Below are 57,671 nucleotides of genomic sequence, written 5' to 3'. Positions count from 1 at the left end.
GCGGTCCCCGCGGCGCCGGCCGTGCCCGCTGTGCCGGCGGCACCCGCCCTGCCCGCGCTGCCCTCGCTCAAGAGCGGCGACGACTCCAAGGCCAAGGCGCCCGCCGACCTTGCCGGTGACGCCCTCGCGTCCCTGCAGAAAGCGGTCGCCACGCTGCTCGCGGCGGTCACCTCCGGCAATGTCGCCGGCGTCGTCCCGGCGGTCACCGGTGTGGTGACCGGCCTCGTCAACGTGGTCGCGGCCACGCTGCTGGGTGGCGGTCTGCCCGCGCCGAGCCTGCCGGGACTGCCCGCGCTGCCGTCGACGTCCGCGCTTCCGGCGGTGCCCGCGGTACCGGCTGTTCCCAGCGTCTGACGCGAGCAGTCGTAGAGCAGTCGTAGAACGGCCGTCGGGCCGGTCCCTTTCCGGGGTCGGCCCGGCGGTCTTTTCCGTTCCACGGCCTTTTCATATGAGGATGGGAAACGCCGATGAGACACACGCTGCATTCGGGTGGGCAGCAGAAACTTTCTGCGCACGGGGTTTCCGCCCCGGCCGGAACTCGTTACACACGGCGACAGAATTCGCTCTGGTGACATGAGTTGCCGAAGAAAGGAACACGATGAAGTCCCTGAAGGCTGCCGCTGTCGTTGCCGGGTCCCTCGCCATCGCCGGTGCCGCCGCGCCCGCGTTCGCCTACAGCCCCGCCGACCTGACGCCCACCAGCCTCACCGGCGCCGTCAACACCCTCACCAGTGGTCAGCTCCAGCCCGCCGACGTGATGCCGCTGCAGCACCAGTCGGACGCGCTCGACACCGAGAACAAGGGTTCCGCGCTCAACACCGTCAAGGGTGCGACCGCCGCGCTGAACCAGCACAACCCGCTGCTCGGCGGTCTGCCGCTGCAGAGCTGAGTCTCGCCGGTGGTGTTCGAGGGGCGTCGCGAGGCGTCCCTCGTTCGTGTGGCGGGGTGCCCGCGCCATCGGCCGGACGGGTGAGAACGCGTCCGGTGGCCTTCCGGCCCGTCGATAAGGTCGCGCGGTGACCTCAACCTCAAGCGAAACGCGCCCCTTCCGCGTCGCCGACCTCGGCACCCTCGTCGTCCTGGCGTGGAGCGGCGAGGCCCCCGACGGGGACATGCCCTACCTCCTCGCCTACACCCTGGGCGACGCCGCGGACGGCCCCGAGGCCGCCACCGCCGCCGTGGAACGGCTGCTGACCGACAACGGACTCCCGGTCGGCGGCAACGTCGTCGACGGCGCCACCAAGCCCAGCCTGCCGATCACCATGCTCATCGAGTCCGGGCAGGCCGTCCTCAACATGCCGCAGCTCAACGCCCAGTGCGTGCCGCCGCCCGAGTGGCTCGCGGCGGTCGGCGAACGCGGCTTCGCCTACCTGGTGTTCACCACCCGCCCGTGGCCCGAGGCCGAGCCGGGCAAGCCCGTCACCCCCGAGGCGCTGGCCGAGTTCGCCGGCTCCGAGGACACCCTGAACGCCGCCGCGCACATCATCCTGCCCGCCCGCAGCCTGCGCGGCTGACGACCGGACGAACGACCGGACAGCGGGCGGGAATTGACGGTTCCGGCCCGCTGGTGGGAAGCGGATTCCGGTCCGTGGACGGGAATTCCGGAAAGCTGACTACTACGGCACCCGGGGGAATCTTGAACTGAAGTCCTGCCCGGCCTCGTTACCCGGGCAGCACACAGAGCTTCAGCACGCAGAGCCTCCGAATTCCGAAAGGGACCGTACTCGAGATGAAGTCGACCACCCGAGGAACCATCGCCGCCGTCATCACGGCCGTGGCGGCCGCGACCGGCGCCGCCGCGACCCCCGCCGCCGCGCTCGGCGCGGTTCCCGTGCCCGTGCCGCTGGAAGGCGCGGAGAGCGCCCTCGGCATGGAACTCCCCAAGCTGGGCGGGGAGATCCCGGTGCCCATGCCGGGCTCGCCCGAGGGCCCGCGGTACGTCGAGGGCCGGCTCATCCCGGAGCGGGCCATTCCGCAACTCCCGGTCCACGGCGGCCTGCCCGGCCTCGGCCTGCGCGCACCGCTGCCGCACGTCCTCGGCGACGGCTTCGACCACGTCGGCGTCAGCACGCCCGCCTCCGACCTGCGCACGATGGCCCCGGGCCTGGCGCTGGACGTGCCGCTGACCCCGCCCAACCCCGACAACTTCGGCCTCCCGGACCTGAAGGCGCCCCAACTGGGCGTCCTGGCGCCGGTGTTGCAGACCGTGCCGGGTGCGGACCTGGTCACGGGGGCGGGCCTGTAGGCCATGGCGCCGGAGCGCGGACGGTCGTAGGACCGGAGTGTGGAGGAGAGGGCCCGGGTGGTGCGACCCGGGCCCTTCCGCTTGCCCGGGGGGATACGGACGGTGACCGGGCGGGGGGTCGGACGGTTAGCCCCTCGAACGGTCGGAACGGACGAGGGAGTTGGGCCATGAGCGTGAGCGTCGGTGGAGTACCCGTGGGCCGGGATTCGGTCAGACCCGGGCCGGTGCGCAGGACGCGGCGGGAGGCGCTGCGCGGGGCGTTCGGTGCCGCCCTCGCCGTGGCCCTCGTGCCCGTCGTCGCGGCCTCGCGGCCCACGCGCTCCGGCGAGGACCCCGGGGACACCGCCTTCGACGAGACGTACCGGGGCCGTCGTATCCACGGTGTGCTGAAGGACGGCTGGCAGGTCACGGTGGACGGTCGGCCGCTGCATCTGATGCGCCGCGCCGACGGCACCTGGCTCAGCATGGTCGACCACTACCGCTCGTATCCCACCGCGCTGGAGGCCACCCGCGCGGCCGTCGACGAGCTGAGCCCCGGCCGGGAGTTGCGCGAGGCGGACGGGCCGATGGAGCAGATGCACATGGGGGGAGACCATGGCGTACACGCGTAAGGACGTCAGCACGCTCACCGCCGCCGAGAAGCGGCGGTTCGTGGCGGCGCTCCTTGAGGTCAAACGGCGGGGCGAGTACGACGAGTTCGTGCGCACGCACATCGAGTTCTTCGTGCCCGACGGGGAGTACGGGCTGCGCTCCGCGCACATGGCGCCCTCCTTCCTGCCCTGGCACCGGCAGTTCCTGCTCGACCTGGAGCGGGCGCTGCGCCGGGTCGACTCCTCGGTGACGGTGCCCTATTGGGACTGGACGCGCGAACGCTCCGCGACCGCCACGCCCTGGACCAAGGACCTGCTCGGCGGCACCGGGCGGCGCTCCGACCACCAGGTGACGACCGGGCCGTTCGCCTACGCGACGGGCAAGTGGAAGATCACCGAGAACATCACCGACGAGCCGTACCTCACAAGGGACTTGGGCCGGGCCGGCGCCCCGATCGCGCTGCCGACGAAGAGCGACCTGGACGGGGCGCTCGCCGACCCGGTCTACGACGTCTCGCCCTGGGACTCGACCTGCCGCACGGGGTTCCGCAACCGGCTGGAGGGGTGGGGCACCGGGCGGGGCAGCGCGTCCTGGCGCAATCACAACCGGGTGCACAAGTGGGTCGGGGGCGTGATGCTCGGCGGCGCGTCCGTCAACGACCCGGTGTTCTGGCTGCACCACGCCTTCGTCGACCTGCAGTGGACGCGCTGGCAGAGCAGGCACCGCGGCGCCCGCTATCTGCCGGCGAAGCCGCCGGGCGCGGGCGACGACCAGGAGGGGCGGGTCGTGGCACGGCAGGAGCGGATGCCGCCGTGGGACGTGACGCCGCAGCAGCTGGAGGACGTCAGCAGTATCTATCGGTACGCGTGATGCCGGTTCGCCGCTACGGCTGACCGGTCGCGGACACGGGGAGAGCCCCGGCGCCTGAGGTGCCGGGGCTCTTCGCGTACGTCCGTCCGCGGGTGCGGTCGAAGCGTGCGGTCGGATCAGTGGCCGTAGCCGTTGCCGCCGTAGCCCGGGCCGGGGTGGCCGGGGTGGCCGTGGCCGCTCACGTTGGCGCAGGTGTTGCCGAAGGCCGGGTTCAGCAGGCCGATCACGCTGACGGTGTTGCCGCAGACGTTGACCGGGATGTGGACCGGCACCTGCACGACGTTGCCCGACAGGACGCCGGGCGAACCGACGGCCGCACCCTGCGCGCCCGCGTCCGCCATGGCCAGGCCGGCGCCACCGAGCGCCACGGCACCGGTGCCGAGGGCCACCACGGCCACCTTCGCGATGCGAGACATCACGTTCTCCTTTGGTTCGATGAGTGCGACGGCACGACTCGCCACCGCACTCCGAGTTCAACGCGGCGGCGCATGGCTGGTAACGGCGACAGCGCGGGGATCACCTTTTTGAACAGGACTTCGAGCGCCGGGAGCGGGCGTTCGACGGCCGGAAATTCGGTGCCCTCGGCGGGTGGGCGTCCATTAACCTCCGGGCATGGCAACCGACCAACTGTTCCGTCTGTTCGCCGAGCAGAACCGGGTGCGCGCCTTCGCGGCGGTGGCCCTGGGCGCCGAGACCACCGAGCAGGTCGCCGAGGTGGCGGGCCTGACCTCGAAGGGGACGGCGCTCGCCCTGCTCAAGCTGCGCGAACAGGGCGTGGTGAAGACCATGGACGACGGCGAACTCCGCGTCGACTACGACCTGTTCAAGAAGCTGGCGCGGCAGGGCGAGGAGCCCGCCGAGGAGACCCCGGCCACCGGTGACGAGCACACCGACATGATCCTGCGGACCTTCGTCCGGGGCGGCCGCCTCATCCGCCTCCCCGCCCAGTGGACCCGCAAGCAGGTGGTGCTCCAGCACATCGCCGAGCAGACCTTCGCCCCCGGCGTCGAGTACCCCGAGCGGATCGTCAACGAGAAGCTGCGCGCCTGGTGCGACGAGGGCGAGATCGACCATGTGACGCTCCGGCGCTACCTGGTGGACCTCCAGCATCTGCGCCGGAGCGAGGGTATTTACCGGCTGTCGTCGACAACGGCGGCGTGACGCGCGGGTTCGGCGTCATTGGGCGTCAACTGCCGTACGGACCTTGGGTTCTACGGCAGTTGCCGTACCGGCGAACCCGCCAGGTAGGCCTGGATGTTCTCGACGGTCTGGCCGTAGTACGTCGTGTAGTTGGCGTGCGACACATAGCCGAGGTGGGGTGTCGCGAGCAGGCGCGGTGCCGTGCGCAGCGGGTGGTCGGCGGGGAGGGGCTCGGTGTCGAAGACGTCGAGGCCGGCGCCGGCGATGCGGCCCTCGTGCAGGGCGGTGAGCAGGGCGTCCTGGTCGACGATCGCCGCGCGTGAGGTGTTGATCAGATACGCGGTGGGCTTGAGGAGGGCGAGTTCGGCGGGGCCGAGGAGACCGCGGGTGCGGTCGCCGAGGGCGAGGTGGACCGAGACGAAGTCGCTGTCGGCGAGCAACTCCTCCTTGGACGCGGCGAGTTGTACGCCCACCTCGTCCGCGCGCTCCTTCGTGAGGTGCTGGCTCCACGCCGTGACGCGCATCCCGAAGGCCAGGCCGACCTGGGCGACACGGCTGCCGATCTTGCCGAGACCGAGCAGCCCGAGGGTGCGGCCGTGCAGGTCGCAGCCGACCGTCCGCTGCCAAGGGCCGCCGTCGCGCAGGGAGTTGCTCTCCTCGACGATTCCCCGGGCCAGGCCGAGCAGCAGCGCCCAGGTCAGTTCGACGGGCGGGGTCGAGGAGCTGGCCGTGCCGCACACGGTGACGCCGTGCGCCTTCGCGGCGGCGTGGTCGATGACCGTGTTGCGCATGCCGGAGGCGACGAGCAGCTTCAGGCGGGGGAGTCGGGCGAGCAGCGAGGCGGGGAAGGGGACGCGTTCGCGCAGGGTGACGACGATGTCGGCGGTGGCGAGCGCGGCGGCCAACTCGGTCTCGTCGTCGAGGTGTTCACGCAGGCTCACGACCTCCACGGTGTCCTCGATCGGCGACCAGTCGGCGAGTTCGGTCGCCACGTTCTGGTAGTCGTCGAGGACAACACAGCGCAGGGGCACGGCGGTTCGGTTCCTTCTGTCGGGTCCGGGGTCCCGGGGCCGGGGTTCGGGGTTCCAGGGCCAGGTTCCCGGGTGATCGACCGGAACGTTACTCCTTGGCGAGCGAGAGCGAGTTGGCCGTGCGGGTCGGCTTGCCCAGGGCCCAGAAGAGGACGCCGAGGAGGACGAAGACGGCGAGCGGTACGGCCTCGGTGAGGAGGTACTTCCAGCGCTCGTCGTAACTCCAGCCGTCCGGCAGGTAGTTGGCGCCGAACCAGTGGTCGCCGGCCCCGGGGGCGATCAACTGCACGCTGGCGAACAGGATCAGCACGGTGAGGACCACGCTGATGGTGCGGGGGAAGGGCGCCTTGTAGGGGCGGGGCACGTCTGGGGCCTTGCGGCGGAGCACCGCCAGGGCCGGGAAGATGCCCAGGTAGCTGATGAGCGTGGTGGAGATGGCGAGACCGAGGACGGCGCCGAAGAGCTTGGCCGCGCTGCCGTTGGTGAGCTGATGGGCCAGGACCAGGACGAGGGTGGAGACCAAGCCGCTGAGGATGTTGACCCGGACCGGCGTGCCGAAGCGGCTGGAGATGACGCCCAGGAAGCGGGGCGCGGCGCCGTCGTAGCCGGAGACGGCGAGGGCGCGGTCGGAGCCCATGACCCAGGTGACGCCGGAGGACAGCACCGTGAGGATGAACAGGATCGCGGCGATGTCCCCGAGGACCGTGCCGGCGCCGCTGCTGGTGACGGTGCCGTCGGCGGCCACGTCACCGCCGTAGACGGTGAAGACCTGGCGGATCGCGTCGAGGAAGCCGCCGAGGCCGGTGATGGCCTTGACCGGGAGGACGAGCAGGATGCCGAGGATGGGGAGGGCGTAGAGGAGTACGGCGAGGGCGGCGCTGCGGAAGATCGCGAAGGGGACGTCCTTCTGGGCGTCGGTCATCTCGTCGCCCGCGGTGTTGGGCAGTTCGAAGCCGACGTAGTTGAACATCAGGACGGGGACCAGGCCGACGAAGCCCGCGTACGTCGGGGAGAAGTCGCCGGGGCCGAAACCGTGCAGGCCGTGCTGGATGCCGTAGACGACGACGGTGATCGTGAACAGGCCGAGGAGGACGAAGCGGCTCCAGGCGCCGATGGTGGGGATCCACTTGCCGACGTCGAAGGAGAGGATCGCGGCGAGGACGCCGACCCAGATGAAGACGAGGGCGAAGACGTAGAAGGCCGGGGTGCTGAGGTCTTTGCCGTCGTTGAAGAAGGTCGTGTACGCCGTGACGGCGGAGACGGCGAGGGTGCCGCCGAGCCAGACCGGGTTGGTGATCCAGTACAGGAAGTTGTTCACCGCGCCCGCCAGGCGGCCGAAGGCCCGGCTGGTCCAGATGTAGGGGCCGCCCTCCTCCGGGAACGCGGCGCCGAGCTCGGCGGTCAGCAGTGCGGAGGGGATGAAGAACACCGCGGCCAGCACGATGAGCCAGGTGAACGCCTCGGCGCCGGACGAGGCGACCGTGCCGATCGTGTCGACGCCGACGATCGTGCAGAGGAGGAAGAAGAGGATGTCGAAACGGCCGAAGTGCTTGCGCAGCTTCTGCCGCTCGGCCTGTGCTGCGACCGGCGCGGCCGGCTCGGGGGCGATCTGACCAGCGGCCACCGGGGGCTCCTGCGGGATGGGGAGGGGCGGGGACGGGACGGGGGATGGGCGGGATTCGGCCAATGATCCGTCGTCCTTGTGAAATCCCACAAGCGTTCGGGGACCAGTCTTGACCATTACGTATCCATCGGAACGTAACGGAAACCGGGGTGAAACACGGAGGCCGATTTGATTCCCTGGGTGGCCGGGGCTTACGGCTTGCGTGCCAGGCCGCCCCATATCAAGGGTTCGGGGAGCGCGGACGGCGGGACGGGGGCGTCGGGGCGCCAGTCGTCCAGGGGGACGAGGCCTGGGCGTTGGAGGGTGAAGTCGGCGAAGAACCGGCGTAGTTGATCGGCTGTGCGGAGCTGGCCGCGGAGTTCGGTGAACTGGGCCGCGGTGGCCGGTGTTTCGGGCAGGAAGTGGACGACGCCGGAGACGATGACGCCCAGCGGAGCGGTGAGGTCGATCAGGGTGTGCAGATCGGGGTCGTCGAGGACGGCTGCCATGTCCTGTACGTCGCCCATGAGCAGTACGGATCGTCCGGGGTCCAGGAGGGGCCTGCCCTCGGCGAGGACGACGGGGTCGTTGTCGACGTAGACGACCCTGGTGTCGGGGTGGTGGCGGGCGGCGACCTCGTGCACGTTGTCCTGGGTGGGCAGGCCGGCCCCCAGGTCGAGGAACTGGGTGATGCCCTCGGCGGTCATGGCGGCCACGACCCGCACCGGCCGGCGGCGCATGGCGCGGGCCAGCAGGGGCGCTTGGGGGCTGGCGGCGGTGATGCGGCGGGCGGCCGCGATGTCGGCGGGGTAGTGGGTGTGGCCGCCGAGGAAGTAGTCGTAGATACGGGCCACGTTCGGTACAGCGGGCACGTTGGCCGCGTCAGGCACGTCGGGCTCGATACCGGGCGAAGTGTCCGGCTCGTCGGCCATGAGTGATCGCCTTTCGCTCAACGAGCTTCCAACGAGCCTTGCCACGCGGGGAGTTCGCGGGCACGGCTTGGCAGGACACCATCTTCTGCCCAACCGTCCGGGGTGGGGAAGACGGCCGCCGGTGGTCACCGCTCGGCAGCGTGGAGGACTTCGCGGATCAGCAGGTCGAGGTCGTCCGTGGTGGTGCGGTAGTTGCACAGGGCGGCGCGCAGGACTGTGCGGCCGTGGACGGCGACGGTGGCCAGGTAGGCGCGCCCGTTGTCCTGGACGCGGCTGGCGACGCGGGTGTGGAGGGCGTCCGGGGCGTTCCCGTAAGGGTCGGTGATCCGGAAGCAGGCGACCGGCCACGGGCCGCCGGCCAGCAGCTGGAGCCGGGGTTCGGCGGTGATCCGCTCGCGCAGTTGGTCGGCGAGGGCCAGGTAGTGCTCGATCAGGCCGGTGGCGCCGTCGCGGCCCAGGTGGTGCAGGGTGGCCCAGAGGGCGAGGGCACGGGTGCCGGGACGGGTGAGTTCGATCGTCGCGTGGGACAGCCAGGGCAGGGCGTCCGGTTCACCGGCGGTGAGGTAGGAGGCCTGGTGGGCGAAGGCCGTGTGCAGGTGCTCGGGGTCCGGGACGAGCAGCGCGCCGCAGCCTACCGGCACGCTGAGGGTCTTGTGCGGGTCCACGGTCAGTGAGTCGACGCCGCCGACGCCCGCGTAGTGGGGTGCCAGGGCGGGCACGCTTGCGCCGAGTCCACCCCAGGCGCCGTCCGCGTGGTGCCACATCCCCGTGCTCCAGCACAGGTCCGTGACCGGTTCGAGCGGGTCCACGGCGCCGGTGGCGGTGGTGCCGAGTGTGGTGACGGTGCAGAAGGGGAGCAGGCCCGCGTCCAGGTCGGCGGTGACCGCGGCGCGCAGTGCGGCGGGGTCCAGCCGGTTGTGCGGGTCGGTGGCGACGGGGCGTAGCCGATGGGCGGGCAGGCCGACGCAGGCGGCTGCCTTGGCGACGGACATGTGTGCCTGGGCGCTGTAGTAGAGGGTGAGGCGGGCGTGGTCGCGGTCGTAGGCCGGGCCGTCGGCGGAGCCGCGCCGGGTGAGGAACCAGGTGCGGGCGGTGGCCAGGGCGAGCAGGTTGGCCATGGAACCGCCGCTGGTCAGCACCCCGCCCGCGCTGTCGGGCAGGCCCGCGAGGCCGGCGAGCATGCGTACGGTGCCGCGCTCCAGGTCCATCGCCGCGTTCTCGCCCATGCCGCAGGTCGCGTTGACGGCGCAGGCCAGCAGGTCGGCGACGATCCCGGCGGGCGCGGGCGGTGAGTTGACCCAGGCGAAGAACGCGGGGTGCCCGTTCCCGGTCGGGTACGGCGCGATCTCGTCGCGTACGAAGTCCAGCACGCCGCTCAACTCCCCGCCGCGTTGCGGAAGTTGTCCCGCACGCAGCCGGGATCGCAGTTGCGTGGGCAGCGGACGGGCGACCGGGCCCTGCGGCAGTTCGCTCAGGTAGCGGGCGGCCCACTCGGCGGCTGCCACGAGTTCGTCCCGGAGCACCTTCGCGTGGGCTGCGGGCGGCTCCGGGGACGGGTCGAACTCGCCGAAACTCGCCGAACTCGCCGAACTCGCCGAACTCGCCGAACTCGCCGAACTCGCCGAACGGAGACGGGTCTTGGTCATGCAAACGCTGAGTCATGGCGGGGTGCGGGGCCTCTCGTCGCGACAAGACCCCCTGGTCAGCGAAGTGAGGGCCATGATCGTAACGAGCGGCCACATCGGCCGACACGTGTACCGGCGCAACTCGACTTGGGACTTCCTTTTGGGAATTCCTTTGTTCGCACTTGGCTCGGATCTGGTTGCAGGTGGTAATCGCAACGTGTGACGATGCCCAAGTTTGATCACGGAAATAGGGTGAACAGCCGCCCTGCGACGGGGACTTGATGGTGGACGAGCCAGAGGCAGCGGTGAGCGGAGTCGCGCCGGGGCCGCCACGGTCACGGTTGGCGGACATCGCCGATCAGACGGTGATCCGTACGGCGAGGGAGGCGGTCGTCGAGGCGGTCGTCCAGGCGGCCGTAGACGTGGTCTCCGAGGAGGAGACCGAAGAGGCGCCCGAGGTTGAGACCGAGGTTGAGACCGAGGTCGAGGCTGCGCAAGTGCGGGCCCGTCGGCGTCGGTTCCTCGACCGGTTGGGTGAGTTCCGGCGGTCACAAGTGCTGGTGCCGATGGGCGCGTTGCCCGGGGTGGGCCCTGCGGCCGAAGCACCCTTGACGGTCGACCTGGGTGGAGTGCGGTGGATCCTCGCGTTCACCGGGGAGGCCGCGTTGGCGCGGTATGCGGCGGCCCGGGGTGAAGCCGAACGGGAGTGGCGGTACCGGGGTGTGTGGGGTGCCGCTCTCCTGGACGCCGCCGTACCGACGGTGGCCGGATCGGGCGTGCCGTGCGGGGTGTTGGTGGACGCGGCGGACGGTGAGCGGGGGCTCGTACTGCCGCCGGTGGTCGGCGTCGTGCCGGAGGACGTCGCGGTGGACGGGCCGGACGGACCAGGTGGGCTGGACGGGTTGGACGGGGAGGTCGGGCGGTAATGGCGGGGGAAGTTTCGCAGGGCGGCGACGGCGGTGCGGGCGGGCCGGACTTGCAGGTCGTCGGGCTGGCGCTGATCGCCGACGGGATCGACAAGGTCCTTGGTGAGCTGGGGAAGTTGGGCTTCGCCGACAAGGTGGGCTGGTCGGGCGCGGGGCGTGGTTTCGACGATCTGGAGATGGACGGTGTGACGATCGGCGACGACGCCGTAGGGACCGTGTTCCATTCGTTCTGCGAGCGCTGGCAGTGGGGTGTCCGCTCCCTCGTCGCCGAGGGGAACTCCTTCGCGGAAGCGATCGGTCTCGCGGCGGGGACGGAGTACCAGGCGGACCAGACCGTGAAGAACTCGCTCAAGGTGGGCCTCAACTCCCTGGAGGGCAACCCGTATGCCTCCGAGGACCAGATCGAGAAGCAGAGCTGGAGCCAACTGGCCACGCCCGCCGCGCTGGACCCCGACTACAGCGCGAAGTCGTTCGAGGACGGCGCCACCAACTCGGAACAGGTCCTCAAGGGCATGGCCCGTGACGTGGCCACGACCGACGTGGTCCCCGGTGTGGAGGCGGTGCCGACCGCGCTCGGCATGGACCAGGACGACTACGACGCCACGGTGAGCAAGGGCCTCGGCCTCAAGCCGGAGGGGCAGCAGGGCTGATGTCGATCTGGAGCAAGTACGGCGGCAAGGCACTGAGCGAGGGCAAGGGGCTCTTCGACGAGGCCAAGCGCGATGTGGGGCACGCCGTCGACGAGGGCGCCGACCTCACCGGCGACGTCCTCGACACGGTCGGCGCGCACGGGGTGGCGCAGAAGGTGCGGGACGGTGGGGACCAGCTCGCCTCCTACCTCGGCGCACACGTGGACGAACAGCAGTTGGGGCCGGACGCCGAGCCGACCGGGCTGATCCACGGCAAACCGGCGACGATCCGCGAGAAGGCCACGCATCTGGCGGTGTTCGCCGACGCCTTCGCGGAGGTCGGCGTCGGCATGAAGGCCGTGGACTCGGCGGGCTGGAAGGGCGAGGCCGCGGACACCTTCCGCGAGAAGTTCGCCGTACACCCGACCAAGTGGCTTCAGGCGGGGGCGGCTTGCTCGGACGCCGCCACGGCGCTGGGCAGCCTTGCCGACACGGTCGAGTGGGCGCAGAAGCAGGCGGAGGAGGCCATCCGCCTGTACAAGAAGGGCAAGTCCGCCTCGGACGCGTACAAGAAGCAGGTCGACGACTACGACCGCAAGGCGGAGGGTGGCACCGAGGACCCCGGCCCGCTGCCGCCCGAGCAGGATCCCGGCGGGGCCGCGCTGCGGGCGGCGCAGGAGGTCCTCGACGCGGCGCGGCGGCAGCGGAACGCGGTCGCCGCCGAGACGGAGGCCAAGCTGACGGCCGCGCTCGCGCACGCCCCCAAGGAGCCTTCCGCCGTACAGCAGTTGAAGCTGGACGGCGCGGATTTCCTGGAGGCCCAGTACGTCGACTCGACGCATGTCGTCGGCGGCGTGATCAAGGGCACGGCGGGCATCGTGAACTTCGCCCGCAGCCTCAACGTCATGGACCCGTACAACCTCACGCATCCGGCCGCCTTCCTGCAGAACAAGGTCCAGCTGCTCGGCGGAGTGGTCAGCATGGCCACGCATCCCGAACGCGCCCTGGAATCGGGCTGGAACTCGTTCAAGTCGGACCCGTACAACTTCGCCGGCGAGCTGTTTCCCCAGGCCGTCCTGGCCGTGGCCTCGGACGGCGCGGGCACCGCCGCGGAGGAGGGCATGCTCGCCGCCGACAGCACGCTCGCCGAGGAGGGCGCGCTCGCGGAGACGCCGGCCGCGGCCGAGAGCCAGGCTGCCAAGGATGTGGAGTCCGCGGGCACGGACCCGGTCAACCTGGCCACGGGCAGGATGTTCCTGTCCCAGACGGACGTCACGCTGCCGGGCGCGCTGCCGTTCGCCTTCAAACGCCGGGTCGAGTCGGGCCGCACGTACGGCCGTTGGCTCGGCCCGTCCTGGATCAGCACGGTCGATCAGCGTCTCGACATCACGGCGGCGGGCGTCACCTTCGTCCACGAGGACGGAACCCGCCTCTTCTACCCGCATCCGGCACCCGGCCTGCCCGTCCTGCCCACGCACGGCGCCCGGTGGCCGCTGAGCCGGGAGGCGGACGGCTACACCGTCACCGACCCGCAGACCCGGCGGGTGTGGCATTTCGCGGACCGCGACGAAACGCTGGCCGAACTCGTCCAGATCGACGACGCCAACGGCAACTGGATCACCTTCGAGTACGACGGAGCGGGCGTCCCTTCGGCGATCGTCGACAGCGCCGGACACCACCTGAGGATCGACAGCGCCGACGGACTGATCACCGGCCTGGAACTGATCACCGGCGACGGCGCACCGGATCTCCGGCTGATCAGTTACGGCCATACGCGCGGGAATCTCACCGAGGTCGTCAACTCCTCCGGCCTGCCCCTCCGATTCGCGTACGACGAGGCACACCGGGTCACGTCGTGGACGGACACGAACGGGCACGCGTACGCCTACGAGTACGACGAGGCGAACCGGTGCGTCGCGCAGGGCGGCTCGGCGGGCCACATGAGCCTGCGCCTGTCCTACGGCGACAGAGACCCGGAAACCGGCCTGCGCACCACGACGGCGACGAACGGCGACGGAGCCGTGCGCCGGTATTTCGTCGACGACCTGCATCACATCGTCGCGATCGTGGATCCTTCGGGGAACACCACCCGGTATACGCGGGATCGGTTCAATCGGCTGCTGTCCGAGACCGACGCCGTGGGCCGCACGAGATTCTTCGAGTACGACGACGCCGGAAACCTGACACGGATCGACCGCCCGGACGGCCGGCGCACCACCTTCGCCTACGACGACCGTGGACTCCTCATCAGGACCGTGCGCCCCGACGGAAGTGCGGTCCGTCAGGAATTCGACGAACGCGGGAACCGGACACTGGTCGCCGATTCGACCGCCGGCACGACCCACTTCACGTACGACGAGTCCGGGCATGTGTCTTCGGTACGAGACCCCCACGGCCGGGTGACCGCCATGCGCTGCGACGCGGCGGGCCTGCCGGTCGAGGTGCGTGATCACTCCGGAAACGTCATGCGGTACGAACGGGATCCGCTCGGCCGCATCACGTCCGCCACGGACCCGTCGGGGAAGACCGGCGTGCTCGAATGGTCCGTCGAGGGCAGGCTCACCCGGCGGCTGCATCCGGACGCAACCGAGGAGCGCTGGACCTACGACGGCGAGGGAAACTGCCTCACCCACACGGACACCCTGGGGGGAGTCACACGGTTCCGGTACGCGCCTTTCGATCTGCTGACGGCACGTGTCGAACCCGACGGTTCTCGTTACGAGTTCGCCTACGACAATGACCTGCGGCTGACGAGGGTGACCAACCCCGCCGGTCTGGAGTGGACCTACGCGTACGACGCGGTCGGGCGGCTGGCCACCGAGACCGATTTCGGTGGCCGCGTCAACCGTTACTCCTACAACGCGGTCGGCGAGTTGGTCTCCCGCACGAACGCACTCGGTCAGACCGTCTCCTTCGAGCACAACGCACTCGGGCAGATCGTCCGGAAAAGCGTCGACGGCGAGATGCTGACGTACACCTACGACTTCACCGACCGGATCGCCCGGGCCGCCACCGCCCACGCGAACCTGGAACTCCTTCGTGACCGGCACGGGCGCGTGGTCTCCGAGACGGTCAACGGCCGTGAAGTGGCTTACCGATACGACCAGTTCGGCAAGCTGACGGGCCGTACGACACCATCCGGCGTGGAAAGCGCCTGGGAATACGATTCCGTGGGGCAACTCCGTCATTTCCTGGCGGACGGCCGTGTCGTCGCGCTGGAACACGACCAGGTCGGCCGCGAGACCAGCCGCCGGTTCGACGATTTCCTGAGCATTTCCCGGTCCTTCGACGAGATGGACCGGCTGATGTCGCAAGCGGTGGACAACTCTCTGGGGCGTATCCAGTCGAGGGCTTACGAATACCGCGCGGACGGCAGCATCACCACGGTCCATGATCAGTTGGACGGCGTCCGGCAGTACGAACTGGACCTGGTGGGACGGGCGACCCGGGTCAGCGGGGACGGGTGGGTCGAGTCCTACGCGTACGACAGGACCGGCAATCAGGTACACGCCCAGTGGCCCACGCGCCAGTTCGGCGACGACGGATGCGGTGATCGCGTCTACCAGGGCGCCGACCTCGCGGGCGCGGGCCGGATCCGCTACGAGCACGACGCGGCCGGACGTGTGGTGCTCCGTCAGAAGACCAGGCTCTCCCGCAAGCCGGACACCTGGCGGTACAGCTGGGACGCGGAGGACCGGCTCACCCAGGTCGTCACTCCGGACGGCACGGTGTGGCGGTACCGGTACGACGCGCTCGGCAGGCGCATCGGGAAACAGCGCATCGCCGAGAACGGCGTCGACGTACTGGAACAGGTGGACTTCACCTGGGACGGCACCACGCTGTGCGAACAGACGACGAGTTGGGGCGACACGAGCGACGCGGTGACCCTGACCTGGCATCTGCACGGCGCCGAGACGGTCGCCCAGAGCGAGCGCCGGGTCACGTCCTCGACCTCGCAGGAGGAGATCGACGCCCGGTTCTTCGCCATCGTCTCCGACATCTCGGGAACTCCCCGCGAACTGATCGACGAGTCCGGAGAAATCGCCTGGAGATCACGCTCCACGCACTGGGGGAAACTGTCCTGGGCGATGGACAGCCACGCCTACACCCCTCTTCGTTTCCCGGGGCAGTATTTCGACGCCGAGACGGGTCTGAACTACAACTATCTTCGGTACTACGATCCCGAAGTGGGCCGGTACGTCAGCCAGGACCCATTGGGACTCGCTCCGGCACCGAATCCCACCGCATATGTGGACCGGCCTCAGATCTCCTGCGATCCGCTCGGCCTGGCTCCGCAGAAATCACCTGTTCCGCTGAAGCCGTACGAGACGCCGAATCTCTCCGACTTGGCGAAGCAGCTCAATCCCGAGGGCGGGATGATGAACTGCACGTACGTCGGTGAAGCGATGGACCGATATCTTGCGGGTGAGGGAATAAAGGCCGTGCCCGGGGACATGGGGGGACTGCAGTCCCTCGATCGACTGCAGGGCGTGTACGGGCGGAGTTTCGAGGACACCAAGTTCTGGGACATGGTCGATCACATGCGAAATTCCGGTGACGGTGCTCGCGGAATCGTGGCAGGAGACTCTCCTGTTCCAGGTCAGGGTGGTCACGTGTTCAATGTCGTGAACAGTCAGGGCAGGGTGCTCTTCGTTGACGGTCAGACGGGATTCGTCAACCCCGCCTACTTCAAGTCATTCAAGCTGATGAGGACGAACTGATGTACACGTTGGAGCAGGCGGAGCAGTTGGCGGCGGAGTTCCTTCGGCAGAAAACCGCGGGTTGGGACAACGAAGTCGCCCTGTTCGATGATGACGAACTGAAGGCGAAGAAGGGTGAGTTCTTCTATTTCGCATTTCAGGGCGTGAAATACCTCGCCACCAGGGACGACAAGTACTTGCTCTACGGTCCCACCAACATCTCGGTGCACGCCGAGACCGGGGAATGCCGGTTCCTCAGCATCCATGAATGCATGTCGGTAGATCCCTTCAATCAACGGTAGTGACTGATGTATACGATGGCGCAAGCGGAACAGTTGGCGGCAGATTTTCTCCGGGCGAAGAACTCTGGCTCGGAGGACGAGGTCGCTCTGTACGGCGATGATGAAAACAGGGCGAAGAAGGGCGAGTTCTTCTACTTTGCCTGGCAGGGCACGAAATACATCGCCACCGGAGATGATACGTACTTCCTCTATGGGACTACCCATATTGCGGTGCACGGCGAGACCGGGGAATGCCGATTCCTCAGCATCCACGAATGCCACTCGATCGATCCCTTCAACGCGCGGAGGTGATCTGTCTACGTCCCCGACGGTCGGCCCAGCAGACCCTTGCTCGCTCCACCGCGACGCCGGACCGAGCCCGGCCGAACCGCTGCGGGTTGGGAGTCGCGCGGCTTACGTGAGTCCTTCCGACCTGTCCTGCCTGCTCAGATTCTGCGGAGATGACGGGCAACCGGGGCACCGGCGGGAGGTTGGGAAGTATGCCGAGCTAAGAGAGGAATGACCAGCTGCCTTTTTCGCCAGGGCGTGGTAGTTGGGGCCCCTGAGGTTCCGACATGTATTGGCCGTAGCGGAGCGCGGTCGGGTTGGCCGCACGTAGTGTTTCCGTAGGACGCCGGGCCGGGTGGCTCGTGAGGTTCCTGCCGCCGTTCCTGGCTGGCTCATCGGGGGTGCCGCCGTTCCGGCGTCCGTCTACGGGCTGACTCAATGAAGACGTGTCCCGGCCCGGTTGGTTCCCGAAGTCGAAGTGTCGGCCGTAGGTATCCCTGTCGTCGCACGACCGTAGGGAGGGCAGTGCCCGTGATACTGCCCGGCGTCGATCGATACAAGTCCACTCACACCACGGTCGCCGTGGCCCCGGAAGCCCACCGGTAGCTTGCCTCGGTAGCGGTCGGGGCCCGTCTGCCGGAGTACCGACGGCTGCTTACCTGGGCCAGGAAGTGGCCAGAGCACACAGGGGCGGTGGAGAACGCCAATGGGCTGGGCCGGCACCTGGCCCAGTGGCTCATCGCGCGCGGTGAGCGGGTGGTCGATCTCGCGGCCTGCACCGTCGATGCCCTCGCCGACCTCACCCGCACGCGGCCAAAGAAGATGAAGATGCAGTACCGGCCCGACGCCCTCGACGGCTTCATCACCGAGACCGGCCTTACCTGGACACGGCCATGACCTCATCCCGACGTGAAAGCCTCAGTTGCCGGGTTGGCCAGCGCTGGTGTCGATGTTGCAGTTCATTGACAGCCCGCCCAAACCAGACCAACAACCCATCGAACGGAAAAGCACGGATAAAATATCTGCACGCCCTTTGTTGCGGCGGATGGAATGGATGACAAGTATGCGGATCTATGACGGATCGGCACGGAAAGCGGAGGTCGGTTCCTTGCCCCACACAAATGCCGAAATGTACCAATCGGATGCATAGAATTACCCCTGTATCCATCTCTGGATCATGCTACGATCACCGCTCGGCCCTGAAGGGGAGCCGTCTGACGAGAATGCCATCAATAGCGGGGGCTCATGGCAGTTCATCAGCATTTACATGCGACCGAGAATCACCAGAAAGTCGGAGTTGTCGTTCTGGCCGCTGGCAGCGGCGAACGGCTTGGAATCGGACCCAAAGCTCTGGTGGAAGTCGGCGGAAAGCCACTTCTTCTGCATGTGTTGGAATCCATGGCTTCCAATTCCAGTGTGGTGTGCTTGGCGGTGACGGCTCCCGCTGATCTGATCGCCGCCTACCAGAAGCTGGTCGATTCGGCGGGACTGGCCATACCGACTCGTGTCACGCCTGGAGGAGCGACTCGGCAGCAGAGCGGCCACCTGGGAGTCAGGGCTCTCCCGTTGGAAGCGGATTGGGTTGCGATCACGGACGTCGCGCGGCCTTTCACTCCTCCCGGAATCATCGACGTACTGCTGGAGAATTTTCGGATCGTGGCTCTGGACGTCCCGGTCGGCCAATATCTGTGCGGGATCGTTCCTGCGCTGCCGCTGGTGGACAGCGTGCATCTCCTCGGCGCGGAACCGCTCCTGGCGGAACCCTTCGACCGGAGTCTGCTGCGTGCGGCCCAGACCCCGCAGTTGTTCGACCGGGGCTGTGTGACGGCGGCCTACGAGGCTGCCGCGAAGGAGGGCACCGTGTGCACCGACGACGTCGGCATGGTGACCCATTTCGGTGGCACTGTCGCCACCGCGCCCGGCAACCCCTCCAACTTCAAGATCACATATGAGCACGACCTGGCACTGGCGGAAGCGCTGCATGCCTACGCGCCGAAAGGACTTGCCGGCAGCGAGGTATCCATATGAGGGACCTGCAGGGCAAAGTCGCCGTGATCACCGGAGCGAGTTCAGGCATCGGCGCGGCGACGGCTCGACGGCTGCACGCTCTCGGCGCCAGCGTGGTTCTCGGCGCTCGGCGGGGAGACCGCCTCAAGGAGCTTGCCGACGAGTTGGGCAACGAGCGAGTTGCGTGGGCAGAGGTCGATATCCGATCACCTCGCCAGGTAGAGGATCTCTTCGGCGTCGCGGTCGACGCCTTCCGGAATATCGACTGCCTGATTGCGAATGCAGGTGTGGGAGCGTACGGCGGCATTTGCGACCTCTCCGATACGGAAATCGAAGAGGTCGTTGCCACCAACCTGACCGGGGCGATCTGGTCCGTACGCCACGCCATTCCGCTACTCACCGCCAAGGGCGGCGACATCGTACTCATCAGTTCTGTGGCTGGATTGCGAGGCCGTCCCGACGAAGCCGTATACGCAGCCACTAAGCACGGTGTCGTCGGACTCGCCGGATCACTCGACCGTGAACTTCGGTCGAAGGGAATCCGGGTCAGTGCATTGTGTCCTGGTGCCACTGACACGGAATTCGCCATGGGCAGAGGAAGGCTTCCGGACATGCCTCAGCTCAAGACGATGATGCGCGCCGAGGATGTCGCCGACTCCATCGTGTACGTCCTCGGGCAGCCCACATCAATGAGGACCTTGCTATGGAGTATGCGCAGCGTCATGTCCGAAAACTGAACCCGTCAGTGAAGGGGTGAACAGCCACGTCATGCCTCATATGCGATCCATTACGGTGCAGGCGCCGGCCAAGGTCAATCTGCAACTTGCTGTAGGTGGTCGCCGTAATGACGGATACCACGAACTCGCCAACGTGTTTCTTGCCGTCTCTTGTTCTGACGAAGTGATACTGACCCCGGCCGAAGAACTGCGCGTCACCGTGTCGGGAGCTCAGGCGGACCGGGTGCCGGCTGACGATTCGAACCTTGCTGCCCAAGCCGTCAAACTCCTTGCGAAGAGGAGCGGGGTCGATCCAGGCGTCCACGTCCACATCGACAAGCGCATCCCCGTCCAGGGCGGCATGGCCGGCGGCAGCGCGGACGCGGCCGGTGCTCTGGTGGGCTGCAACGCCCTGTGGAACCTGGGCCTCAGCCAGACAGACCTCGTGTCGCTCGCCGCCGAGCTCGGAAGTGACGTCCCCTTCAGCGTCTTGGGGGGAGCAGCTCTCGGGATCGGCCGGGGCGAGCGGCTCACCAGCCTCACCGTGGGCGGGAACTCCCATTGGGTCTTTGCCATGGCGGAGTTCGGCCTGTCCACACCAGAAGTCTTCGCGGCGCAGGAGCGATTCCGCCGAGACAGCGGGCGGCCCTGGGCCGCGCACCTGATGCCGTTGCCCAGGGCGTCCGAGCAACTGATCGACGTGCTTGCCGGAGGCGATGCCTTCGCCTTGGCACAGATGCTGAGCAACGACCTGGAACCGGTGGTCACATCAATGCGGCCAGAGCTGGCCAGGACGCTGGAGACAGGAAGGAACGCGGGTGCCCTCGCGGGCATGCTGTGCGGCACCGGAGCCACCGTCGCGTTTCTCGTCTCCGACCATCGACACGCACAGATCGTCGCCAAGACGCTGCTGGAATCCGGAACTTGCGCTTCTGTCCAGATGGCGCACGGTCCCGTTCCGGGGCCTCAGCCGAAAGAGATCATCGTAACGGGGGAGAAGCCCATGACATCGCATGTCCAGTCCAGAGAAGAAGTCTTCGCGGTACTCCGCCGTATCTGGGAAGAGGTCCTGGAGACTCCGGTCGACGACCCCGAGGAGAACTTCATCGAGTTGGGCGGGGACTCTCTGCTGGCCCTCGTCGTCGCCGACCGGGCGCAAGAAGCCGGGCTGTCGATGCCGCCCACCGGGGTCCTGCGCCGGCCGACATTGCGAGAGCTCACCGACGCCGTGCTCGATCCTCACCAGTTCGAGCATTGGTAGCCGGAGGCGGAATCGGCCCGAGACGCCTGGCGCGTCGCGCACCAACCCACGAAAGGCTGTTGGCGCAATGTCCTCACGGCAACGTGTTTCCTGGACCCAGCGGCACCGGCTGGGGCAGATCGTCAGGGAAATAGACGCCGGTGTCTACCGCCCGCACCATCCCTCTGTCGTGCTTCGGATCCGCGGTGATCTTCAGACAGCGGCTCTGGAGCGGGCATGGCTCCGTCTCCAGGAACGGCACCCGGTCCTGCTGTGCGGCTTCGATCTGGGCGACTTCACTTGGCGGCTCGACGTGCCGGCCGACATGACCGGCATCACCTCGGCCGACTCGACGCCGCATGACACCACGGACGCCACGGTGGGGCTCATGGAGCAACTCGTTGACGCCCCTTTCGACTTCACCGACGGACCGCTGGCCCGGCTCATTCTGCTCCGCCGTCCGCAGGAGACACTCTTCGCGCTGGTTCTCGACCACTTGATAGGGGATTTCTGGTCGCTCGACCTTCTCATGAGGGATCTGACGACCCTTTACGCGGCGGAACTCGGCCTGGCCACACAACCGTTGCCCCCGATCCCCCTCACCTATCCCGAACAGGTACAGAAGCAGAACACCTACCTGGACTCGCCCGCCGGCCAACGCGCGCTGCAGGACGTGGTGCAAAGCCTCAAGGCGGTCGGCCCGATCCCCGAAACACGATTCGCCGGCTTCTCAGGTGCCGCTCACGCGCGCTACGACCGCACGGGTCTCGTGCGCGCGTCCTTCGGCAGAGAACTGACCACAGCTGTGTTCGCCTGTGCACGAACCTTCCGTATGAGCCCATGGGCAATCATGCATGCGGCCGTTCACCGGGCGCTGTACATCCTGAGTGAGCAACCCACCGTCGGCACGATGCTTATGACGTCCAACCGGGAGTCGTCATCCGTCCACCAGACCGTCGGCTTCCTCGCAAGCAAGGTCGTCATCGCGACGCAGCGCGACGACCAGGCCACCACCACCGATTTCCTCCACGATTTCCAGCGCGCGATGCTGAACTCCCTCGATGGACTGGCGATCCCGTGGCCGCAGCTCATCGCGCACATGGAACCTGCGTCCCTTGGCTGCCATGCCAAGGTTCCCTACATTTCCTTCAACCCGCAGAACGCCACCATGCGACGCTGGCTGGGCGGCTGGGAGTTCACCGGGTGCGAGACGGCACCCCTGGAGCTCGCGGGGAGCACACCGGACGCCGCCATCGTCATCTCCCTCACCGAGTTGGATCACGACATCTCGGTTTCGATGTATCACCGGACGGACTGGTACCCGGCAGCCGCGGTGGAAAAGCTCTGGCAGACCACCGAACAGACGCTGCAGGACTGGGTAGGCACTGCCCAGGCCGGTGACAGGGCTCTGTGAAACTCACCCGGAACCTACCCCGTCTCGACGGCCCTGCACGGCCACTGTTCGTGGGGACCTTCGCCTACGCCCTTGGGCGCGGCATGTACAGCACCGGCAGCATCGTCTTCTTCACGCTGTGCTTCGGGCTCTCTGCGCAACAGGTCGGCCTGGCCTTGTCGGGAGCCGGTGTGGCGGCCTTCTGCGCGGCGCTGCCTGCCGGTTATCTGGCGGATCGCTGGGGTCCCCGTCCCCTGACCATCGCAGCGAGCGTCGTTCAAACACTGCTGATCACCCCGCTGTTGATCTCCGGTTCCTACCTCGTTGTGCTGCCTGTGGCCATCGCCCTCGGCGCCACTGACCGTGTCAACTCCATCGCGCGAAGGACACTGGTCTCCCATGTGATGGGTCAGTCGAATCGGGTGCGTACCCAGGCGTATCTGCGGAGCGTCGCCAACACCGGAATGTCGCTCGGCGCTCTCGCTGTTATACCTCTGCTGGCGGTCGGTACCCGGTCGGCGTTCCTGTGCCTCATCGGCGTGACGATGGCTGCCTTTCTGGTGGTCGCCGTCGCGACCACGCGACTTCCCGCGCGATCGAAGCTCGATCCGACGCTGTTCGCCTCCGATGTTCGTGGCAAGGACCAGGATCAGGACCGACAGCGGGCCCAGGCTCAACAGCAGGCGGCGCCGGGGCGGCGTCTCGTCACGTTCACTGCCCTCGGTCTGCTGAACGGGCTGTTCGCCCTGCACATCAGCATTCTGGAAGTGGGCCTGCCGCTCTGGGTGACCCAGCACACCGACGCACCGCCGTGGATGGTCGCCACCCTCGCCTTCGTCAACACCGTGCTCGCGATCCTGCTCCAGGTGACAGCGAGCCGCGGTTCCTCGAGCGTGCGCGGCGCTGCCAGGGCACTCGCCGTCTCCGCGCTGTTCACAGCCCTGGCGTGCGTCCTGTTCGCCACGACTGCCACAGGTTCCGGAACATTGCTGGTGGCCACGCTCTTCATGGCCACGGTGGTGCTGACCGCCGGTGAGCTTCTTCAGTCGGCCGGGGAGTGGGGGTTGTCGTTCGGTCTGGCGCCGACTCACGCCCAGGGCAAGTACATCGGCTACTTCTCGATCGGGACCACGGTCCAGGACATCGTCGGCCCCACCCTCGTGGTGGCGGTGGCCATCGCCTACGTCCCAGGAGGATGGCTCGTCCTCTCCGCCCTACTCCTCGTCGGCGCCGCGCTGGTCATCCCCATGACGCGCTGGGTGGCCGGTCTCCATGCCGAATGGAGCGAGTCCGAGGAAGAGACCGAGTCCGAAGCCGGGTCCGGAACCGAGGCCGATGCGCTCCCGCCGGTCTCAGATACAGGCATGAGCACAAGCGTGAGGAGTTGATCATGCAGAGCGTTCCTTCGACCGTGCACGAGCGCTTCGCCGACGTGGCACTGCGTCGCCCCGAGGCACCCGCTCTCATCGACGAGGACGGCCCGGTCACCTACGCCGAACTGCAAGCCGCCGGCAGCAGATTGGCCCGGGCGCTTGTGTCCTTGTGCACCGACGACGACCGGCTGATCGCCGCCCGCCTCGGTCGCAGTCGGTCGGCGCCCGTCGGCTTTCTCGGAATCCTTGGCAGCGGCCGGGGTTACCTCCCCATCGATCCTGACTACCCGCCTGCACGCCGCTCCTTTCTGCTCGATGACAGCGGGACCCGGCTTGTCGTCACCGACGGTGCTCTGGAACCCGATGAGACGTTGGTGGCCAAGGTGGACAGCCTCTCGATCGCGGTCCGGGGCACCGGTTCGGTCCAGTCCTGGCAGGACGTCCCGGCCGGAACCGCCTACGTCATCTACACCTCCGGCTCGACCGGAGCTCCCAAAGGGTGCGTCGTAGGTCATGACCAGGTCCTCGCGCTGCTGGACGCCTGTGCGGAGGAGTTCGCCTTCCGCCCGGCTGACGTGTGGACGGTCTTTCACTCCTTCAGCTTCGACTTCAGCGTGTGGGAGTTGTGGGGTGCCCTGCTCAACGGCAGTACCGCCGTGCTCGTACCCCAGCAGGTGGCCCGCGATCCCGACGCCTTCGTGCGGCTGCTTACGGCCCATCAAGTCACGGTGGTGAGCCAGACCCCCTCCATGTTCGGATTCCTGGTCGGGCGGCTCCGCCGGGACAGTCGTTCCCTGCCGCACCTTCGCTACGCCGTACTCGGCGGAGAGGCCGTCAACCTCCAGGACGCCCTCGTATGGCTCGAAGGCGACATGGCACCCAACGCCCTACTCGTCAACATGTACGGGATCACCGAGACCACGGTGCACGTGACCTACGGAGTCCTCGACGCTCATATCTGCAGCTCACCGGAGCTCAAGCACACCCCCATCGGTCGTCCGCTTCGCCACCTGGAAGTCTCACTGAGAGACTCGGCAGGTCAGCCGGTCGCCGACGGAACACCAGGAGAGATCTGGGTCGCAGGAAGCGGGGTCGCATCCGGTTATCTGGGACGGCCCGAGCTCACCCAACAGCGGTTCGTCACGAACTCCGCCGAGGATGTGCCGGAGCGCTATTACCGGAGTGGAGACTGGGCGATCCGCCAAGCGGACGGGACCCTCTACTACATCGGCCGGGTGGACGGCCAGGTCAAACTACGCGGCCATCGCATCGAACTCGGCGAGGTGGAGGCCGCGCTCACATCCCTCGTCGGCGTGCGGGGTGTCGCGTGTGCCCTGAAGGTCAATCAGGCCGGGCAGCACATCCTGGTGGCGTACCTCGTCACCGGCCCGGACGCCGACCTCGACCCCGGGCGGATCCGTGCACACCTCGGCGATCGCCTTCCTGCCCATCTGCGCCCCCACCAGTTCAAGCGGGTGACAAGCCTTCCGGTCACCGCGAACGGAAAGCTGGACCGAGCCGCCCTTCCAGCGCTTCCTGGGCTGGACTGGCCGACGTCGTCTGTGAGGATCTGATGACCTCTTCCCGCCGACTGGTCGTGGTGTACGACCGGGGAGCAGCAACTGTCAGCGAAATCGCCAGATCACTCACCAAGGTCGCACCCCTCGTCTTCGTGACCAGGGAGAACTCCGAACACGTCGGACCCTTGCTGCCCTTGCTCCGGGATATGGGCGACGTTGTCACCTTCCGGGACACGCCCGCCGAGGTGACGGGCCCTCTGCGGGCAACCGACCCCGGCGGAATCGCCACCTTCAGCGAGCGCATGCTGCCGGTTACCGCGGAGTTGGCCGCTCAGCTCGGCCTTTCGTACCACAGTGACGACACTGTGCGGTTCCTGACGGACAAGTTCTGCCAGAGGCAGCGACTGCGCGAGACCGGCACCGACAGCGTCGCCGGGCAGCTACTGACCAGGCCGGAGGAGTGGCCCGAGGTTCTTCGGCACGTCGGGCTCCCCGCCATCGTCAAGCCGGTACGGGGAGAAGGCAGCCGCAACACCTACCGAGTCGACGACGCAGAGGAAGGACGCCGACTCGTCGCCCGGCTTCTCGCCTCCGAACCGGCCTTCGTCGTGGAGGAGTTCCTTCAAGGAAAGCCATGCCATTCCTCGGGTGACTCTGTAGGTGACTACGTATCTGTGGAAAGCATCGCCATCCGCGGCGCGGTCCATCACATCGCCGTCACCGGGAAGTTCCCGCTTGTGCCTCCTTTCCGGGAAACCGGCCAGTTCTGGCCCGCCGCCCTGCCGGAAAAGGAACAGCAACTTGTCCGGGATCTCGCGGAAAAGGCGATCAGAGCGCTCGGGGTGACCACAGGAATCACCCACACCGAGATCAAGCTCACTGACACCGGACCGCGGGTGATCGAGGTGAACGGACGGCTGGGGGGCAACATCAACGCACTGTCCCTTCGCGCGGCGGGTCCCGACCTCGTCGAGCTGGCCGGCCGCCTGGCGCTGGGCGAGGCCGTCGACGCCCCACTCGTGGCCCACGACCGAGTTGTGTTCCAGTATTCGAATCTGGCGCCGTCCTTCCCCTGCCGTCTTGACTCCGTCGCAGGACAGCGTCAACTGCGCAGCACCGTCGGCATCACTGGCTACCGCGCCTGGATCCGGCCCGGCACACAGCTCGATGGCGGAGTGTCCACCAGCGAACTGGATCTGATCCAGGGTGAGGCCGACGACCACTCCGTGATGATCCAACTCCTGCGTGAGGTCCTGCCTCACCTCACATTCACCTTCACTTCGCCCGTTGGCCAGGTCGAGATCAGCGCTCCAGATCTCCTTGCCAAAGCGGGCGCGCGACCAGGCTGACGTGTTTGTGCTGCTGAGAGGCTGTTGATTACCGGTAGTTCGTTAAACCCGGCGGTAGCGTGGGTTGACGGCTGCGCGGGTTGGTCGTAGGGCAGCGGGAGGAGTCAACTGCCGTGCTGGGGCTGAAGATGACCGCCCGCCGTCCGTGCTCGCCCGCGCCGGGACCGTTGGAGGAGTATGTGGCCCGGTTCGATGACCTCTTCGTCAGCTTTGCCCGGCGACGGGGGTTCCGCGAGTACCTGACCGGGCTGCTCGCGGGACACCGACCTGACCGAAAGATGCTGCACGTACGCCACTGTGATCTCCTCCACGACTCCCGGTACTTGCGCGGACCCTACGGTGAGGGACTGACATCTCTCCCAGCTGGGCAACGCTTCTCGACCGTGGATCATCACTACCTGATGCGGTCGCTGCTGGTTGCGGCACTCGTGTGTCGGGTTCGGCAGGGACCCTTGCCTGGCGTGGCAGGTGGGAGTCGGCCTCGGCGACGCCATCCCGTGCATCCCTGACGGGCCGCGGACGTAGATCCAGGCCGAGGTCTGGCTCGGCTGCTATGCCGAATTGGCAACGCCCGGGCTGTTCTTGAGGTGGCTGGCGAGGTTCTGGAGTGCTGTCCAGGCTTGGGGGTCGGTTCCGTTGCCGAGTGGGTAGTGGAGGGCGGGATAGCTGGGGGTACCGAGTTGCTGCGGCTTCGTGGCGAGTGGTGGGCGGCGGGCGTGGGTGAGGCCGATGGCGCGTGTGTCGCGTGGGCCGAGTGTGAAGGAGACCGGGAGAGACGGGGCTTCCAGGTGTGCGGGCAGGGTGAGGTCGGCGCGGGCGTTGCGCAGGGTGGTGAGCATCGTCGTCAGGCCGTGTTTGTCGATGAGCGTGGCGGCGAGGGATTCCAGGGTGTCCAGGGGGACTTCGGTGGGGGTGGTGTAGCCGAGGGTGAGGGTCGTGTCCTGGGCGACGCCGGCGGTGGTGCGGGTGATGCGGTGGGTGGCGATGGCGGGGCGGCCCGGTGTGCCGACGGCGATGAGGTGGGTGGGGGCGGGGGCCCGGTCGCGGGCGAGATCGGTCAACTGGCGTGGGGACCAGGGGAGGTTGACGGGTTCGGCGGTGCCCCAGCCGGCGGGGGGTGTGCCGGTGAGGTGTTGCCAGGCCGCCTCGAGGGCGCGACCCAGCACGAGGTCGCTGTCGGCGGCGTGCACCGTGCGGAACGAGACGGTGAGTTGTCGTTCCTCGGCGGGTGTGGCCGCTGCGGTGAAAGCGTCGGCCGCGGTGCTGCCGGTCGGGGTGAACGTGCCGCCCTGCCAGGTGAGTTGGGCGCCGGACAGGCCGTCGTAGTAGCCGCCTGCGGGGTTCTGGATCACCCAGCGGTTGGGGGCGCCGCTCAGTGCGGTGCGCAGCGGCAGGGTGAGGCGGACGTGGGGTGGTGTGACGAGATGGAGTGCGCGGTTCGTCCGTGCGGTGGTGCGCAGGATGTCCGAGAACCAGGCGGTGAGGGGGACGAGCGGGCGGTCGGCGATGAGGACCGCGGTCGAGTCGGTCAGGACATCGACGGCGGGGAGGACCGGGGCTGCCGTCTCGGTGCGGTCGTCGTCCGGCGTGCCGGGGGGCGTGGGTGTCTGCTCGTCGTGCGTCGCGTCGTCCGGGACCGCGACGCGGGCGGTGTGGGCGGCGCCGGGTGGCCAGGTGGTGCCGCCGAGCAGCATCGTCAGGCGTCCGCACACGGACCCCGCGAGGGATTCCGCCTCGGGGGCTGCGGTGGAGGCGCGGGTCTCGGTCCACCAGAACGGCGGCTCGGGTGCGGTCACTTGGGGGCCGAGGAGGCGTTCGGCCTCGCCGGGTACGTGGACGAGCAGCGGGGCCTCGACCGAGACCAGCGGGCGGCCGGCCGCCGTGCACAGCTGGATGACCGCGCCGTCGTCGGTGGCGGTCAGGCTCAGCTCGGGGCCGCCGGCGTGCAGACCTGCCAGGAGCGAGCGGGTGTCGGGCATCTTCGGGGTGAGCGCGATGACGTCCTTGGTCACGCCGTGCTCTCCGTGCTCTCCAGGGGGTTGGGCTCTGCCGCGAGGGCCGTCTGGATCAGCTGGTGGCGGCGGCCTCGGCGGACCAGGGTGCCCCGGCCCGGTGGTTGTGCGGAGGCGTACAGGCCCGGGAAGAGCTGGCCTTCAGTGCGGTCTCCTGTCATCAAGAGCGCCGTCGCACCCGTCTCGCGCAGCGTCGTCAGGAACGGCTCGTACAGGGCGCGCGAGGCGCCCGCGACGCGGCGCGTCACGACGAAGTGCAGGCCGATGTCCTGGGCCGACGAGATGTAGGGCAGGAACGGGGCGAGGGGCTGCTGGCCGGCGGTGGTGAGGATGTCGTAGTCGTCGACGAGGATGACGATCCGCGGTCCGGAGAAGGCCGGTTCGTCGGTCATGGTGTCGGGGTCGGTGGTTTCCGGCAGGCGTTTTTCCAGTTCGGTCGCGATGCCGGTGGCGAGCGCCGCGGAGAGTTTCGCGTTGTGCGCGTAGCCGCCGCGGTAGGGCTCCGGGATCACGCCGCGCAGACCGCGCCGTGGGTCGAAGACGCCGAAGACCAGCTCGTCCGCGCTGTAGCGGTCCACGAGCGCGCGGGAGATCAGCTGGAGGAGGTTCGTCTTGCCGCATTCGTTGTCGCCCAGGACGAGCAGGTGCTGGTCGGTGCCGAACAGGTCGAGGACGGCCGGGGACAGGGACTCCTGGTCGACGCCGATCGGTACCGCGTGCGGCACCGTGACCGTCGAGGGCAGGCGCTGCGCGGGCAGCCTTGTGGGCAACACCCGTACGGGAGCGGCCAGTTCGCCGTGCCAGGTGGCGCGCACGGAGCGTGCGGCCGCTGCGAGGGCCGGTCCCAGGTCCGTGGCCCGAGCGAGTGCGTCGAGGCGTGGCAGGGCGACGTGTGCGAACAGTTTGCCGTCGGTGAGGGCGCGGCCCGGGATGTCGGCCGACAGGGTCTCGGACAGTCTGCGGTCGACGGACGAGTCGGAGGGGTCGTTGAGGCGCAGTTCGATCCGGCTGCCGAACATCGACTGGGTGGCGATGCGTACGTCGTTCCAGCGGAGCATGCCCGCCACGACGTGGATGCCGTAGCCGCTGCCGCGTTTGAGGAGCTCGGCCACCGCGTCGTCGAGGTCGGCGAACTCGTCGCGCAGTGCGCCGAATCCGTCGATGAGCAGGACGACGTCCGTGGAGCCGAGCTGCGGCAGCCGGCCTTGGGTGCGCAGGGTGCGCAGCTGGTCGACGGAGTCGATGCCGTGCGCGCGGAAGACCGCCTCGCGCTCGGCGAGCATGGTGCGCACCTCGGCGACGGTGCGGGCGGCGCGTTCGTGGTCGGCGCGTCCGGCGATCCCGCCGACATGCGGGAGATCGGACAGTGCGCTCAGGCCGCCGCCGACGAGATCGAGGCCGTAGATCGCCACGTCGTGCGGTGTGTGGGTCACGGCGAGGGACAGGGCCAGGGTGCGCAACAGCGTGGTTTTGCCGGATTGCGGGCCGCCGATGACGGCCGTGTGCCCGCCCGCCGTGTTCAGGTCGTGCACCCACCGGCCCTGCCGCTGCCGCGCCGGGTCGTCGAGGACACCCAGCGGGATCCGCAACGGGCCCTCTCCGTGGGCGAGTTGCAGCCCGTCCGCCGATGCCTGGACCGGGCCGGCCGCCCCGGTCAGCGTCACCGCGTCGGGCAGCGGCGGCAGCCAGATCCGCCGCACCGGCTCGCCGGCGCCCGCGAGCTGGTCCACCACGGCGGACAGCACGCTGGGCCCGCTCTCCCGCTCGCGCGGCGCGGCCACGGCGTCGTCACCCGACTCCCCGGTCGGTGTCGCCAGCGTGTTGTACGACGGATACACCCAGGTTGACGGCTCGTCGGAGGCGACCGCGTCGCTGAGCACCGGCCCGCGGTACGCGCCGGAGACGAAGCCCGCCTTGAACCTCGTGTACGTGGACGTGTCGACCTTCAGGTAGCCGAAACCGGGCAACGGCGGCAGGTTGAAGGCGTCCGGGGTCTCCAGGACCGTACGCGACTCGTCCGCCGAGAAGGTGCGCAGCCCGAGCCGGTACGACAGGTACGTGTCCAGGCCCTTCAGCCTGCCGCCTTCGATGCGCTGGCTGGACAGCAGGAGATGGACGCCGATGGAGCGGCCGATCCGTCCGATGGAGAGGAAGAGGTCGATGAAGTCCGGCTTGGCGGTGAGGAGTTCACCGAACTCGTCGATCACGACGAAGAGATGCGGGAGCGGTTCGAGATCGGGACGTCCGGTGGCGCGCAGCGCCCGGTAGTGCCCGATGTCGGCGATGTTCCCCGCGTCTTTGAGGACCTGCTGACGGTGTTTGATCTCACCGGCCAGCGAGGTGTGCACGCGTTCGACGAGGCCCGCCTGGTTCTCCAGGTTGGTGATGACTCCCGCCACGTGCGGCAGCGTCGTGAAGGGGGCGAAGGTGGCGCCGCCCTTGTAGTCGATGAGGACCATCGCCAGATCCTCGGGCGGATGGGTTGTCACCAGCGCGAGCACGAGGGTGCGCAGCAGTTCGCTCTTGCCGGAACCGGTCGCGCCGACGCACAACCCATGCGGCCCCATGCCCAGTTCGGAGGACTCCTTCAGGTCGAGCAGTACCGGCTCGTGCCGGTCGTCCAGCCCGATCGGCACCCGCAGGAAGTCGCGGTCGCCGCGCGGCGCCCATTGCCGGCCGAGGTCCAGGGCGGCCGGATCGTCGATGCCGAGCAGTTGGGGGAAGTGCACCGGGCCGGACACTGGCGTACCGTCGGCGGCCGACTCGGGGGACAGCCGTAGGGGTGCCAACGTCCGCGCGAGCCCCTCGACTCCGGCCGCACTCACCGGGTCGAGGACTCCTGAGACCCGTACGAGGTGCTCGCCCCGCAGGTCCTCGACCATGACCCGGTCCCCGTCGACGGTGATCCGCACGGACACCTGATCGGGTTCGTGCACCTGCTCGGCGAGCAGATGCAGCACGGTCACGCCCATCTCGCCCAGGGCGACAGCCGTGTCGGGACGGGGCAGTTCGGCCGCGTTGTTCCCGTACTCGTCACTCACCACGAGCAGTCGGCCGCCGAGGCTCAGCGCGTTGCGGTCGGAGAGGCCGCGCCGCACCTCGGCGGCGTAGGACGACCGCTTCTTCAGATCCACGCCGATCAGGCGCGCGAGTTGAGCGAGATCGGGTGCGATACGGCGTGCGGCAACCGGCCCGTCCAGCTCCTCGGGGTCGAGGACGTGCGGCAGCCACTTCGCCCACTCCCACTCCGCCATGCGCTCCCCGGGCACGCCGAGGGCGAGCGCCAGGTCGTCGGGTGCGTGCGTGACGGCGGCCTGCGCGAGCAGCGCCCGGGCGACCCGCAGTACGCCCTCGCGGTCGCCGATGACGCTGACGTTGCCCGCACGGTCCAGCGGTACCGGCAGCGGATGGTCGGCGGTGGCCCGGAACCGGGCCTGCAGTGCCCGTGCCTCGTTCAGCATGAACGGGTCCGGCGGCGTGAGCACTCCGCTCGTCGAGTTCTGCCCGACCACCACGTCCTGCACCGGTACGTCACCGACGCCGACTCGGACCCGCAGGAAGTCGGCGTCCGTACGCCGCCGTTCCCACAGCCGGGCCGGATCGCGCACCAGGTCGTACAGAGCCGACGGCGGAGGGTTCAACTCCCGTGCGGCGCGCCGTCGTTCCTGCTCGGCCGCACCCAACTCCTCGCGCAGCTCCTCCAGATACTCCAGATACCGTTCGCGCTGCACCCGCCGCTGCCGCTGCGCCTTGCCGCGCTGCGACAGGAACAGCGCCACGGCTCCCAGCAGCGCGACGACGAGTACGACCGCGCCGAGGCCCGCGAACTGGCTGGAGCGGATGACGGTCATCATCACCACGGACGACATGACACCGGCGATCGGCAGCAGGGCCGTGGCCGCGCTGCCCATCTTGCCCTCCGGCAGGTTCGGCGGCGGCTCGATGGTGCGCGCCTCGGTCGCGGGCAGCGGGCGGGTGGCCCGGGCGGGGCGGTGGACCAGGTGCTGCGTCAACGGACCCGCACCGCCCGCTGCAGCGCCTCCGCCGCGAGCTGCGTGGCCGCGCGGCGCGTGGCCGAGCCGAGCAGTTCCGTACGGATGGGTCCGCCGGCCGCGAGATGCCGGTCGTAGGGCAGGTGCACGATGGTGACCCCTGTCTCGCGCAGATGCGCTGTGGCCGTCTTCAGGTCGAGATTCAGATCCGGTGTGCCCGAGGTGAGGGCGACGACGGTGAACGCCAGGGCCTCGTGCGGCAGTTGGGCCAGCCAGTCCAGGACAACGCGCGTACCGCCCACGCCCTCGGCGGTGAGCGGAGCGACGACCACACGGGCGTGCGCGGTGTCCATCGCGGTACGGGCGACTTCGCCGGGCAGGGTCTCGCAGTCCACGACCGTGACGGCGAAGTAGCGGCGAAGTGCGAGCGTCACCGTGCGGTAGGTGGGGATGTCCAGCGGCGCGCCAAGGCGGCCCTGACTCGCGGGCAGCAGCCAGCCACCGTCCGAGACCGGCACCAGGTACCCGGTGATGTCGGTGAGTTGCATCGACGGGGTGAGGATCCGGGCCAGCTCGGCGCACGACCAGCGCACCGACTCCGCGCCCATCCGCACCGGCAGTGTGCCGAGCGCGGCGTCCGCCTCCAGCGCGAGCACCGGATCGTGCCGGTAGTGGTTGAACGTACGGGCGAGCAGCGCGGCGGTCGTCGTCTTGCCGACACCGCCCCGGATCGACGTCACGGCGATCACCCGGCCGGTGGTGACCGGCTGCTGCAACTCCCGCCCGATCCGTGTCTCTTCGGTGACCTCCTGAGAGGCCGATGAGGTCAGGCGTCGGATCGATTCCCCGGTCCGCCGCGCCACGGAGTCCCCGTGCGACGGCTTCCCCAGCGCGAGGGCGAGCCGTGGGTCGACGGTGGGCACGGACTCGGGGGTGGGGAAGGGCAGGCCGGGGCTGCCGGGACGGTGGCGAACCGCCGGGGCGCCTTGCCCCTGGGGGTTCGGGCGGGGGTCGGGCAGTGGCGCGTGCATTCCCGGGGCGGTGGAGGGGAGTTGGGGGTGAGGCTCGGTGGGGGAGGGGCGCGGCTGCGCAGGTACGGGCAAGGCGGTGGCGTCGGAGTACGGCAGGGCGTGAGGAGAGAGGGGACGAGGCTCAGGCACCGGCTGCGGGAGCTGCCCGGGCAACGGCGCCAGGGTCTCCGGCCGATGCCGCGGTGTCTCGCCCGGGGTTGTCGCCGGTGCGGTGCGCGGGGGAGACGGTTGCCCTGGGTCGGAGCGCTGATCAACGGGGTGATGGACCGTGAGCGGGACCCCGGCGCCCTCCACTTCGTTCTGGTCCGCCGTAGTACCGGGCTCGGTCGCGTCGTTCGCGTTCGGCACGGCGTCCGGACCGGCCGGCGTCGGCGCGCTGCCCCGCAGTTCGCGCAACACCTCGTCCTGCCAACCGCCCTGAGCCCCGTTCATCCCTGCCGCCTCACGCTCTCCCGCTCACGCGAAGGTGCCGAGCAGCCGCCCGTACACCCCGAAGACGCCAATCACCAGCGGGAACAGCGCGATCACCCCGACCGACTCGAGCACGTCGCCGAACCGGCGCAGCCGCACCCGTACATGCTCGGGCGGCTGTACCGCGAGCACGGCCAGCGGAACGGCCGCCAGCACCACCAGCACCGCGAGCGGACCGGCCGCACCGAACCGCTCCTGCCACACCCAGGCCAGCCGAACCGCCACCACCGCGGCCGCCACGAGCAGCGCGACGACCTCGGGGACCAGCGGATAGGCCCGCGCCCGCAACGCGAGCACCAGCGCCACGGCCACCGCGAGCAGTGCCGTCCACACCGTGGTCGTACGCAGCACGAGCACCCCGGCGACCGCGGCGGACACGGCCGTCACCACCGTCGCGAGCGCCAGCCCGCGGTGCGTGGCCGCCAGCGCTGTCGACACCTGATACCGGCTCACCGACACGCCGCCCGAGCGCCGGTCGTCGAGCCCCGAAAGCCCCGACGTCATCAACGCGAACCGAGGCAGCAACCCCAGCACGACCACCGACACGACGGCGAGCAGCGCGCCGGCCCGCCCAGCCGACTGGAAGACGAGCGCAAGCTCCCAGCACACCCCGCCCACGACGAGCGTGGCAGCCCCGAACACCCCACCGCGTCCCAGCGGCGAGCACCATCCGAGCAACAGCAACGCGACGGCCGCCACCCCCGCGACACCGGCCAGCCGCACCGCGCCCGACCAGCCCTGGGCATCGGCCAGACTCCACACTCCGAACACACCCAACACGCCACCGGTCACCACGAGCGTGCCGGCGAGTCCGCGCAACCCGGCCCGGCCGAGCACGGCACCCGCGACCGCGGCGAGCACGGCGACAACGACCAGCACAGCGCCGACGCTCTGCGCGGCGAACTCCTGCCGCGCGAGGAAGGAGGCGACCAGCGCCCACCCGACCGTCGCCCCTCCGGCGACGACGCGGCGCACGGCGGGCCGCCACCGCCAGGCCCGTACGTCGAGATCGTCGGCGGCCTCATCGGTCACATCGTGTACGACGGGAGCGGACGGCGCGTCCTCCACCCGGACGAGCCGCAGCACCGCACCGTCTGCCACGCCCGCCGACTCCAAGGTGGCATCCAGGTCCAGGACACTGCCGTCGCCCGCCACCAGATGACGTGTTTGCGGCCGCACACCCACCCGATCGCCCAGCAGCCGCATCACCTCGGGAAGCAGCCGCCCGATCGGTTCCTGCGACGGCAGCACGAGATCGACTCGTCGGTGCTCACCGACCAGAGTGACCCGGCTCAACGCGAGCCCCGCACGGCTCGATGCCCCCGTAGATATCACGCGTTCGAACCTATCATCGGGTAGTAGACGCACCGGCCGGTGTTTCGGCAGGTGGTGAGGACGGCACAGTGGTCGAGGTCCCGTAAGGACTCGAACTCTGGCCGAGAACCCGATGCGAGACGAACGACCACCCCACACAACCGGCGCACAACACCGCAGCGATCACCACACCCGCAAACACCTTGCCCAGCCGCTCGTCCACGGTGCGCCGCTGCCGCTGGCCGCCGAACAGGACGGCATCTCGTAGCCGCCGACGCCGGACCGAGATGGACTCGAGGAGCTGACTGTCGTAGTCCTGGGCTGACATGACTCGATTCCTTTGGATCCCTTGGACGCGGGCGCTCAGGTGCATGCTTTGTTGAGGTGCCCGTCACCGGATAGACGGGCAGGGAAGCGGCATGCGCGGGGCCTGATGTCAGTCGGTCGCTTCGTTCTTGAGCTTGCGGGTAATCATGGAGATGAACTGATGGGCTTCCTCCTCAGTGATCTCCACGTGCTCGTCGTCGTTGTGTCCCAGCTCGTACAGGCGCAGGTACTCAGTCGGCTCCCAACGCAGGTTGCGAGTAAACGCTTCGTCAGACGTGAAGTCGCCGGCTCGGCGGCGGCGCACGATGCCTTCGGGGCTGCTGCGCGGATAATCGTCGCTGACCAGCGCATAGTAAGTGACCATGTTTGTCGGTGAGTTGAGGACCTGGACGGAGGCGCCACGTTGGTTTAGCCATAGCTCGAGTTCGAGGCCAGCCAGTTCTCGGAGCGAGCCGTGCTCCTCGATGTGAGCCGGGCCGTACACCGTGCCGGAGAGACCCCGCACGACAGTGCGTTCGTCGAGCAGTACGTCAAGGGTTGTTTCCTGCACCGCCGCATCGGTCAGGTCGGCGCCTTCGAGACGTGCGTTCAAGAAGGAGGCGCCGTTGAGTCGTGCTGTACGGAAGGAAGCCAAGCGTGCGTCGACTTCGGCGAGTTCGGCACTCCCCAGATTCGCCTCGGACAACACGGCGGCTTGCATGCTTGCCCCGTCGAGCACTGCCTTGACGAGCGATGCACGGGTGAGATCGGCACGGTCGAGAACTGCGTTTTCCAAGTGGGCTCGGTACAGATCAGAACCGACCAGGATGACGCCGGGAAGGCGGCTCTGTGTGAAGAGCCCCATGGCCAAGTCAGCACCGCTGAGATCAGCTCCAGATGCGTCGAGGCCGGAAAGATCGAGAGTGGTGTCCTCTTGCCCACTCCACGATGTGAGCTCGGCAGCAGAATCGGGGTCGGAGGGCATCGATCGTACGCGTCGACGCACGTCACGGATACCAGACAACTCGATCACTCCAACCGTGCTCTTCGACGATCGCCTTCACATCGTCGATCGCTGCTTGATTTGCATTGCGCATGTCGAGAATAACCACGCGTTCCCTGGTCACGATCTGATCATTGAGCTTCCGGACCCAGGTTCCATTGTCCGCCGGGTCGTAGGCTCCCTTGAACGGGAGAGATTTGTCGCGAACGTTGTTCAGCGGCGGCCAGTCGGAGTGGACGCCCTTGATGTCGTAGAAGGTGCCGGTACTAGGAGAATAGAGGTCACCCTGATCCGCGCCCGGAGGCCGTTGGATATCTGAGGGGGTCTTTCCGGACTCGCGCAGGTCGAGAGCGACCCGAGCTTCGTCCATCTCCGAAGGCCTGACCTTGCCCTTGTGGTCGGGGTCCTGCTTCAGCCGGTCGAAGTCCTCGTGGTAGCGCTCGGCCAGCTCATGGAGATGTGAGTCGTGGAGTGTGCGCTCAGCGGGGGCCAGCTCTGTGGGCGGTCCATTTCCGTGGACGGACTGGTCGCTTGTGTGGCTGAGCCTGGTGTCAGGCGCATGCGTGGAGGGGTGAGCAGTGGGCAATTCGTGATCGAGGTTGATTACCTCGACCCCATGCGGCACCGGCACCTTGCCGAAGAGCTCGCCTTGTTGCGCTCGGATGGCGGTGAGCTCCTCGGGGGAGACTCCGGGCAGCCGCTCCTTTTCGTACAGGATGTGCCCATCCATCTTTGCGGCGAAGCTCTCAGGCGTATGGAACTGCACCTCGAATACCCGACCGCTTACCGGATCCCGCCAAGTGGAGTTGATCCCCTTGTATCCGGGACTGTTCCAGGTGTCCTTGAAAGTGACGTTGTCGAACCCCTGGCTACGCAACGTATCCACGGCCTCTTGCACGCCGTGTGCGTAGTTGGCGGAGGGGAACTCGACCGTGTACCTGACCGAGTCCTTGATGCCGCTCAACACGCCTTCCGGCGTTACGTTCGACTTTCGGAGCAGAGCTGTAGCGAGCTTCCGCTTCAGGGAGTCCTCGCCCTTCAGCCGGTACTCAAGGCCGATCAGGCGTCCGTCGTCAACGTTGTGCGTGATCTGCTGCAGGGTGTCGGTTATGCGCGGCTCGGCCTGGGTCGACTGCCGGATGAAATCGTCGGCCGCAGCGTTCGCGTCGGGCGACAGGTGAAGGCCGTTCTCACCCTCCCACGAGCCGTCCGGGAGGTTGCCGCGAGGAGGCTCCGGTGCCGTGCCACCAGGCAGGTCGTGACCCCCGCTGGGCGGGGTTGTGCCGCCCTCGCCTCCCGCCCCAGGAGCTCCGTGGCCGGTGGAGGTGTGGTCGCCCGCCGAGGCGGTGTCGTGGCTGAGGCTGCCGCCGGGAGCATGCTCGCCGCCTCCTTGGCCGGTGGAGTGACCGCGGGCACCGGGTGTCTCGTGGCTGGCGGAAGGGCCATGCGTCAAACCGTCTGTACTGCCGTTCGGCAGGTGGGGTGCGGCGCCAGCCGGGGTGTGTGCGGCTGTGCTGGTCAGGTTGTCGCCGCCGTGGACTGTAACGGGTTCGGGCACGCGAGCCTCCGCTGCGGGCGTGCGCGGGGCGGAGTCCAGGATCGTACGGTCGTCGGCCGACAGTTCCGTTCTGGCCTCAGTGACGTGCTGACGCACGCTGCCGTCCGCATCGAGGACATGGCCGTCCCGGGTGAGATAGACCGGGTTGCCCTTGGCGTCGACGTACTCGATGGCGCTGTCGGGCACGGAGACCGGCCGTTCCGCGAGGGGCACCGGGTGTTCGGCGGGGGTGTACCTGTCGCCGAGGTTCGCCATGTCCAGGTATGTGCCGGTGTGGAGATTCTTGAGTGTCGCGAAGGTGTCGCCGACCTTGACGAAGGCGAACTTGCCCACCTTGCCGATATAGGTCATCGGGTCGATGGCACGGCCGACCTTGCCGACCACCGACAGGGTGCGAGCCGCAGCACCCGCCTTGCCCGCGCCGCTTGCCGCGCCGCCGACGCCCTCGGTGCCGACCACCGTCAGTACGTTGAAGCCGAAGGCGCCGGCCGCGCGGGCCGGGTTGGTCTTCCACTGGTCGTAGGCGACGAAGCCTTTCACCGTCTGCTTGTAGACCGTGCGCGAATCGCGCAGCCAGGAGGGCAGTTGGTCGTCCGGGGTCAGCCACCAGGCGCCCAGCGTGGCGGTGGTGAGCCAGGAGGCGGTGCCCAGTTTGGCGAGGTTCTTCCAGGCCTCGCCGGCCGCGTCCCAGCCGTCGGAGCCGAACATGGTGCCCAGGCCGTGGATCGTGGCGATGACGCCGTCGTGCCAGATGCCGTCCCACACCTGCTTGGACTGGTGGGCCAACCAGGCCCAGCCCTCGTACTCGCGCTCGACCGCCGTGCCCCAGGGGGTTTCCTCGGCGTGGTCGAGGTCGTCGGCGTTGTAGCCGTACATGTTCTTGCCGTGGGAGCCGTCGTCGGCGGTCAGTCCGGTTCCGCCGATCAGCGCCATGATCTTGTTGTAGGCGGTGCGCTCGGCGGCCTGGAAGGCGGCGACCGTGTGGTTGACGTCGTGCCACAGGTCGTTGTTGTGGTCGACCTTGTCCTGGTCCTTGCGCCAGTCGTCGTCTCCGGTGACCGAGTTCACGAACGCGGTGGCGTCGGTCTTGAGCGCGTCCAACTTGTCGACCAGCGGCTGGACTTCGAAGCCGTAGTCCGACAGAGCCGTGGCGACCTTCTCCAGGTCGTCGGCGAACGCGTCCGACTTCTCCTTCACCGGAAGCGTGGTGGCGAACAGCTGCTCCGCCTCCGGCGCCTCGTAGAACGCCGACAGACCCTGGAACTCGGTGTGCACATCCGAGCCGGACGCACGGAACTGGCCCGCGTCCGCGGTCAGCAGCATCACATCGGTGTCCAGCGTGGCCAGGTCGCCGATGAAGTGCGGGATCCCGGACGGATCGATGAGCTTCGCCTCGCCGCCCATCGTTACTTGCCCTCCGCGTGACGGCCCGTCTCACCTGCGCCGGGCATGTCCACCTTCGGTTCCTTGGCCGCCTCCCGCTGAGCGTTCTCCGCCTGTTCCAGGGAGCCGGCCAGGTAGAAGCGGGTGGCCTCGTCCGCTCCGTCCAGGGACTTCGAGGTCCGCTTGGCGATGTACAGGAGATCCCGGCCCCAGTGCTCCGCGAACCGGCCCAGTGCCGAACCGACCAACCCGACCGTGCTCGTGTACGGCCCGTACTGGCTGGTCAGCGTCCCGGCCGCGGAGGCCGCTTCCTCAAGGTTGCCCTGCATCGCCGAACCCGCGTCGGACAGGTCCTTCGCCGCGGTCCCCGTCCTGGACAGCACGCCGTACACCCCGGCCGGATGGATGTCCCACCTCGTCACAACGTTCCCCCTCGTCCCCGTGCTGCCGGGCATCTGACCGGCGTATGCCTGCCGCCGCGTCAGCCGATGTTGTCGACGGCCGACTTCGCCTTGGCCAGCGTCGACTGTGCGGTCCCGTCGTTCTGCTCCAGCGTCGAGCGGACCAGCCGGATGATCTCGCGGACCTCGCCGGCGGCCTTGTGCCAGCGGAGCTCCTTGCCGTGGTACTCGTCGGCGACGCCGTCCGCGGTGAAGTCGGCCATCGCGGCTTTTACCGCGCGGTCGCGGTCGGTCAGTACGCGCTCCAACTGGCCGATGACGCCGGCGAGGCTGCCCTGGACCTCGGTGGAGGCGCCGATGTCGTACGAACGGCGGTCCTGGTTCTGACCCATGAGCGGGTTCCCCCTTGAAAACAGCAATGGTGAAGGCGACTTGAGGACTTGGTTACCGACCGCGGCGGTCAGCGCGCGCCGAAGCGGGCCGCGTTGAAGTTGGCGGCGCCCATGTTCTGGTGCGCGTTGTCGCCCAGCTCCACATCGCCGGTGCCGAACGCGGTGTCCATACCCGACTGGCCGCCGAGGATCGCGCCGAGTGAGCCGTTCAACTCGTTCGTGATCTCATCCGCATGCGCCTTGAACGTGTCGAAGGCGGCCTTGCCTGCCCCGTTGAACTTCCCCTCCAGCGGCTGTGCCGCCTGGATCAGGAGTTTGATCAGCGTGCCCAGGTCGTCGCTCGAACCGACGGTGCTCTTGCCGAGATCCGACAGGGTCGTCGACCCCATGTCGAACTTCATTCACCCACCCCCGTAAGTGTGTTGTGCATGACGGCTACTCGTCTGCCACGGTGTCCTCTTGCGCCGCCCATGGCTCACAGCGTTTCGAACAGCTTCTCGCATCACGCGTTGCAGGCGCAACGTAAAAGGAACTGAAGTGGCGTGATTTAGTTCATGAGTGGGCGCAAAGGCAACTTCCCCTCGTGCGCCTTGTGTTCCTCTCCTCGTGCGGATCTGTCCAGCGGTGCCACCCGAGGCGGCAACAGACCATCTCCCGTACGTGCCGCGCAAGGCTCCGAGGGTTCGCGAGGCACTCATCAGCACTTCGGGCAGACAGGCGGGCCGGGTGCCCAGCTGCCAGCTACGCGCGAGACGGGCGAGGGCGGCCAGAGCGACGGCCCCCACCGGCAGCAGGCTCCGGGCAGCCGGGTCGGCGCCGACGCTCTCGCGATGCGCCACGAGTCGTTCCTGAAGGGCCTGCTCGATCCGCTGTTCCATCCCGGGTGCACGGCGTACTCCCCAGGGGCTGCTGGCAGTTGGGCAAGACCGACTACCCCGGCCGGCCGGGAGAGAGGTGGTGGCCCTGCTGGTGTGCGACACCTGCGTGCGCCCGGTCACCGCGCTTCCGCCGACAGGCCGGTGAAACGTCTCGCGAGACACTCGCCATTTCTTCCGGGACGAGCGGCCCGGGTCGGCAGTTGTTGCTCACGGGCAGCGCCCCACAGCGGATCAGCGCTGCCCGCAGGCCCGTTGGACTGGAACGATCCAGCCTCTGCACCCCGGCCACCTGCGGGCCGCACCGATCCGTACCGAGCCGGGTCAGCGGCCCGCCAGGCCGGCTACCCGTGTGAGGCAGGAGGCAGAGCGGGTCCGCCGGAGTCAGGGCCGTAGGAACACGTACAGCGCGGCCCAGGCGAGGGGTAGCGCGGGGATGGGCGCGGGCGCCTGGACGGCGACGAGGGCCATCAGGCCGGAACCGAAGAAGGCGACGGCCAGGGTGGTGCGGTTGTCGGGAGCGGGGGACGCGGAAGGTCTCCGGGAAGGTGGGCGAGGCGGGCCGTCTGGTGGGCCGCAGGGACCTTGGAGGAGCGGCGGGTCGGACACGCACCCCCGCTTGATGCCGAAGTCTTGCCGTAGCACACCGGTGCGGGACGGAGGCGGATTCCGGGAAGGCCGCTGCACAGCGGAAGCACTGAAAGGTGCGTCTGTCTGGGCGATACCCATGCAGAGCATCGGAAGCCTTCTGCGGGGAAGAGGGCAACGTGCGACCGGAAGGCGGGGCCGTCGGTAGCTGGGGGAAGGTGCCTTACCTGCAAAAACGTGGATTACAGCTGGGCGCCCCCGGCAGGACTCGAACCTGCGGCCAAGCGCTTAGAAGGCGCCTGCTCTATCCACTGAGCTACGGGGGCCGGGTGTGTGGCCTCGGTCGTGGTGTGCCCGGGTGTGGGCCGGTCCGTGACGTTGCCGGGGACAAGGATAGGGCTCCCGGGTCCTTGTCCCTGTTGCTTCACCTCCGTGGCTCGATGTGGAGGTTCAGTGAAGCGGTCCTGATAATCGCAGGCAGGTACGAATCGTGCATCGCTTTTGGTGCCCCGCGCCACGGGTGTTGTGCACTCGTTATGCCTGGACTGTGCCCTTGCCCCAGTCATCCCTTCCGTCCGTTGTGTTCCGTCGGCGCGCAGGCATGCGCATATGCTTCAGAATTCCCCCAAAATTGGGCATTCTTCACATGTGGTGACCTTGGACGTACGGCCTCAGCTGCTCGACGCACTCTCCGCCCTGCGCGACCGTGTCGCCGCCGCACGCTTCCCGCTGCCCCTGGCGGGGGCTCCACGCGCGCGTGCCAACCGCGACGAACTGCTCGCCCAGCTCGACGACTATCTGGTGCCCCGCCTGAAAGAGCCCGAAGCACCGCTGCTGGCCGTGGTGGGCGGTTCCACCGGCGCGGGCAAGTCGACCCTCGTCAACTCCCTTGTCGGGCGCCGGGTCAGCGAGGCCGGCGTGCTGCGGCCGACGACCCGCACACCGGTGCTGGTCTGCCACCCGGAGGACCATCACTGGTTCAGCGGCATGCGGGTGCTGCCCGACCTCACGCGCGTGTGGGTGCCCCATCAGGACCCGGGGGACGAGTTGCTCCTCCCCGGTGAGGACGGTATGCGTGTGCTGCGGATCGAGACCGCCGACACCCTCCCGCGCGGGATCGCCCTCCTGGACGCGCCCGACATCGACTCCCTGGTGGCCGACAACCGGGTGCTGGCCGCCGAACTGATCTGCGCGGCCGACATCTGGGTCATGGTCACCACGGCCGCCCGCTACGCCGACGCCGTGCCCTGGCATCTGCTGCGCACGGCCAAGGAGCACAACGCGACCCTGGTGACCGTCCTCGACCGGGTGCCCCACCAGGTCGTGTCCGAGGTCTCGCGACAGTACGGCGCCCTGCTCGCCAAGGCGGGCCTCGGCGACGTACCCCGCTTCACGGTGCCCGAACTGCCCGAATCCGCCTGGGGTGGGGGGCTGCTTCCGGCCAGTGCCGTGGCCACCCTGCGGAGTTGGCTCGTGCAGCAGACCCAGGACCCGGGCGCCCGGCAGGAGTCGATGGCACGCACGGCCTACGGCGTCCTCGACTCCCTCAAGTCGCGGATGCCCGAACTGGCCAGTGCCGCCGCCGCCCAGTACGCCGCCGCGCTACGGCTCACGGCCGCCGTCGAGGGGGCGTACGACAGCGAGCACGCGCGTGTGCGGGGGCGGTTGCAGGCCGGGGCCGTGCTCGCCGGGGACGCGCTGAAGCGCTGGCGTGCCTTCCCGCTCGACTGCTCCGCCGGTGAGCTCCTCGACGCCCTCGCGGAGAGCCTCGCCGCACTGCTGCTGTGCGCCGTCACGGCCGCCGACGAGCGCGTGGAGGACGCCTGGCGCCGCGAACCGGCTGCGGGCGCCCCAGAACTCACCGAGCGCGATCCGTCGCTGGAGAGCGCCGAGCACCGCATCGGGATGGCCGTACGGCGGTGGCGGCGCGAGCTGGAGGAGTACGCCGAGGAGGAGGTGGCCGACCTCGACCGGAGTATCGCGTCCGACCCCGAGGTCGTCGCCGCCCTGGTCGCCACCGCGCTGCTGGGCGGCCGTAGGGCGCGGTCCGCGGGTGAGGGGCTCGCCGAACGGATCGGCGCCCACGGCGCGTTGCGGCTGCGCGACCGCGCCGGGCGTCTGCTCAACGACCATCTGGACCGGGTCGTGCACACCGAGCGCGAACGCCGGCTCGCCCCGCTCGACGCCCTCGACGTGCACCCCGAACCCCAGGCCGAACTCATCGCCGCGCTGTCCGTACTGCAGAAGGAGAGGTGACCGGTGACTGCCGTCACTGACCAGGACCACACGGACGAACACACGGACGAGATGGATCACGCCGATCCCTCCCCTGTAGAGGGCGGTTCAGAGGGAACATCCGGTAACCGCCTCCCCGTAGAGGACGCGCCGGACGCGAAGGACGCGGCGGAAGTGGGTGACCCGGAGGACGCCGACGACCACGCGCGCGTGTCGGCCGACACCTCCGGTCGTACGGAATCCAAGGCATCCGCAGACCCGGCGAACCCGGCGAACCCGTCGAGCCCCACGGACCCCGAGGAAGCGACCGGCTCCTGGGACGACGGGCTGATCGCGCGGCGGGTCAACGAGACCACCGCCGCGCAGCAGGCCGCCGCCGTGGAGATCAGGGCCTCCCGTGCGCAGGCCGTGCACGCCGCGCACCACACCGCGCAGGTCCCGGCCCCGTTGGCGTACGACGGGCCGCTACGGTCCCGTCTCGACGCGCTGCGGGAACTCGTGGGGCTCTCCAGGACCCGGCTCGACAGCGGGACCCTCGCGGAGGCGGGGCGGGTGCTCGACGAGGCGGCGGCGCGGCGCAGGCTCTCCGGGCAGCACACCGTGGTCGCCATCGCGGGCGCCACCGGCAGCGGCAAGTCGCAGCTGTTCAACTCGCTCGCCGGAGTGGCCATTTCGGAGACGGGCGTACGACGGCCCACCACCGCCGCGCCCATCGCGTGCAGCTGGAGCGACGGCGCGGCCACCCTCATCGACCGGCTCGGCATTCCGGGACGGCTGCGCCGACGCCCCTTGCAGAGCGCCGAGATGGAGGCCCAGCTGCGCGGGCTCGTCCTGGTGGACCTGCCCGACCACGACTCGGCGGCCGTGGCGCACCGCGAGCAGGTGGACCGGGTGCTGGCCCTCGTGGACGCGGTCATCTGGGTCGTCGACCCGGAGAAGTACGCCGACGCGATCCTCCATGAGCGTTATCTGCGGCCGATGGCGGGTCACGCGGAGGTCATGTTCGTCGTCCTCAACCAGATCGACCGGCTTCCCGGGGAGGCGGCCGACCAGGTCCTCGACGATCTGCGTCGACTGCTCGACGAGGACGGCATCGCCCTGGGGGAGTACGGCGAACCCGGCGCGACCGTGCTCTCCCTGTCCGCGCTCACCGGGGACGGCATCCCCGAACTGCGCGAGGTTCTGGGCCAGTTCGTGGCGGATCGTGGAGCAGCGGCACGGCGAATTTCAGCCGATGTCGACGCCGCCGCGTGGCGACTGCGACCCGTGTACGCCACGGGGCGGCGCACCGGGCTCAGCGAGGAGGCGCGGGACGAGTTCGCCGCGCGGCTCGCGGACTCGGTGGGCGCCACCGCGGCGGGCGAGGCGGCCGAACGCGCCTGGCTGCGCAACGCCAACCGCGCCTGCGGCACGCCCTGGCTGCGGCTGTGGCGCTGGTACAACGACCGGCGTGAACCCGCGACCGGCCGACTACAGGTCCGCGCCCAGGCGGACGAGGAGGCCACGGCACGCCAGCGCGTCGAACAGGCGGTCCGTACGGTCGCCGACCGGGCCTCCGGCGGGCTGCCGGCGCCGTGGGCACAGGCGGTGCGGGAGGCGGCCGTACGCGGGGCGCAGGGGCTGCCCGAGGCGCTGGACGAGCTGGCGACGCGGGCCGGGCTGCCGGTCGGGCGGCCACCGCGGCCGGGGTGGTGGCCGGCGGCCGTACTGGCGCAGGCGTCCATGACGATCCTCCAAGTCGTCGGCGGGCTGTGGCTGGTGGGCCAGATCATCGGGTTCATGGCACCGAATCTCGGGGTGCCGGTGCTGCTGATGGTGGCCGGCATCATCGGCGGCCCGCTCGTCGAATGGAGCTGCCGGCTCGCGGCCCGCGGTCCCGCCCGGCGCTACGGCCTCGACGCCGAGCGGCGATTGCGGGAGGCGGCCGCGGGGTGTGGACGGGCGCGGGTGCTCGATCCGTTGGCCGCGGAGCTGCTGCGGTACCGGGAGGTGCGGGAGCAGTACGGGCGGGTCACGGGGGCGGGCATCGGGGCCGGGTGAACCGGGGTCCGGACGTCGTTCGCTCGTCCGGGTGATGAGGTTTTCCACAGGTGGGCGGTGGTCCACAGGGCTCAGCGGGCCCGGCTCGGCGGAGGCAGTCTGACTGCAGCCGTACGGGACGGGCCCGTACGCGTTTCCGCCCGGCCTCGCGGGGCCGGGCCAGGGAGGGATGAGCGATGAACGACACCACGATCTGCGCGGTCGGGAATGTGGCGACCCAGCCGATGTACCGGGATCTGGCGACGGGACCGTCGGCGCGGTTCCGGCTCGCGGTGACCTCGCGTTACTTCGACCGCGAGAAGAGCGTCTGGACGGACGGCCACACCAACTTCTTCACGGTGTGGGCCAACCGCCAACTGGCCACGAACGTGGCGGCGTCGCTGTCGGTCGGCGACCCCGTCGTCGTCCAGGGCCGGCTGAAGGTGCGGACGGAAGTACGCGAGGGACAGCCGAACTGGTCCTCGGCGGACATCGACGCTGTGGCGATCGGTCACGACCTGGCGCGCGGCACCTCGGCCTTCCGCCGGGCCAACAAGCAGGAGACGGCGGCCTCTCCGCCCCGGCCGGAGCCCAACTGGGAGACACCGGGAGGGGATTCGGCCGGCGATTCGGACGCCGATTCCGCCACCCGTGCCGATTCCGCCGACCAACACCGGGCAGAGCCGCTCGTGGTGACGTGATGTCAGTGAATGCCCCGAGCTGATCGAACTGCGGCTTATCGATGAATGCGCTCCGAAAGACCCGGTGGATTTGTCGATAAGCCCTGCTCGCAGGCGATCTTGGGGATAACGATTCCGAGTCGGATCGGTTATCCGATGACCCGACTGGAGAAGGCGGTGCGCCCGCGTCCCTAGGATGCCGGGCATAGCTCGGGCACAGTTCCCGGTGCTCTGATTCTGCTGGTGGGACCGCACCCCCACGTCGACGGGTCCTGCTCGAAGGGGAATTCCGTGTCATCTGCGTTGTCCGTGTTGTCTGCGTTCCCCGCGCTGTCCCTGCGCGGTCGCCGGGGTGCCGTGCGCCTCGTCGCCGCGACCTGGACGTGCGGACTCGTCGCCGCCGGAGTGCTGGCCGGCGCCGGCCCGGCCGTCGCCGACGAGACACCGCAGACCCAGGGCGGGGCGACGGCGACGATAGGCGGACTCAAGACGTACGGCGAGGCCGTGATCCACGCGGACACGGGCGACCAGCAGGTCTCCGCGGGCCTGTTCGAGATGTCCGTGGACGGCGGCGGCACCCTCCAGACGTACTGCGTCGATCTCCAGAACCCCACCCAGCGGGACGCCAAGTACCACGAGACCGCGTGGAGCGGCACGTCGCTGGGCGCCAACAAGAGCGCGGGCAAGATCCGTTGGATCCTGCAGCACTCCTACCCGCAGGTGAACGACCTCGCCGCGCTCTCCGCGAAGGCCGGCACCAAGGGCCTGACCGAGCAGGACGCGGCGGCCGGTACGCAGGTGGCCATCTGGCGCTACTCGGACGGCGCCGACGTCGACGCGGTCGACCCGCAGGCCGAGAAGCTCGCGGACTACCTGGAGAAGAGCGCGCGGAACGTGGCGGAGCCGCAGGCCTCGCTGACCCTCGACCCGCCCGCGGTCTCCGGGCACCCCGGTGAGCGGCTCGGCCCGGTGACCGTGCACACCAACGCGAGCGGGGTGACGGTGACACCGCCCGCGGACGCCGCCACGACCGGGGTGCGGATCGTCGACAAGGACGGCAAGGTCGTCACGTCCGCGGCGGACGGCAGCCAGGTGTTCTTCGACGTGCCCGAGGACGCGACGGCCGGGTCCGCCGACCTGACCGTGCAGGCCTCCACCACCGTGCCGGTCGGCCGGGCCTTCACCTCCGAGAGCAGAAGCCAGACGCAGATCCTCGCCGGTTCCAGCGAGTCGACGGTCTCCGCCGCCGCGAGCGCGGACTGGGCGGAGAGCGGTGCCGTACCGGCACTGTCGGCTCAGAAGAACTGCGCCGACGGCGGCCTGGACGTCACCGCGGCCAACCAGGGCGACGAGACGTTCACCTTCGAGCTGATGGGCGTCGAGCACGGCATCGACGCCGGGAAGTCCGCGACGGTGACGATCCCGCTCCAGGAGGACCAGGTCTACGACTTCACGATCACGGCGCCGAACGGCTACGCGAAGCGGTTCGCCGGAGTCCTCGACTGCCGCACGCAGAGCGACGCGGGCGGTGCCGTGACGCAGACGCTCAGCGAGCCGAGCCCCGCGACGGTCGGCGGCACCACCGTCGACACGAACCTCGCCGAGACCGGCGGTTCCGGCATCACCCCGATGATCACGGTCCTCGCCCTCGGCCTGGTCGGCATCGGCGCCACGACCCTCGTCCTGCTGCGGGACCGCAAGCCCGGTCAGGGCTGAGGCGACAGCGACCGCCCAGCGGTTCTCCGGTTCCCGGCGCAACTGTCGGCGCGTCCGGGGAGTCGTACCCGCCATGACCGAAGCAGGAATACGGCACGGCGAGGGATTGTCGCCCGGCACCTTCACGGCGGCGGGAGTCGGGAGCCTCGCTCTCGCCGCCTGGGCCAGCTGGAGCGACCTCCTGCTGTTGGTGTGGGGGCACGTGGTCCCCGACTGGGAGGTGAGCGGTGTTCTCTTCGTGCTCGCCCTCGCCCTGTGGTGGACCTTCCTCCGGGCGGCCGGACGGGCGCAGGCCACGCGGCTCGCGGGGACACGAGCGAGGTGGGTGTCACCGATGAGCGCCGTGCTGATCGGCGTGGGGACGCTCGGTATCGCCTGGGGAGCGGTGGGCGACTTGGACGCGCGGTACTACGTGCTGCGCCCCACGGGCCCTGGCGGCTGTACGGCCGTGGTGCGGGAGACGTCGTTCCTCATGATCGGCAACGGCGAGGCGTACGCGGTGGGGCGCACCGGCCTGGCGCTGGGCGAGGCGGGCTCCTGGGTGGTCGACGACGGGTACCGGCCCATCGCCGACGGCGCGTACGAGTTGGACTGGGAGCAGGACGGCGGGCTGCTGGTGATCAGCGGTACGAGTACCGATCCGGTGCTCCGAGGAGGAATGACCGACATCGACTGCGGGTGGTGAGGCCGGCCACGCTCACCGGCTCACGGAGGTGAGCCCGTCGCCCGCCGTACGCCGGTGCAGGCCACCAGCGCGTCGCCGTCCTCGGTGAGGAAGAGCAGGTGGATCCACGCTCCGTCGGCAGCCGTGATCTGCCCGAGCCGCACCGGCCGGCCGTGCAGGCCGAGCAGCCGCACCGCCCGTTCAAGGCTCAGGGTCTCGACGCCCGTCCGGCGCGTGTGCCGGAGCCTGACCGCATAGGTGTGGGCATACCGCTCGGCCGGCCAGGTCCCGTCCCACACGGCATGGGCGGCGCCGCCCAAGAGGGCCTCCGAGGCGGCCACGGAGGCTTCGTCGTCGCCGACGAGCAGCCGGACCAACAGTTCCCGTTCCTCGGCCTCGGGCTTGCCCCCACTCATGCTCCCCTCATGCTCCCCGCTCACCCCCGTGCACCCACCACCGACCCGCCTCACGACCCCGCCCACAAGCCGTCCCCCGAACCCCCAGCTCACAGCCCCCCGGCCAAACGAGTTACCACCCAAGCCGGGACCTCAGGCAAGATGGACTACTTTTGGCGGCGCTGAAGCACAAAAGGGCCCCTGACCAGCGGCGGAACCGTCGGGCAGGGGTCGTCTTGGGGCCGTGGGCCGTCTGTGGGCCGTCAGGCCGCTGCCGGGAGGTCCGCCACCGGATGGATGCGCTGGAACACGGAGGTCACCGCAGCCCGGGCCTTCGCCTCGCTGCTCGGCATCAGGTGCGTGTAGATCCGCAGCGTGAATCCGGGGTCGGAGTGTCCCAGGTAGGTGCTCAACGCCTTGATGCTCCCTCCACCTTCCAGGACCACCGACGCGTAGAAGTGCCGCAACGCGTGCATGCCGTCATCCGGAGCGGCAGCGTAGCGCTTGCCCCGTTCCTTGGGAGGGATGACGCCCGCATGGGCGAGCGCGGGCTTCCAGACGTAGTCGTCGAAGTAGCTGCGCCAGATCGCCTTGTCTGCGCCGCTCGTGAAGATGAGCTTGAACGTCACCAACGGGCCGTCCGGTGTCTTCCACGGCAACGTCACTGCGACGGGCGGGAACTCTTCCATGTGCTCACGGAGTCCCATCCCCACCACCGGACTGAGCGGCGCATCCCGGAGCTTGCCCCGCTTGGGCGGGGCGAAGACCAGCGTGCCGCCCACCCTCTTGACCTGCTGGCGGACGTGCACCCAACCGGTAGCGAAGTCGAGGTTGTCTTCAGCGAGGCCGAAGATCTCCCCCTGACGCAGTCCGCAGCCCCCGCCGACGTCCACGGTGGCCGCGTACCGACCGGGCAGCCCCGCGCGCACATCCAAGACGCGTTCCCTGGTCCACGGTTTGATCAGCCGGGGCTCGGGGACGGGGGCTTTGACCGACTTGGGGTGACAGGGGTTCGACCTGATCACCTTGTCGTCCACTGCCGCATTGAACAGCGACGACACCGAGTCGTAGATCGCGCGGCGGTAGGTTCCGTTCGGCACGGCCAATGCGAGCTTGTTCAACCAGGCTCGCATGTGCTCCGGCTCGCACGAACCCATCGAACGCTTCCCCAGGTAGGGCACTGCGTGCAGCCGGATGCGCCTGCGCACGACTTCCTGACTGCCCTGGTCGCTTGTCAGCCCTCCCAACCACTTCTCCGCGTACTCCCGGAACGTGATCTGTCCGGCCTTCGGGTCGATGTACTGGCCTTCGTCCATGTCCGTCTTGATCCGGTTCAGCCACTTCTCGGCGAGCGCCTTTTGACGGTCGGGGAAGCTCTTGGACTGCTCGGTCCCGTCCGGGCCGACATAGCGGGCCCGGTAGCGCAGGCCGATGCCGTAGCGGTCGGAACGAACACGGGTGGCCTTGCCGTTCGCGTCGGATTCGGTCTTGTACCAGCGGTCTTGGATGTGGCCTGCCATGCGGGGGCGTTCCTTTCGGGGCATGGGCAGGGAGGGCCACACCATGGCCCTCCCTGGGGTACTGAGCTGTGAGGTTGTGGCTGTTTCAGGCGGCGGTGCGGTCGTCGGCCATGCGTTCGGTGACGTAGGCATGCACGGCGGCGGGGTCGTAGCGGATGTACTTGCCGATGCGGAATCCGGGCGGGCCGGTGTGCTTCCTGCGCCACTGGTAGACGGTCTCTTTGGGCACCTTGAAGATCACGGCGATGTCGTCGGCAGTGAGGTAGCGGTCCGGGAGGCCTTCCCGGAGGATCGCGCGGGGGTCCGGTCGGTCAGGGGGTTCGGGGAGTTCGAGCAGCTTGGGGCGAGCCACGGTGCGACTCCTTCGGGGCTTCGGTCCTGGGGGCGGGGGCGGTGCTTGTCCTAGGTGCGGATTTCTGCGTCATTGCGTCATCAGCGTCATTCAGGCTTCTGACCTGCTGCTTTGCGTGACGCAGGGGGCGAGGCCTGCGTCATGGGTGCGTCATGGGCTGCGTCATCGGTGACGCGGTCCATGACGCAGATGACGCAGGATGACGCAGTCGTGGCCGTCTGCGTCATGCCCGTCATCGCAGGTCAGGGGCCATTTTCCGGCTCGCATGACGCAGATGACGCAGCGTTTCCCCTCTTAGGACAAAGAGGGGGTGTCTGTCGTAGTCGGAGCCGCTCTCAAAGAGCAGAGAAGGGGCCGCTACGCGGCGCGTCCTTGGGCGGGGCGCTGCCCCGAACAGCAAGAAGAGCACGCCCACGCATCGCCGGATGGTGCTCCTCTTGCTTGTCCGGGTGAGCCTGCGGAGCGCGGTCAGGGCATCCGCTGCTGCTCGTACGGGGGCGGTGCGGCGGGGCGGGCCATTTCGAGGTACCTGCCTTCGCTGGTGCGGCCTGTGTCGACGAGGACACCCCGGGCGGCGAGGGTGGGCTGTAGGCGCTTGAGACGGTCGGAGAGGACTTTGCCGGTGGTCGGCCACCCCTTGGGCAGGGGACGGCAGTCGTCGCCGCTGTAGAGGCGGCTGAGGCAGTGCAGCCACTCCGTGGAGGGCATGCGCTGCGCCGTGCCCGGCTCGATGGTGTCTGCATGCCGGAGGACGGTCTGTGCCAACAGATCGCCCTCGATCACGTCGTCGTTCAGATCATCCAGACGGGCCCGGTAGGCAGCGAGCGCCCCGAGCCCGGTGGCCGCATCGAGCTGCGCGCACAGGTGCGCGAAGTCCGCCATCCGCAGATCAGTGGGCGTCTCCGCCGCGACCGCGCGGACCTTGACCGTGAGATCCAAAAGCGAGCCGAGCACGACGGGCAGCACTTCCGCGTACTCCGCCCACAACTCCGCCTCGGTACGCCGCACACGGGGCCGCTCCAACCGCAGCGGGAGCAGGCGTTCGGCGAGGTCGGGCCGGATGACGCCCACATCGATCCCGGTCAGCAGCAGCGGCCGGCGGTAGCCGACGCGGAACACGTCCCCGTCCGTGAACAGGGCGCGCTTGACGCTCTCCGCCCCGGTGACGATGCAGCACATCGCATCCGACAGGTCAGGCGTCATGTGCGAGAGGTTGTCCAACGCGGTGACCCATCCCGCCGCCACGGCCGCGATCAGGTTCTCTTCATCCTTCGGTGCCCGACGCAGGTCACCGCTCATCCCCTCGATGATCCGGACCAGCATCCGCCCGCCCGTGGACTTGCCCGCGCCCTGGGGACCGGTGAGGAAGGGGGCGGGGACGGGCACGGACGGTCCGAGGCAGCCGATCAGCCACGCCACGGCCAGGCACTCGGTCTCCGCACCGGCGAAGTTGCACAGCCGCATCAGCAGGTCGATGCCCTTGCTGTTCGTGTCCTTGACGGGCAGGGGCAGTTCCCCGGTGAGCTGGGTGCGCCGCCAGCACACTTCCTGCGGATCGGGCACGGTGATCTCCCACCCGGTGGGGTGGATACGCACGGACTGCCCGTCGTCGCGTCCCAGGTCCAGCCAGGTCGCTCCGTCGTATCCGGGGGCGACGCGGATGTTCACGGCGTGCGTGTCCTCGTACAGCGCGAGCGCTTCGATCAGGTCCAACGCCTCTTTCAGCGCAGTCCCGTTGAACACGCCCACCCCGTCCCGGTACATGCCGACCATGAGTTCCTGCCGGTGGCTACCGGTGGTGCCCTGGGAGCGCATCGGGCGAGCCACGGGGTGGCCGTTGCGCTGCGCGTACACGGTCCCGTCAGCGGTGCGGAAGTAGCGGAAGTGGGATTGCGCGTAGTCCGCGATGATCTCGCGCGCGGGGTTCTTCTCGTCCTCGGACATGGTCACAGTCCCAACGTGGTCAGGGCGTTGGTCCACGCGTCCGTGCAGTGCTGCGGCGATTCGCCCTTGGTCTGCGCGGCGGTGAACAGCCGCGCGGCATGGGCGTCGGTGAGGCAGCCGCACCGCCCGTGCGTGGACAGCACCGCGAGGAACGTCCGGTACACGGTGGTGTGCACCGCCTCCCGCGCGGCGGTGATGCGCTGCTCCGCCATGGCGATGCCACGGTCCAGGAAGGCGGGCGTACGGTGCGGGCACACCCCGCCCTGCCCCCTCAGAGGCGCTGAGGCGGCCTGTAGCGCCCTGCGAGCCGTGGACGGTTGCCTCAATGCCAGAGTGTGCACAGCGTCCGGCAGAGAGGCCATGGAGCCGTTTCCGATTCCGAGCCAACGGGCGTACGCCATAAGGGACTTGATGTCGACCCCGGGCCGGACGTCGTTGCGCGAGGGCATGACGCCCCGGTAGATCCAGTGCTCACCGCGAGTCGTCGCCACGGTCCTCGTGGAGGGCAGCGTTGCGCGAGCCCACGCGATGGCCGCCGCGTTGTCGAGGTCGACGACGGTCAGCCCGGCGCCTCCGGGGTGGTAGGCGACCGCCGCCGCTTTCCGCCATGCCGCCGCCCACTGGGGGGAGTTGAGGACGCGCGGGTCGGTGGTCGCGGCGGCCCACGCGTGGCAGACGCCGGGGCACATGCAAGGTCCCGGGGTCTTCATGTTCGGCCGGCCGCCGCACGCGTTCTTCGCGCAGGTACGGCAGTTGCCGAACGGGACCTTCCCCGCCCGCAGCGGCAGGGGTGGGACCCCGTTCGCGGCGAGCGTCAGCGCGGTGTGCAGCGGGGCTACTCGCCGGATGTCAGTGGTTTGGGTCATGCTGGAGACCTCCAACAGGTCTGTTGAGGACGGGTTGGACAAGAGCGGCCCCGGGTTCTTGGCGGAATAGGGGGCCGCTCTTGGCATCACTGTTGGTTATCGGTCTTGGCCCACACGCCGGTGGTCCGGGTGTGGATGGTGCGCTGGTCCTGGTAGACCGGGCCGTCGTAGTGCTGGTGGATGTCGGGGGCGGGCTTGGCGCCCTTGAGGAGTCGGGCGAGCGCGAGGACCAGGGCGGTGGGGGCCCCGAAGACGAGGGCGCACACGAGCGGGTCGGCGAACTGGGAGACGTACATGAGCACGGCCGCCGTGCCGCCGACCATGGTGGTGGTGACGCCGCCCGCGAGCATGAGCACGCTCGCGTCGGTGGCGCCCTGGCTCATCGGGGGCCGTCCCGGCTGCGCGACCGGCGGGGTGTCGCCCCGGGCGGGGACGGGGGTGTCGTCGCGGTAGGCGGTGGGCCGGTAGGCGTCGGCGATGATCCGGCGAGCCTCGCTCGCGGCTTCCGCGTCGGTCATCCCGGGGTCGGTCTGGGTGTGGCCGGGGGTGGTCTCGGGGTACATGCGGAATCCCTTCCGAACATGGGTCAGGGAGGCAGGGACACCCCCTTCCGGGGGCGTCGTGGAGGGGGTTTCAGGGGTGCTGACCTGCGGGCCTCCCTGACTCCCTGAACGATCATTTGTGCAGGTCAGGGCGAGGGAGGCGGGTCAGGGAGGGGTTCAGGGAGTTCTCCCTGCCTCCCTGACCCGCCGGGGTGTGGCTCCCTGCCGTCAGCCGACGGAAGCGGAATCCTCGTCGGGCCGGTTGGCGAGGGCGCGCAGGACGCGGTCACGGCTGACGACCATGACGCCCTCGGACTTGTACGGCTCGGCCCCGTCGGCTTCCAGCACGCGCTTGAGGTCGCCGTTGGTCCAGGTGCCGTAGGCGTCCTCGTCGAGCACGGTCAGCCGCTTGAGGACGTCCCGGGTCAGCACGCGCGGCGCGTCTCCCAGCACGCCGGCAATGTCCGCGAGCGGGTCGCGGTCCTCACCGGCGTCGATGACGTGCAGGGTGGTGACTCCGTCGCGCAGGGCCTTGGCGCGCTCGATGATGGCTTCGGCTGCGTCGTCGTCGACGTAGTGCGTGCGCACCGTGATGGAGGACTGCCCCTTGGGAATGTCGATGCCCGACGAGGCGACGACGAGGGTCCCCTGATCCAGGCCCGGGCGCAGCAGGTTGGGGGCGGCGCCCCCGTCGACGGCCTTGTCCCCCAGCGCCATCCGCGCCTGCGACTCCGTGCCGAGAGCGAGCGAGGCCCGGGTGTGGGCGCCCTCGCGGACCAGCTTGGGGAGGTTCTGGTCGGTGGGGTCCTGGGTGCCCTGCCACATCAGCACGTTCACGGCACGGCCCTGGTTGTGGATCTTCCGGACGGCCATGAAGTAGCGGGAGTTGGACTTCGAGCCGCCGTAGGGCCGCTTGTCCTCGTCCTTGACCGGGCACATGAACGCCACCTGCGCCTCGTCGACCAGCACGATCAGCGCGGGGAACACGGTGCCGGGGGCGGCCATCATCCGGCGGTTCATCTCGTCGACGGCACCTTCGACCATCTCGGTGACCTGGATGACGTGCTCGTCGGTCGGTCCCTGGATGAGCGTGTCGGCGAGGCCGTCGAACATGGCCCAGTCACCCAGACCCTTGAGGTCGCCCATCAGGAACTGCACCGACTTGTCGAGCGCCAGCCACAGGGCGAGGGAGCGTAGGGCGACGGTCTTGCCCTGGTTCGACAACCCGGTGATCAGCAGGTGGCGCTGATACACGCTCAGCGCGGCGGCATCGCCGCGCAGGTCCTGCCCCCACGGGGCGCGGCCCTTGGCGTAGTCGGCGGTCATCGTCTCGTCGGTGACCAGCGGGGAGGGGCCGATCGGTTGGTCCAGCGCCCCGGAGTCGGCCACCCACAGCCGCACGGTGCGGGCGGCTTCGGGGATGGTGATGAACACCTCGTGCTCGTGCCGGGACAGGTTCTCGGCAAGCTTGCGGCGGCGCTGCTGCACCTCGATCGTCGACACCCCGGAGGGCAGGGTGACGTCGACCTCGACCCCGCATCCGGCAATCCGGATGGGACCCAGCATGCTCGCGCCGGCGTCGCCCATGTCCTTGATGGCGTTGCGCAGGGCGGGTACTCCGAGGTCGCGCAGGGCCTTGACCACGATGGAGGGGGTGATCGGCTCGCCCTCGCCGTTGCGGACGTTGGCGGGCAGCGCCCACTGGGGTGCGGCCTGCTGCTTGCTGCCGACGGCCCACAGCGCGAGCAGGGCCAGGAACGGGCCGATGGTGAGCATCGGGCCCCATACGACCTGCACGATCCGGATCAGCAGGTTGATGAAATCGATCGTGGCGTCCAGCGGGGTCAGCACGTCGACCGGGCGCCCCGAGTGGACGGCCATCACGATCCCCAGCGCGACCAGCACCCCGACGCTCACCCCGGTGCCGACCACGATGCCTTTCGCGGCTTCCACGGGGGAGTGGAGGAGGTCCATGCGGCGGTGGTGGCGGGCCTGGCGGAAGCGCTGCAACCGCTCTTCCCACTCCTCTGCCGCTTCCAGGTTCCCCGCGGCTACTGCCGTGCGGATCATGTGCTCGTAGCGGGCCCCGGTCTTCCCGTCCCACGTGCGGCGGGCCACGATCCGCCCGCCGTTGAACGTGTAGAGGCTGTGCCGGGCCACCGCACGGGCTGCGGACTTGGTGTTCTCGTGCGTGACCGCCTGCTTCACGGCACGTCCCGAGCGCACCCACAAGGGGACCAGGGGCGTGGGCGGGGTGTCGGGGACCACGGTCAGGATCGTGGGACTCACGTCCGACTCGGGGGTGGCGGGCGGGGTTTTGATGAGGTGTACGACACTCTCGGACATGCTGGGACTGCTCCTGACTGCCCCTTCGGGGGCGGGAGTTGAGGAGAAAGGGGGTGCCGGGGCTGCCGCATCCGTGGCAGGGGGAGGGCCGTCCCCGGCATGCGTGGCCGGCGGGTGTCAGCGGCGGCGGATGCGGGCCATCCGGTGGTCGCTGGCCTGCTTCGTGGCGAGTCCCTTGTTGGAGGTCGTGCTGCCGGTCCGTCCGCAGGAGCAGCGGAAGAAGTAGCTGCGCCTGCCGGAGGTGTCTTGCCTGATCACTTCGGTGCGGTGCTTGGAGTTCCAGCCCATGGGGTTTCCTCCAGGGCAGCCCGTCAGGCTGCCGGGACAGGGGTACGGACGGGTGAGGGCGCAGGTGGGTGGGCGCTCTTCAGCGCTGGTGCCGGGCGCGGTTCTCGGCACGGCTGAGCTGGGACGACTCGATACGCGGGCCGTCGAGCCAGCAGAAGGGGCGGGTCGTGTCGGCGGCCTTGAACACGCGGATCGCCGCATCCTCGGGGGCGTCGGGCAGGGGGTAGACGCGGCCCCCGTCCAGGGAGGCGAGGATGCGGGCGCCGTGGTGCTCGCACCCGTCCGCGCCGGTGCCCACCGCGTCCAGCACGGTCACCGT

Annotated in this window: 48 protein-coding genes, 1 tRNA gene and 2 pseudogenes (1 of these 51 running past the window's edge); 25 read left to right on the top strand and 26 right to left on the bottom strand. The window is 69.0% G+C overall.

Going from position 1 to position 57,671, the window contains the following annotated elements:
- The 6 genes from SPR02S_RS08300 to SPR02S_RS08275 all read left to right on the top strand — a co-directional run.
- Positions 1-354, top strand: the 3' portion of a protein-coding gene (locus SPR02S_RS08300; protein WP_026150341.1) for a hypothetical protein. The gene continues 345 nt to the left of window position 1, outside the view; 354 of the gene's 699 nt are visible here — the last part of the coding sequence; its start codon lies off the left edge, out of view; the stop codon is at positions 352-354.
- Between the two features lie 244 nt (positions 355-598).
- A complete protein-coding gene (locus SPR02S_RS08295; protein ID WP_019056481.1) occupies positions 599-889 on the top strand; it encodes a hypothetical protein in 291 nt (96 codons plus the stop codon).
- Positions 890-1,016: 127 nt separating this feature from the next.
- On the top strand, positions 1,017-1,514 hold the full coding sequence (locus SPR02S_RS08290; protein ID WP_019056480.1) for a DUF5949 family protein: 498 nt from the start codon (positions 1,017-1,019) through the stop codon (positions 1,512-1,514).
- A gap of 215 nt (positions 1,515-1,729) precedes the next feature.
- Positions 1,730-2,245 (top strand): hypothetical protein, encoded by a 516-nt coding sequence (locus tag SPR02S_RS08285; RefSeq protein WP_019056479.1) that lies wholly within the window; start codon positions 1,730-1,732, stop codon positions 2,243-2,245.
- Between the two features lie 167 nt (positions 2,246-2,412).
- Positions 2,413-2,856 carry a tyrosinase family oxidase copper chaperone gene (locus tag SPR02S_RS08280; protein WP_019056478.1) on the top strand — a complete coding sequence of 148 codons (444 nt, stop codon included), beginning with the start codon at positions 2,413-2,415 and terminating at the stop codon, positions 2,854-2,856.
- Positions 2,840-3,706, top strand: coding sequence for a tyrosinase family protein (locus tag SPR02S_RS08275; protein ID WP_019056477.1), 867 nt, complete (start codon positions 2,840-2,842; stop codon positions 3,704-3,706). The genes SPR02S_RS08280 and SPR02S_RS08275 overlap by 17 nt, the downstream gene beginning before the upstream one ends.
- A gap of 116 nt (positions 3,707-3,822) precedes the next feature.
- On the opposite strand, the gene SPR02S_RS08270 is transcribed toward SPR02S_RS08275, so the two are convergent.
- On the bottom strand, positions 3,823-4,122 hold the full coding sequence (locus tag SPR02S_RS08270) for a chaplin (protein WP_019056476.1): 300 nt from the start codon (positions 4,120-4,122) through the stop codon (positions 3,823-3,825).
- A 196-nt stretch (positions 4,123-4,318) separates the two neighbouring features.
- Between SPR02S_RS08270 and SPR02S_RS08265 the strand changes: the two genes are divergently transcribed.
- Entirely contained in the window at positions 4,319-4,867 is a 549-nt protein-coding gene (locus tag SPR02S_RS08265) for a DUF2087 domain-containing protein (protein ID WP_019056475.1), read from the top strand.
- A gap of 50 nt (positions 4,868-4,917) precedes the next feature.
- Here SPR02S_RS08265 and SPR02S_RS08260 read toward each other — a convergent pair whose 3' ends face one another.
- The 4 genes from SPR02S_RS08260 to SPR02S_RS08245 form a co-directional block, all read right to left on the bottom strand.
- Entirely contained in the window at positions 4,918-5,877 is a 960-nt protein-coding gene (locus tag SPR02S_RS08260; protein WP_019056474.1) for a D-2-hydroxyacid dehydrogenase family protein, read from the bottom strand.
- An 88-nt stretch (positions 5,878-5,965) separates the two neighbouring features.
- Positions 5,966-7,501: an APC family permease gene (locus SPR02S_RS55420; RefSeq protein ID WP_019056473.1), complete on the bottom strand. Its 1,536-nt coding sequence runs from the start codon at positions 7,499-7,501 to the stop codon at positions 5,966-5,968.
- A 191-nt stretch (positions 7,502-7,692) separates the two neighbouring features.
- Positions 7,693-8,412 carry an SAM-dependent methyltransferase gene (locus SPR02S_RS08250; protein ID WP_019056472.1) on the bottom strand — a complete coding sequence of 240 codons (720 nt, stop codon included), beginning with the start codon at positions 8,410-8,412 and terminating at the stop codon, positions 7,693-7,695.
- A gap of 125 nt (positions 8,413-8,537) precedes the next feature.
- Complete coding sequence (locus SPR02S_RS08245) at positions 8,538-10,058, bottom strand: pyridoxal phosphate-dependent decarboxylase family protein (RefSeq protein ID WP_019056471.1); 1,521 nt, start codon at positions 10,056-10,058, stop codon at positions 8,538-8,540.
- Positions 10,059-10,318: 260 nt separating this feature from the next.
- Here SPR02S_RS08245 and SPR02S_RS55415 point away from each other — a divergent pair, with 260 nt between their 5' ends.
- From SPR02S_RS55415 to SPR02S_RS08175, 13 genes and pseudogenes are all read left to right on the top strand, one after another.
- Positions 10,319-10,963 (top strand): hypothetical protein, encoded by a 645-nt coding sequence (locus tag SPR02S_RS55415; RefSeq protein ID WP_019056470.1) that lies wholly within the window; start codon positions 10,319-10,321, stop codon positions 10,961-10,963.
- Positions 10,963-11,613: a hypothetical protein gene (locus SPR02S_RS08235; RefSeq protein ID WP_019056469.1), complete on the top strand. Its 651-nt coding sequence runs from the start codon at positions 10,963-10,965 to the stop codon at positions 11,611-11,613. Before SPR02S_RS55415 ends, SPR02S_RS08235 begins: the two co-directional genes overlap by 1 nt.
- Positions 11,613-16,313, top strand: a complete 4,701-nt coding sequence (locus SPR02S_RS08230) for a putative T7SS-secreted protein (RefSeq protein WP_019056468.1) — start codon at positions 11,613-11,615, stop codon at positions 16,311-16,313. The genes SPR02S_RS08235 and SPR02S_RS08230 overlap by 1 nt, the downstream gene beginning before the upstream one ends.
- Positions 16,313-16,594: a hypothetical protein gene (locus tag SPR02S_RS08225; RefSeq protein WP_019056467.1), complete on the top strand. Its 282-nt coding sequence runs from the start codon at positions 16,313-16,315 to the stop codon at positions 16,592-16,594. The genes SPR02S_RS08230 and SPR02S_RS08225 overlap by 1 nt, the downstream gene beginning before the upstream one ends.
- Positions 16,595-16,600: 6 nt before the next feature.
- Positions 16,601-16,885: a hypothetical protein gene (locus tag SPR02S_RS08220; RefSeq protein WP_019056466.1), complete on the top strand. Its 285-nt coding sequence runs from the start codon at positions 16,601-16,603 to the stop codon at positions 16,883-16,885.
- Positions 16,886-17,626: 741 nt separating this feature from the next.
- Positions 17,627-17,758, top strand: a pseudogene (locus SPR02S_RS66435) (IS630 family transposase); the annotation flags it as partial.
- 348 nt (positions 17,759-18,106) lie between these two features.
- Complete coding sequence (locus SPR02S_RS59535) at positions 18,107-18,889, top strand: IspD/TarI family cytidylyltransferase (RefSeq protein WP_063746243.1); 783 nt, start codon at positions 18,107-18,109, stop codon at positions 18,887-18,889.
- Positions 18,886-19,605: an SDR family oxidoreductase gene (locus tag SPR02S_RS08200; RefSeq protein WP_019056462.1), complete on the top strand. Its 720-nt coding sequence runs from the start codon at positions 18,886-18,888 to the stop codon at positions 19,603-19,605. Before SPR02S_RS59535 ends, SPR02S_RS08200 begins: the two co-directional genes overlap by 4 nt.
- A 16-nt stretch (positions 19,606-19,621) precedes the next feature.
- A complete protein-coding gene (locus tag SPR02S_RS55400; RefSeq protein ID WP_106436930.1) occupies positions 19,622-20,845 on the top strand; it encodes a 4-(cytidine 5'-diphospho)-2-C-methyl-D-erythritol kinase in 1,224 nt (407 codons plus the stop codon).
- A 67-nt stretch (positions 20,846-20,912) separates the two neighbouring features.
- The gene (locus tag SPR02S_RS08190) at positions 20,913-22,238 is read left to right on the top strand and encodes a condensation domain-containing protein (RefSeq protein ID WP_019056460.1); all 1,326 of its coding nucleotides are present in this window, start codon (positions 20,913-20,915) and stop codon (positions 22,236-22,238) included.
- Entirely contained in the window at positions 22,235-23,605 is a 1,371-nt protein-coding gene (locus SPR02S_RS08185) for an MFS transporter (RefSeq protein WP_019056459.1), read from the top strand. The genes SPR02S_RS08190 and SPR02S_RS08185 overlap by 4 nt, the downstream gene beginning before the upstream one ends.
- 2 nt (positions 23,606-23,607) lie before the next feature.
- Positions 23,608-25,164, top strand: a complete 1,557-nt coding sequence (locus SPR02S_RS55395; RefSeq protein WP_019056458.1) for an amino acid adenylation domain-containing protein — start codon at positions 23,608-23,610, stop codon at positions 25,162-25,164.
- A complete protein-coding gene (locus SPR02S_RS08175; protein WP_019056457.1) occupies positions 25,164-26,459 on the top strand; it encodes an ATP-grasp domain-containing protein in 1,296 nt (431 codons plus the stop codon). The genes SPR02S_RS55395 and SPR02S_RS08175 overlap by 1 nt, the downstream gene beginning before the upstream one ends.
- Before the next feature lie 551 nt (positions 26,460-27,010).
- On the opposite strand, the gene SPR02S_RS08165 is transcribed toward SPR02S_RS08175, so the two are convergent.
- The 12 genes from SPR02S_RS08165 to SPR02S_RS08105 all read right to left on the bottom strand — a co-directional run bounded on the left by SPR02S_RS08165 (position 27,011) and on the right by SPR02S_RS08105 (position 42,111).
- Complete coding sequence (locus tag SPR02S_RS08165) at positions 27,011-28,471, bottom strand: DUF6177 family protein (protein WP_019056456.1); 1,461 nt, start codon at positions 28,469-28,471, stop codon at positions 27,011-27,013.
- A complete protein-coding gene (locus tag SPR02S_RS08160) occupies positions 28,468-32,484 on the bottom strand; it encodes a type VII secretion protein EccC (protein ID WP_019056455.1) in 4,017 nt (1,338 codons plus the stop codon). The genes SPR02S_RS08165 and SPR02S_RS08160 overlap by 4 nt, the downstream gene beginning before the upstream one ends.
- Entirely contained in the window at positions 32,481-33,926 is a 1,446-nt protein-coding gene (locus tag SPR02S_RS64730) for a CpaE/TadZ family protein (RefSeq protein WP_043258158.1), read from the bottom strand. The genes SPR02S_RS08160 and SPR02S_RS64730 overlap by 4 nt, the downstream gene beginning before the upstream one ends.
- Before the next feature lie 24 nt (positions 33,927-33,950).
- A complete protein-coding gene (gene eccD / locus SPR02S_RS08145) occupies positions 33,951-35,261 on the bottom strand; it encodes a type VII secretion integral membrane protein EccD (protein ID WP_373283293.1) in 1,311 nt (436 codons plus the stop codon).
- A gap of 52 nt (positions 35,262-35,313) precedes the next feature.
- Positions 35,314-35,607, bottom strand: coding sequence for a hypothetical protein (locus SPR02S_RS59985; protein ID WP_078622842.1), 294 nt, complete (start codon positions 35,605-35,607; stop codon positions 35,314-35,316).
- A 108-nt stretch (positions 35,608-35,715) separates the two neighbouring features.
- A complete protein-coding gene (locus tag SPR02S_RS59980; protein ID WP_078622841.1) occupies positions 35,716-36,570 on the bottom strand; it encodes a pentapeptide repeat-containing protein in 855 nt (284 codons plus the stop codon).
- A 22-nt stretch (positions 36,571-36,592) separates the two neighbouring features.
- Complete coding sequence (locus SPR02S_RS64335) at positions 36,593-39,550, bottom strand: hypothetical protein (protein ID WP_019056450.1); 2,958 nt, start codon at positions 39,548-39,550, stop codon at positions 36,593-36,595.
- A 2-nt stretch (positions 39,551-39,552) separates the two neighbouring features.
- A complete protein-coding gene (locus SPR02S_RS08120; RefSeq protein WP_019056449.1) occupies positions 39,553-39,951 on the bottom strand; it encodes a DUF6507 family protein in 399 nt (132 codons plus the stop codon).
- A gap of 59 nt (positions 39,952-40,010) precedes the next feature.
- Complete coding sequence (locus SPR02S_RS08115; protein ID WP_019056448.1) at positions 40,011-40,322, bottom strand: pore-forming ESAT-6 family protein; 312 nt, start codon at positions 40,320-40,322, stop codon at positions 40,011-40,013.
- Between the two features lie 68 nt (positions 40,323-40,390).
- A complete protein-coding gene (locus tag SPR02S_RS08110) occupies positions 40,391-40,723 on the bottom strand; it encodes a hypothetical protein (protein WP_026150338.1) in 333 nt (110 codons plus the stop codon).
- 858 nt (positions 40,724-41,581) lie between these two features.
- The gene (locus SPR02S_RS62920; protein ID WP_158697793.1) at positions 41,582-41,806 is read right to left on the bottom strand and encodes a hypothetical protein; all 225 of its coding nucleotides are present in this window, start codon (positions 41,804-41,806) and stop codon (positions 41,582-41,584) included.
- Between the two features lie 232 nt (positions 41,807-42,038).
- Positions 42,039-42,111 (bottom strand) — tRNA-Arg (locus tag SPR02S_RS08105).
- A gap of 322 nt (positions 42,112-42,433) precedes the next feature.
- Here SPR02S_RS08105 and SPR02S_RS08100 point away from each other — a divergent pair.
- From SPR02S_RS08100 to SPR02S_RS08080, 5 genes are all read left to right on the top strand, one after another.
- Entirely contained in the window at positions 42,434-44,041 is a 1,608-nt protein-coding gene (locus SPR02S_RS08100) for a dynamin family protein (protein WP_026150337.1), read from the top strand.
- Positions 44,042-44,044: 3 nt separating this feature from the next.
- On the top strand, positions 44,045-46,060 hold the full coding sequence (locus SPR02S_RS08095) for a YfjP family GTPase (RefSeq protein ID WP_019056445.1): 2,016 nt from the start codon (positions 44,045-44,047) through the stop codon (positions 46,058-46,060).
- 176 nt (positions 46,061-46,236) lie between these two features.
- On the top strand, positions 46,237-46,740 hold the full coding sequence (locus tag SPR02S_RS08090; RefSeq protein ID WP_019056444.1) for a single-stranded DNA-binding protein: 504 nt from the start codon (positions 46,237-46,239) through the stop codon (positions 46,738-46,740).
- 288 nt (positions 46,741-47,028) lie between these two features.
- Positions 47,029-48,435 carry a Cys-Gln thioester bond-forming surface protein gene (locus SPR02S_RS08085; protein ID WP_019056443.1) on the top strand — a complete coding sequence of 469 codons (1,407 nt, stop codon included), beginning with the start codon at positions 47,029-47,031 and terminating at the stop codon, positions 48,433-48,435.
- Between the two features lie 73 nt (positions 48,436-48,508).
- On the top strand, positions 48,509-49,120 hold the full coding sequence (locus SPR02S_RS08080; RefSeq protein WP_158697792.1) for a hypothetical protein: 612 nt from the start codon (positions 48,509-48,511) through the stop codon (positions 49,118-49,120).
- Positions 49,121-49,140: 20 nt separating this feature from the next.
- Here the strand turns inward: SPR02S_RS08080 and SPR02S_RS08075 are convergent, their stop codons facing one another.
- The 9 genes and pseudogenes from SPR02S_RS08075 to SPR02S_RS55365 form a co-directional block, all read right to left on the bottom strand.
- On the bottom strand, positions 49,141-49,515 hold the full coding sequence (locus SPR02S_RS08075) for a hypothetical protein (protein WP_019056441.1): 375 nt from the start codon (positions 49,513-49,515) through the stop codon (positions 49,141-49,143).
- Positions 49,516-49,757: 242 nt separating this feature from the next.
- Positions 49,758-51,014, bottom strand: coding sequence for a tyrosine-type recombinase/integrase (locus SPR02S_RS55370; protein WP_019056440.1), 1,257 nt, complete (start codon positions 51,012-51,014; stop codon positions 49,758-49,760).
- Between the two features lie 85 nt (positions 51,015-51,099).
- The gene (locus SPR02S_RS08065; protein ID WP_019056439.1) at positions 51,100-51,366 is read right to left on the bottom strand and encodes a helix-turn-helix domain-containing protein; all 267 of its coding nucleotides are present in this window, start codon (positions 51,364-51,366) and stop codon (positions 51,100-51,102) included.
- Positions 51,367-51,834: 468 nt separating this feature from the next.
- Positions 51,835-53,310, bottom strand: a complete 1,476-nt coding sequence (locus tag SPR02S_RS08060; protein ID WP_026150335.1) for an AICE element replication initiation protein — start codon at positions 53,308-53,310, stop codon at positions 51,835-51,837.
- A gap of 2 nt (positions 53,311-53,312) precedes the next feature.
- Complete coding sequence (locus tag SPR02S_RS08055; protein WP_026150334.1) at positions 53,313-54,176, bottom strand: bifunctional DNA primase/polymerase; 864 nt, start codon at positions 54,174-54,176, stop codon at positions 53,313-53,315.
- 86 nt (positions 54,177-54,262) lie between these two features.
- Complete coding sequence (locus tag SPR02S_RS08050; RefSeq protein WP_019056435.1) at positions 54,263-54,739, bottom strand: hypothetical protein; 477 nt, start codon at positions 54,737-54,739, stop codon at positions 54,263-54,265.
- Positions 54,740-54,946: 207 nt separating this feature from the next.
- Positions 54,947-57,064 (bottom strand): FtsK/SpoIIIE domain-containing protein, encoded by a 2,118-nt coding sequence (locus tag SPR02S_RS08045; protein ID WP_019056434.1) that lies wholly within the window; start codon positions 57,062-57,064, stop codon positions 54,947-54,949.
- A 117-nt stretch (positions 57,065-57,181) separates the two neighbouring features.
- The gene (locus SPR02S_RS62915) at positions 57,182-57,352 is read right to left on the bottom strand and encodes a hypothetical protein (protein WP_019056433.1); all 171 of its coding nucleotides are present in this window, start codon (positions 57,350-57,352) and stop codon (positions 57,182-57,184) included.
- A gap of 79 nt (positions 57,353-57,431) precedes the next feature.
- A pseudogene (locus SPR02S_RS55365) lies at positions 57,432-57,671 on the bottom strand (hypothetical protein); the annotation flags it as partial.

This window comes from Streptomyces prunicolor NBRC 13075 (genome assembly GCF_000367365.1).
Classification (GTDB): Bacteria; Actinomycetota; Actinomycetes; order Streptomycetales; family Streptomycetaceae; genus Streptomyces; species Streptomyces prunicolor.
Note: the sequence above shows the minus strand (reverse complement) of the source record. Positions and strands in the feature narration are given on the sequence as shown.

Coding starts and splice junctions, on each gene's coding strand:
- SPR02S_RS08110 (WP_026150338.1), bottom strand. CDS start 40,723: ATGAAGTTCGACATGGGGTCGACGACCCTGTCGGATCTCGGCAAGAGC.
- SPR02S_RS08050 (WP_019056435.1), bottom strand. CDS start 54,739: ATGTACCCCGAGACCACCCCCGGCCACACCCAGACCGACCCCGGGATG.
- SPR02S_RS08055 (WP_026150334.1), bottom strand. CDS start 54,176: ATGACCCAAACCACTGACATCCGGCGAGTAGCCCCGCTGCACACCGCG.
- SPR02S_RS08220 (WP_019056466.1), top strand. CDS start 16,601: ATGTATACGATGGCGCAAGCGGAACAGTTGGCGGCAGATTTTCTCCGG.
- SPR02S_RS08295 (WP_019056481.1), top strand. CDS start 599: ATGAAGTCCCTGAAGGCTGCCGCTGTCGTTGCCGGGTCCCTCGCCATC.
- SPR02S_RS08230 (WP_019056468.1), top strand. CDS start 11,613: ATGTCGATCTGGAGCAAGTACGGCGGCAAGGCACTGAGCGAGGGCAAG.
- SPR02S_RS59980 (WP_078622841.1), bottom strand. CDS start 36,570: ATGCCCTCCGACCCCGATTCTGCTGCCGAGCTCACATCGTGGAGTGGG.
- SPR02S_RS55415 (WP_019056470.1), top strand. CDS start 10,319: ATGGTGGACGAGCCAGAGGCAGCGGTGAGCGGAGTCGCGCCGGGGCCG.
- SPR02S_RS08175 (WP_019056457.1), top strand. CDS start 25,164: ATGACCTCTTCCCGCCGACTGGTCGTGGTGTACGACCGGGGAGCAGCA.
- SPR02S_RS08250 (WP_019056472.1), bottom strand. CDS start 8,412: ATGGCCGACGAGCCGGACACTTCGCCCGGTATCGAGCCCGACGTGCCT.
- SPR02S_RS59535 (WP_063746243.1), top strand. CDS start 18,107: ATGGCAGTTCATCAGCATTTACATGCGACCGAGAATCACCAGAAAGTC.
- SPR02S_RS08115 (WP_019056448.1), bottom strand. CDS start 40,322: ATGGGTCAGAACCAGGACCGCCGTTCGTACGACATCGGCGCCTCCACC.
- SPR02S_RS55395 (WP_019056458.1), top strand. CDS start 23,608: ATGCAGAGCGTTCCTTCGACCGTGCACGAGCGCTTCGCCGACGTGGCA.
- SPR02S_RS08275 (WP_019056477.1), top strand. CDS start 2,840: ATGGCGTACACGCGTAAGGACGTCAGCACGCTCACCGCCGCCGAGAAG.
- SPR02S_RS08285 (WP_019056479.1), top strand. CDS start 1,730: ATGAAGTCGACCACCCGAGGAACCATCGCCGCCGTCATCACGGCCGTG.
- SPR02S_RS08245 (WP_019056471.1), bottom strand. CDS start 10,058: ATGACCAAGACCCGTCTCCGTTCGGCGAGTTCGGCGAGTTCGGCGAGT.
- SPR02S_RS08265 (WP_019056475.1), top strand. CDS start 4,319: ATGGCAACCGACCAACTGTTCCGTCTGTTCGCCGAGCAGAACCGGGTG.
- SPR02S_RS08235 (WP_019056469.1), top strand. CDS start 10,963: ATGGCGGGGGAAGTTTCGCAGGGCGGCGACGGCGGTGCGGGCGGGCCG.
- SPR02S_RS64335 (WP_019056450.1), bottom strand. CDS start 39,550: ATGGGCGGCGAGGCGAAGCTCATCGATCCGTCCGGGATCCCGCACTTC.
- SPR02S_RS08190 (WP_019056460.1), top strand. CDS start 20,913: ATGTCCTCACGGCAACGTGTTTCCTGGACCCAGCGGCACCGGCTGGGG.
- SPR02S_RS08045 (WP_019056434.1), bottom strand. CDS start 57,064: ATGTCCGAGAGTGTCGTACACCTCATCAAAACCCCGCCCGCCACCCCC.
- SPR02S_RS08080 (WP_158697792.1), top strand. CDS start 48,509: ATGACCGAAGCAGGAATACGGCACGGCGAGGGATTGTCGCCCGGCACC.
- SPR02S_RS08090 (WP_019056444.1), top strand. CDS start 46,237: ATGAACGACACCACGATCTGCGCGGTCGGGAATGTGGCGACCCAGCCG.
- SPR02S_RS55370 (WP_019056440.1), bottom strand. CDS start 51,014: ATGGCAGGCCACATCCAAGACCGCTGGTACAAGACCGAATCCGACGCG.
- SPR02S_RS08270 (WP_019056476.1), bottom strand. CDS start 4,122: ATGTCTCGCATCGCGAAGGTGGCCGTGGTGGCCCTCGGCACCGGTGCC.
- SPR02S_RS08060 (WP_026150335.1), bottom strand. CDS start 53,310: ATGTCCGAGGACGAGAAGAACCCCGCGCGCGAGATCATCGCGGACTAC.
- SPR02S_RS08200 (WP_019056462.1), top strand. CDS start 18,886: ATGAGGGACCTGCAGGGCAAAGTCGCCGTGATCACCGGAGCGAGTTCA.
- SPR02S_RS62915 (WP_019056433.1), bottom strand. CDS start 57,352: ATGGGCTGGAACTCCAAGCACCGCACCGAAGTGATCAGGCAAGACACC.
- SPR02S_RS59985 (WP_078622842.1), bottom strand. CDS start 35,607: ATGTCAGCCCAGGACTACGACAGTCAGCTCCTCGAGTCCATCTCGGTC.
- SPR02S_RS08075 (WP_019056441.1), bottom strand. CDS start 49,515: ATGAGTGGGGGCAAGCCCGAGGCCGAGGAACGGGAACTGTTGGTCCGG.
- SPR02S_RS64730 (WP_043258158.1), bottom strand. CDS start 33,926: ATGAACGGGGCTCAGGGCGGTTGGCAGGACGAGGTGTTGCGCGAACTG.
- SPR02S_RS08280 (WP_019056478.1), top strand. CDS start 2,413: ATGAGCGTGAGCGTCGGTGGAGTACCCGTGGGCCGGGATTCGGTCAGA.
- SPR02S_RS08225 (WP_019056467.1), top strand. CDS start 16,313: ATGTACACGTTGGAGCAGGCGGAGCAGTTGGCGGCGGAGTTCCTTCGG.